We start from the raw sequence: 54,737 nt of genomic DNA, 5'->3' as shown, positions 1-54,737 counted from the left end.
GGCCGCGGTTCCGGGCCAGCGCGCTGGACGCGGGCGTACGCTCCAGCGCCACCCTGCCCTTCGTCTGCGACGGTCTCACGGTGACCGTATCGGTCTACGGATTACGCCCCGGTTGCCTGGAGAAGGCGGCTCAGGGCACCACCGAGCTGCTCGGCGATCTGACCACCGAGAGCCTGGCCCGGGACCGGCTCTACCGTGCCGCCCTCGTCCAGGTCGATCAGCTGGACGCGGCGCTGCGCGCCCGCCCGGTCGTCGACCAGGCGTGCGGCATCGTCATGTACCTCCGCGGCTGCGACGCCGACGACGCCTTCGAGCTGCTGCGCCGGCTGTCCCAGCGGACCAACCGCAAGCTCACCGAGCTCGCCGGGAACGTGGTGCGCACCCGTGGCCGCGGCCTGGAGAAGGAGCTCGTCGCACTGCGCCGCTGAACTCCCGGACCGCCCGTGTCGCCCTGCCGCCGCATCCCCCGATCTGCGAAGGTGGACAGGTCGGCACAGACAGGCGGAGGTGTGGACGAATGCAGCGGCAGTGGACCGCCCCGGCTCCGGCGGACCGGGACGACGGCGGCCTGCCGGTCCTCCCGGAGCTGGCCGAGCGCTTCACCGAGGCGGCCGCCCACACCGCGCCGGAGCCGGTCGGCGGGTCCCTGGAGCTGCGCTCGGCCGCGTGCGGCTACTGGTCGCGGCGAGGGCTGTGGACCGATCCGGCGCATGTCGTGGTCGCTCCCGGCGCCGAGCCCCTGCTGCTCGCGCTGCTCTCCTCGGCCTCCGGCGGCGAGGTGCTGCTGCCCCGGCCCTGCGCCGCCTGGTACCCGCCGCTGGTGCGGCTGGTCGACCGGCGGGCCTACCACGCCCCCGTACCGGCCGAGTGCGGCGGGCTGCCCGATCCGTTCGCGCTGCTGGAGACCGTCCGAAGGATCCGCGCCGAGGACGGGCGGCCCCGGATGCTGATGCTCTCGGTGGCCGACGATCCGACGGGCACCGTGGCCCCGCCCGAGCTGCTGCACGAGGTGTGCGAGGCGGCGGTGGACGAGGGGCTGCTGATCGTGAGCGACGAGACCTGGCGGGACACCGTCCACCATCCGCATGGCACGGTGCTGCTCAGCCCCGCCGAGATGTTCCCCGAGGACGTCATCGTGCTCGCCGATCTCGCGGGTGCGTTCACCCCGGCCGGCTGGCCCGCCGCGATCGCCCGGTTCCCGGCCACCGAGCGCGGGATCGAGCTGCGGTGGCGGGTGCTGTCGCTGCTCACCGCCGTGCGCTCCACGCTCCCGGCCCCCGTCGCGGCGGCCGCCACGTACGCGCTCGGCGAGCCGGAGCCGGTGCGCGCGCGGATGGCCGTCGCGGCCCGCGCGCACGGGGCCGTGGCCGCCGCGGCCTATCGTGCGCTGACCGCCGTCGGGGCGCTGTGCCGTCCACCGCAGGCCGGCCGTCATCTCTACGCCGACCTGGACGAGCTGCGCGCCGTGCTCGCCGCCCGCGGTATCACCGACTCGGTGGAGCTGGAGCGCGAGCTGACCCGGCGGCTGGGGCCCTCGGCGGCCGGGGGTCATCGCTTCGGCGATCCCCCGCACACCCTGCGGGTCCGGGTGGCGACCGCGCCGCTGCTCGGGGCCGACGACACGGCACGGCTGCGCGCCCTCGACGCGTCCGATCCGCTGGAACTGCCGCATGTGGCGATGGCATTGGCCGCCTTCGAGGCGGACTGCCGCGAGCTGATCGAGGCCGGCCCGGGCTGACCGGTCCGGCCGGCCGAGTGCCCGCATGCCGTCCTAAGCCGAGGGCCGCCGCCGAAGGGCCGGCCCGGACCGGAAGGGAGCCCACGCCATGACCGACCAGGCAGACCAGACCGGCGACGCCGAGCGGGCCAGGCGGGTGGAGCCTGCCGGGCGGCCTCGCGCCGAGCTCGGCGCGCCGGGCCGGCCCCGGCTCGGCCCGGCGACCCCCGAGCTCGCCGCCCCGCGTCCGCTCGGCGAGGTCCGCACCTGGCCGCGGTCGTTCCTCCACCGGCTCACCTCGCCGCTGCCGGGCGTACGGGCGATCGCCCGGCTGGCCAGGGAGGGGCGGCTGCGGCCACCGGTCGAGACGCTCCACGAAATCCCCGAACTGCCCTTCGCCCCGGGGCCGCTCCCGCTGACCGGCCCCGGACAGACGGCGCTCACCTGGGCGGGGCACGCCAGCTGGGTCATGCGGATCGGCGGGCTGACCGTGCTCACCGACCCGGTCTGGACACGGAAGATCATCGGCACCCCGGCCCGGGTCACCCCGGTCGGGGTCCGCTGGGAGGACCTGCCGCCCGTCGACGCGGTGGTCATCAGCCACAACCACTACGACCACCTGGACGCGCCCACGGTCAAACGGCTGCCCCGGGACACCCCGATGTTCGTCCCCGCCGGGTTGGCCGGCTGGTTCCGGGCGCGCGGGTTCACCCAGGTGACCGAGCTCGACTGGTGGGAGGCGGCCGAACTGCCCGGCGAGAGCGGCCCCGTCCGCTTCGACTTCGTCCCCGCGCACCACTGGAGCAAGCGCACTCTGACCGACACCTGCCGCTCGCTGTGGGGCGGCTGGGTCCTCACCGCGCCCGACGGACAGCGCGTCTACTTCGCGGGGGACACCGGCTACGGCCACTGGTTCCAGGAGATCGGCCGTCGCTACCCCGGGATCGATCTGGCGCTGCTGCCCATCGGCGCGTACGACCCGCGTTGGATGCTCCGACCGGTGCACACCGATCCCGAGGAGGCCGTACGGGCGTTCGGCGACCTGGGGGCGCGGGTGCTGGTCCCCATGCACTGGTCGACGTTTCTGCTCTCCGCCGAGCCTCCGCTGGAGCCGCTGCACCGGGTCCGCGCGGCCTGGGAGGCCACGGGCCGGCCCCGGGAGGCGCTGTGGGATCTGCCGGTGGGGAGCTCACGGGTGCTCGAGTAGCGGGCATTCGGGCGAATCTGACACAAAGGTAATGAGCGGGTCATAAGTGGCGAGTGGTGCACGGCGCACCTAGTTTCCTGTTCATGCGTACACGAAAACTTCGCTATGCCGTCGGCCTCACGGCCGCGCTTGTCGTCGAACTCGGTTCCCTCCCCGCCGCGCACGCCGCCCCCACCCCCGCGGCCCGGCAGCACATCGTCCACCCCGGAGAGTCCATCCAGGCCGCCGTGGACGCGGCACGGCCCGGGGACACCATCGAGATCCGGCCCGGCACCTACCGGGAGAACGTCCAGATCACCACCAGCCGGCTGACCCTGCGCGGCGCGGGCCAGAGCACCGTGCTCCGCCCGGCCGCGCGTGCCTCGGCCAACGCCTGCGGCCGGGCCGGCCACGGTGTGTGCATCACCGGGACGGCCCAACGCCCCGTCACCAATGTGCGGATCCGCTCCCTGACGGTCTCCGGCTTCCCCAAGAACGGCATCTGGGGCTCCGGCACCGACCGGATGGACGTCCGCAAGGTCGTCACCGAGAAGAACGGCCAGCAGGGCATGGGCCAGCAGCTTTCCACCCGGGGCGTCTTCATGAACAACGTCTCGCGCGGCAACAAGGAGTCGGGCATCTTCCTCGCCAACACTGTCGATGCCGAGGGCGGCGCCACCGACACCCTGGGCACCGAGGTCTCCGGCAACCGGCTGAGCGGCAACCGGATCGGCATCGTGGTCCGGCGGCTGCGCAACCTCACCGTCGAGCAGAACACCGCCACCGGCAACTGCGGCGGCGTGTTCATCGTGGGCGACGAGTCCACCCCGCGCGCCGGCGACCTGACCGTACGGCACAACGCCGTGCACGAGAACAACGCATACTGCGCGCCCAACGCCCGGCTGCCGTTCATCCAGGGCGCCGGCATCGTGCTCACCGGCGCCGAGGGCGCCCGGGTGACCGGCAACCAGGTCCACAACAACGTGGGCACCTCGCCCATGTCCGGCGGGATCGTGCTGTTCGGCAGCGTCGTCGGGACCCCGAACTCCAAGAACGCCATCAGCCGGAACGTGCTGAGCGCCAACAAGCCGGCCGACCTGGCCGACCGGGACAAGGGTCCCGCCAACACCTTCACCGACAACGTCTGCGAGCTGTCCGTGCCCACCGGCCGGTGCTGAAAGGCAACGCCATGACGACCATAGGGACCACCCCCGCCCCGACCACCCCCACCACACCCGCCGACGCCCCGGCCCCCGCCCACCAGGCGGGCCCGACGCCGGCGGCCATGCAGCTGCGCGAGGTCGCCTTCGGCGCCGCGCGGGCGGCGGCCGTGCGGGCCGCCGCCCGGCTCCGCATCGCCGACGCGCTGGGGGAGCGGCCCGCCTCCCTCGGCGAACTCTCCTCCGCCGTGGACGCCGAGCCCGATCCGCTGCGCCGGCTGCTGCGCGCCCTGGCCTGCTGCGGGATCTTCGCCGAGACCGACGACGGCCGCTTCACGCACACCCCCATGTCCCGGCTGCTGCGCGAGGACGCCCCGGGCAGCCTCCGGAACATCTGCCTGTGGTGCACCGAACCCTGGACCTGGGAGGCATGGCCTCAGCTGGACCGGGCGGTGCGCTCGGGCGGCGTCATCTTCAACGACATCTTCGGCAAGGACTTCTTCCGCTATCTCCACGAGGACGCACCCGAGTCGGCCAAGGTGTTCGACCGGGCGATGACCACCTCCAGCCGGCAGTCCGCCGCGGACGTCGCCGACTTCCTCGACCTCGACGGCGTCAAGGAGGTCGTGGACATCGGCGGCGGCCAGGGCCATGTGCTCGCCGGCCTGCTGGGCAAGCATCCGGCACTGCGCGGTACGCTCCTGGACCTGCCGCAGGTGGTGGCGAACGCCGATCCGCGGCTGCGGGACGGCGGGCCGCTGGCCCCGCGCGCCACGCTGCTGCCCGGCGACTGCCGTCAGGAGATCCCCGTCCAGGCCGATCTCTACATCATCAAGAACATCCTCGAATGGAACGACGAGTCCACCCGGCGCACGCTCGGCAATGTGGTCGCGGCGGCGCGGCCCGGCGCGCGGGTGGTGGTCATCGAGAACCTCGTCGACAACAGCCCCTCCCACTTCACCACGGCGATGGATCTGTTCCTGCTGCTCAATGTGGGTGGCCGCAAGCACACCGCGGAGAGCATGGCCGCGCGGATGACCGAGGCCGGTCTGAACGTGACGGACATCCGCCCGGTCAACGGCTATCTGCACGCGTTCGAGGCCACGGTGCCCGGCGCCTAGCCGGCCGCACCGCGCAACACGGTGCCCGCGTCGTTCTCACGACGCGGGCACCGTCTTCTTGTGTCTGCGATCAGGCCCAGCGGTACGAGGTGAGGTGCGCGAAGGCCACCACATTGGCCGTGTAGTCCTTCGCCGCGTGGTCGTACGCCCCGCCGCAGGTGATCAGGCGCAGCTGGGCGTCGGGGGTGTCCCCGTACACCTCCTGGTCCGGGAAGGCGTTCTTCTTGAAGGTCTGCACCTTGTCGACGGCGAAGGTCGCGATGGTCCCGTCCTCGCGGGTGATGTCGACCTTGCTCCCGGGCTTGAGCGAGCTGAGCGTGTAGAACACCGCCGGTCCGACCTTGGTGTCCACATGCCCCGCCACGACGGCGTTGCCGCGCTCACCGGGGGAAGGGCCGCCCTGGTACCAGCCGACGAGGTTGTTGTCGGTGTCGGGCGGCGGGATCAGCATGCCGGTGGAGTCGAGCGACAGCGCGGTGAACGGCGCACTCACCCCGATCGAGGGGATGTCCAGATGTGTCGCGGGGGAGCGCGGCAGCGCGGGTCCGGGCCGGGACTCGGGGGTGGCCGTCGGATCCTGGGGCTCCTCGGCCGGGAACTCCTCGGCGGCCTCCGGCTCCTCTGACGCGGGCGCGGGCGCGGACGCGGTGACCGCGGGCTCGGCCACGGCCGGCGAGGACTGGGAGGACGCGTCAACCGAGTTGTAGATGAGGAAGACTCCGATGAGGGCCGACGCCGCGGCCCACCGGAGGGTGCGGGTGTTGCTGTCGGTCCCGCCGTGCTTGGCAGCCTTGCCCATAGGGGTGTTCGCCTTTCTCACAGCGCCCGTGGCGCTGCCGTGGCACCTCCGCCGAGCGGTGATGCCACGGCAGCACGGGATTCACAAGCGTCAGGCTCAGATCGCGGTGCCCGAGGGCTTACGGCGACGCAGGGCGTAGGCGCCGGCGCCGAGGCCACCGAGGAGCAGGACGGAACCGGCGGCCATGCCGCTGCCCGTGGTGGCCATGCCGCCGCCACCGGTGTGGACACCGCCGCGCGGCTTCTCGCCCTTCCACGAGCCGCCGTCCCAGTCGCCCTTCTTCTCCTCGGACCAGCCGCCCTTCTTCTCGTCGGACCAGCTGCCGTGGTCCTCCTTGTCCTTGCCGGACCAGTCGTGGTGCTCCTTGCCCTTCTCGGACCAGTCGCCCTCGTCCTTGCCCTCGTGCTCCTTGCCCTTCTCGGACCAGTCGCCCTCGTCCTTGCCCTCGTGCTCCTTGCCCTCTTCCTTGTGCTCCCGCTCCTTGTCCTTGTCCTTCCACGAGCTGCTGCCCTGACCGTAGCCGTCCTCGGAGGACTCCTGGCTGCTCGAGTACCCACCGTGGCCGCCCGGGTCCGAGACGTCGGCGGCGAACGCGGCAGCAGGGGCGCCCAGGGTCAGGGTGGCGGCAATCGCCGCCCCGGTGAAGAGTGCGCGAGTAGATCGCATGAGTCATTCCTTCCGGCGCTTGCCGCGATACTGACTATTTGCCAGATAAAGGGATCGCGGCGGCGTCTTAACCACCGTCAGCGAAGAGGAGCGCACCCGCCACTTGGCGCGGCCTGCAATCTGGCGGGTTGTAAGCCCTCTGGGTGTAGATAAGCGCAGTGATCACCCATTCGCCGCGCGAATGGGCTGATGGCTTATCACCTTTTCGGCAGACCCGGCCCCGATCGGCTCGAAAATGACGTGGGTATCCGCTCATGCGAAGTATGAGTATCCGATCATACGAAAGGGCCGCCGACCGATACCCACACGGTCAGCGGCCCTGCGACGGGGGTGGAGGCGGCCGGTGGCGGCCCGGCCCGCACGCGGCGGCCCTAGCTCCGGTCCCGCTCCCAGCGGTAGAACTCGTGCGCCATGGCGTCCTTCGGCTCGCGCCAGGTCTCCGGGTCGTATGCCTCGACATAGGCGGTGAGCCGCTCACTGATGGCACGGAATTCCGGATGGCCGGCCATTCTCGCGACCTCGGGCCCCGGCGGCCGGTCGGCCTCGATCAGATGCAGATACACATCGTGGAACTGGAACAGGCTGCGGCCGGTCACCCCGATCAGATGCGGCAGTTCACCGCGATCCGATTCCTCGAATACCGAAGCGATATCCGCGGCGGAGCCGTCCTTCATCCGGGCGACGATCAGGGATCGGTACATGACCTACGCCTCGACCCGCGCGCGGGCGCGCTGCTCGATCTTGTCCCGGATGAGCTCCATCTGAATCTTCGAATTCCTGTTGATGTGCTCCGTCATTCCGGCGTCGTCCACCGGGGCGTCGGGCTTCATTTCGAAGTCCTGGGTCCAGCGCATTCGGGTGCCCGCGGGCTCCTCGTCGTACTCCCAGCGGATGTTCATGAAGGCGAAGGGGCCCGTCTCGACCCGGCGCGCCCACACGGTCCGCACATCGCGGGCCGTCTCCCGCTCGGAGACCCAGCTCCAGATCTTCCCGTTCTCATCGGGGTGCATGGTCAGCCGGAAGGTGGTGGTGTCCCCGTTCCGCTGCAACACCTCGACCGACGCGTACTCACTGAACAGCTGCGGCCAGTTCTCCAGGTCGTTGGTCATGTCCCAGACGAGGTCCAAGGGCGCCGCGATCACGATCTCGTTGTCGGTGTGGCCGGCCATCTCATGCTCCCGTGGTCAGTGAGGTGTTGATGACATCGAGGAAGTCGCCAGGGGTCTTGCAGCTTTCGGCACCCGGTTCGATCGGGGTGCCGTAACGGTTCTCCAGTTCGCCGACGATGGCGAGCAGACCGAGCGAGTCCAGGCCGTACTCCTCGAAGGTGGAGTCCGGCCGCGTCTGCATCATGTCCGGGTCGACGGTGAGACCGGCACAGCGCCTCATGAGCGAGGCCAGCTCCTCGTAGGACAGTTGACTGGGCATCACATATCTCCTTCCGGTCCGCGGAGCACGAGCGCCGCGTTGCAACCCATGAGCCCTCGGCTCAGCACCAGCGCGGTCCGCGGCTGGATGGGGCGGGAACTGCCGGTGACGAGGTCGAGGTCATGGCATACGTCGGTGACGTACGGGGTGGGCGGTACGACGCGGTGTTCCATGGCGAGCACCGCGGCCGCTACGTCCAGGACGGGAGCCGCGCAGTACGCCCGGCCGAAGCCGGTCTTGGGTGCGGTGACCGGGACCCGGGTGCCATGTGCGCCCAGCGCGTCGGTGATCGCGAGTGCCTCGGCGCGGTCGGCTTCCGGCGTACCGATCGCGTCCGCGAACACCACATCGATCTCCTCCGGCGCGCACCCCGCGTCGTCGAGGGCGGCGCGGATGGCGTGGGCGAGCCCCTCCCGGGACCGCTCCCATTGCGACGGTCCGCTGAAGGTGGAGGCATGGCCGAGGATCCGGCCGCGGACGCGGGCGCCGCGGCGCAGGGCGGCGCCCTCCTCCTCGACCATCAGCATGGCCCCGCCCTCGCCCGGCGCGAAGCCACAGGCGTCGGTGGTGAACGGCAGATAGGCCCGGCCCGGTTCCCGGGCCAGGCTCATCTCCTCGTAACCGAGCTGGCAGACGATCGAGTACGGCGCGAGCGGCGCCTCGGCGGCGCCCACGACGATCGCGTCCGCCCCGTGCCGGATGGACCGGCAGGCGTGCGCGAGCGCGTCGAGACCGCCCGCCTCGTCGTTGGCCAGCACCCCGCAGGGGCCTTTGAACCCGCCGCGGATGGAGATCTGGCCGGTGCTCGCCGCGTAGAACCAGGCGATGGACTGGTACGGGCCCACATACCGCGGCCCCTTGCCCCACAGCTGTTGCAGCTCGCCCTGGCCGAACTCGCCGCCCCCGGATCCGGCGGCGGTCACCACGCCCACCGCGAACGGGGACATGTCCTTCGTGGGCAGCCGGGCGTCCTCCACGGCCAGATCGGCCGCCGCCATCGCGAAGTGCGTGAAGCGGTCGGTCTGGACGAGGTAGCGCTCCTCGACCATCGACCCCGGCTCGAAGCCCTGGACCTGGCCCGCGACCCGGAGCGGAAAGTCCTCGCAGCCCTCGCGGGAGACCCGGTCGAGAAAGGTCATCCCTTCTCGTACGGCCTTCCAGAAGGCGTCCGTGCCCACGCCGTTCGGCGCCACGATCCCCAGGCCGGTGATCGCGGCGCCACGCCGGGCGTGCCTGTTCTTCTGCCTGCTCGCCGGAGCGCTCAGCGATGCGTTCATGACGCACCTCCGTGGCTGAGGACCACCGCCGACTGGAAGCCGCCGAACCCACTGCCGACCGAGAGCACATGGCGCAGCGGCAGGGAGCGGGCAGTGCGCGGCACATAGTCCAGATCGCACTCGGGGTCCGGGTCCTGGTAGTTGGCGGTCGGCGGCACCACACCGTGGGAGAGCGCCAGGGTGCAGGCCACGATCTCGATCGCCCCGATGGCGCCCAGGGAGTGGCCCACCATCGACTTGATCGAGCTCATCGGCGTGCGATACGCGTGCTCGCCCAGTGAGCGCTTGACCGCCGCCGTCTCGTGCCGGTCGTTCTGCTGGGTGCCGGAGCCGTGTGCGTTGACGTAGTCGATCTCGGAGGCGTCGATGCGCGCATGGCCCAGTGCATGGTCGATGGCCTCGGACATCTCCAGGCCCTCCCGGGTCAGACCGGTCATGTGGTACGCGTTGCCGAAGGTGGCGAACCCCTTGATCTCGCAGTAGATCCGGGCCCCTCGGGCGCGCGCGTGCTCCAGTTCCTCCAGGACGAGCACGGCCGCGCCCTCGCCCAGGACGAAGCCGTCGCGGCGGGCGTCGAACGGCCGCGACGCATGCGCCGGGTCGTCGTTGTTAGCCGAGGTCGCCTTGATCGCGTCGAAACAGGCCACGGTGATCGGGGAGATCGGCGAGTCCGCCGCCCCCGCGATGCACACATCGGCCCGGTTCTCCTCGATCGTCTGGAAGCCGTAGCCGATCGCGTCCAGACCCGAGGTGCAGCCCGTCGAGACGGTCTGCACCGGGCCCTGGGCGCCGATCAGCTCCGCGACGCCGGAGGCCAGCGCGCTGGGCGAGAACGCGCGATGCAGATGCGGACCGGCCCTCCGGTGGTCCACATCCCAGCTCTCGCCCCTGTTGCTGACCGCGACATAGTCGTTCTCCAGCCGGGTGGTGCCGCCGACCGCGGTGCCGAGCGACACCGCGGTCCGCCAGCTGGCCTCCGGCTCCGTGTCAAGGCCCGCGTCCCGTACGGCCTCCTGGGAGGCCGCCAGGGCGAACTGCACATACCGGTCGGAGTGTTCCACCTGCTCCACCGTCAGCCCGCAGGCATACGGGTCGAAGTCGACCTCGGCGGCGATCCGCGAACGGAACCCCGCCGGATCGAAGAGCGTGATCCCGCGCGTCGCCGTGCGCCCGGCAGTGAGCGTGTCCCAGAAGGCCGGAACACCCACGCCCCCCGGTGCGACCACGCCGAGCCCGGTGATCGCCACCCGTCGCGTCACGATGACGCCTCGGCCGGCTCGGTGGCCTCCGTGTCCACATGCCCAAGCTCGGGACGGGGGGCCAGCGGTCCCAGATGGAAGACCATCCGGGCCTCGCTATCGCCCACATTGCGGAAACGGTGGCGCATGTCGCGGGGGATCAGGAGGCCCTGGTCGGGACGGAGCGCATGCGCGGTCCCGTCCAGATCCACCTCCAGATCCCCGCGCACGACGAACACGAACTCCTCGGAGTAAGGGTGGTAGTGCTCGCCGATGCGCTCACCGGGCCGCATGATGGCCAGGCCCATGAAGCCGCTCGTGGCGCCCACCGTGTTGGGGGTCAGCATGGCGCGCAGATCGCCACCGCGCCGGGTGTTGGGAGCAACTCCGGCGAGGTCGACGATGTGGGGGGACTGCGTGGTCATGTTCGGTGCCTCCGGACGTGGGGACGTTAAGGGACGTGGGGGAAGGCAAAACGTCAGTAGTCCGCCGCCCGGCGGTCGGTGATCGGGACCATGTCGCAGTCCGCGAGGAAGCGCCGCAGCCCCTCCTCCGACGACAGGTCCCGGCCGGCGGAGAGGTCGACAAGACGGCTCAGCACGGCCGCGGCGCGCGGGCCGCCGACACCGGCGGACAGCGCCGGATCCCGGTCCAGCGGGGCGCTGAGGTCCACCAGCCGGACGACGGTGTCCTGCTGCTGGAAAGTCGTGCTGCTGAGCAGGGGGCACCCGGTGGTCTCGGACCCGCCCGGCCCACCCCCCGCCGCTCCGGTGAGCGCCAGCTCGTCCTGGCGGGCCAGCAGCCGGGCGACCGCCGTGCCGCAGCCCTCCTTCACCGGGTACATCAGCGCATGACGCCGTATGGCGGTGACCTGCCGGGTGTCCTTGGCCGACGCATGGTGCACCATGGGCATCGCCGCGGCCGCGAAGTAGTCCCGCGCCGACTCCGGGTCGTCCAGCTCGCGGGAGACCTCCAGATACGGGTTGATGGCCTCCTCGACCGCCCTGACCTCGGGCTGCATGGCCACATGGCGCAGCGCCGTCATCAGGTCGCCCTTCACCTCGACGGCCCGGACCACCCGGTTGCCGCTCATGAACAGCGAAGTGCGGCACAGCCGGGTGGTGTCGTTGACGCGTGCTTCGGGCGAGGCGTAGTCGGCCAGGATCGCGGCCACCTCGTCCTCGCTGCCCGGCTTGACGTTGAAGACCAGGGCATGCCGGATCACCCCGTCTCCGGTCCGCGGGGCGGCCTGCAGCCGGCCCCTGGACGGGGTGTCCTCACCGCGTGGCGGCATCTCCCGCAGGATCCCGAACCGCAGCGACCGGGTGTCCTCCACACATCCGTGCATCGGTTTGACCATCTCGCGATGCTCTTCGCTGTCCACCCAGGCGAGGAAGGGCGGGGCGCTCTCCCACTCGCTGGTGATCAGCCACTTGCAGGGGTCCTCGATCGACTGGCACAGCTGGTCGCTGAGGTGGCCGGGAACCGAGGCCACCTGCTGGCACAACTCGTCGTACGCGCGCAGAAAGCGCTCTTCGGCACCGCTGCGCACATCCAGCAGCAGCACCACACGCAGTCGGGAGTCGGGCAGGATCGACTGCATGCTCATAGTGGGTGTCATGGTGGGCTGTGGAGCCTGGGGCACGGTGCTCATGTTCCACTCCTCCTAGGGGGGACGCGTCCTTCCTGGACGCGTCGCCCGCTAGACGATCGTGGAGCGCTCCCACCGGATGGCGCGAGATTTGTGAGCCATCTGAGCGAACGCCAGGTCAGAGGCTCGGAGGGCCCCTCGAAGACCGGGCATAGCGACACAATGAAACCTCTTGCCGACAACGACGACACTGCTGAGCGGGTGCCCGTCCTGATCACGGGCGGCTCCCTGGTGGGACTGTCCGCCTCGCTGTTCCTGGGCCGTCTGGGCATCGGCCATCTGCTGGTGGAAAAACACGCGCGCACCTCGATCCACCCCCGCGGACGGGGCAACAACGTGCGCACGATGGAGCTGTTCCGGACCGCGGGCGTGGAGTCCGCGATCCGCGAGGCCGCATCCGTCCTGGCCGAGAACCACGGCATCCTTCAGGCTGAATCCCTCACCGGAACGGACCACAACTGGCTCTTCCGTGACATCGACCCCGGCGGCAAGATCGGCCGGATCAGCCCCTCGGGCTGGTGTCTGTGCAGCCAGAACGACCTCGAACCCGTGCTGCTGCGGGCCGCCCAGGGCCTCACCGGCGAACTGCGCTTCGGAACCGAGCTGATCTCCTTCGAGCAGGACGCCGACGGGGTGACCGCCGAGATCCTGGACCGCGCGTCGAAGCGGCGCGGCACGGTCCGCGCCGAGTACCTCATCGCCGCCGACGGCCCCCGCAGCCCCGTCCGCGAACGGCTCGGCATCGGCCAGAGCGGACACGGCGAGCTCTTCCACAACGTGTCCATCACCTTCCGCGCCAAGCGGCTCGCCGACGCGGTCGGCGACCGCCGCTTCATCGCCTGCTATCTGACCAACCCCAAGGCCGACGGGGCGCTGCTCCCGGTCGACAACCAGGAGCACTGGGTCTTCCACGCGCCCTGGCACCCCGAGAACGGCGAGCCGCTCGAGGCGTTCACCGACGAGCGCTGCGCCGACCACATCCGCACCGCCGTCGGCATGCCCGATCTGGAGGTGGAGATCACCGGGAAGGCCCCCTGGCATGCGGCCGAGCGGGTGGCGGACCGCTACTCCGAGGGACGGGTCCTCCTCGCCGGGGACTCCGCGCACGAGATGTCGCCCACCGGTGCCTTCGGCTCCAACACCGGTATCCAGGACGCCCACAACCTCGCCTGGAAGCTGGCCGCCGTCCTCGGCGGCTGGGCGGGCCCCGGGCTGCTGGAGAGCTACGGCGCCGAGCGCCAGCCGGTCGCCAAGGCCACCAGCGCCCGCGCCGCCGCCCGCTCGGCCGAGCACAGCCACCCCGGCTACTCCGCGCCCCCCACCGCCGGGCCGCAGTCCAATGTGATGGCCGTGGCCATGGGCTATCGCTATGTCCAGGGTGCGGTCATGGGCACGGACCCCTCGGCCCCCGTGGTCCCCGAGCAGTTCACTCTCTCCGCCGAGCCCGGCAGGCGCGCCCCGCACATGTGGGTCCACCGCTGCGGTGTCCGCCTGTCCACCCTCGACCTGTACGAGCGCACCTGTGTGCTGCTCACCGGCCCGGGCGGCGCCGCGTGGCACGAGGCGGGCGGCCATGTGGCCGAGGACCTCGGCATCCCTCTCGACCGCTACCGGGTCGGCAACGAGCCCGACCATGAACTCGCCCCCGAGCCGGGCGTCGACTGGGCCGAGCTCCATGGCACGGCCCCCGACGGCGCGGTCCTCGTCCGCCCCGACGGCTTCGTGGCCTGGCGCGCGGAGCGCTCCGTGCCCGACCCGCAGGCCACGCTGACGGAGGTGATGCGGCAGGTGCTGAGTCTCACCCGTTGAAGGCACCGGCTGGCCCGGGTCCCCGTCCCCGGGTCAGCCCGCCGGTTCGCTGGAGGCGGTGCGGCGGCGGGAGCGGAGCCGGCGCCGGAGGGAGGGGGCGATGCTGATCGCTATCGTCAGCAGGACGGCCGCCGCCACGCCCTCCCAGGGCTCGCGGAAGAGCGAGCCGCCCAGGATGCCGATCAGCTGATACGTCCCGGCCCAGGCCGGCGCCGCCGGTCCGGCGCCCCGGGCGAAGCGGCGCATCGGCATCCGGGCCAGCAGACAGGCCAGCATCACCGGGATCCGGCCCGCCGGAATCAGCCGGGAGACGACCAGCACCGCCACCCCGTGCTCGGTCAGCCGCGCCTCCGCCTGTGCGAGGCGTTCGGGGGCGGCGCGGTCGTGGATACGGGTCAGCCAGCGGGAGCCGTTCTTGGAGCGGACGCCGCGCCGGCCGAGCCAGTAGAGGACGACGTCGCCGAGGAAGGCCGCCAGGGAGGCCACCGCGAAGACGACCAGGAGGGAGAGCGCGGGGGTGGACTGGTGGACGGCGACGACGGCGGCCGAGCTGACCAGCGCGCCCGTCGGCACCACCGGGACCAAAGACCCCAGCACCACCAGCACGAACAGCGAGGGATAGCCCACCGCCTGCTGGGCCGACTCCGACGGCAGACTCCGCGCCAGCTCGGTCAGATCCGGTAACACCGTCATGGCCGGGCCGGCTCCAGCCGGACACTCTCCCCGTGCCCCAGCCGGTGCACCGCCGCCTGGGGGGCCAGCCGCCCGGCGTGCCGTACGAAGTCGTCGCCCGGTGCGTGGAATTCATGCGGACGGACCGCGTCCATACCGATCGGCCAGTACGTCCCGTAGTGCACCGGCACCGCACTGCGCGCCCCCAGCCGCGCCAGCGCCCGCGCCGCCCGGCTCGCGTCGAGATGGCCGTGGCCCAGGTAGGGGCCCCAGCCGCCCACCGGCAGCAGCGCCACATCGCACGGGCCGACCGCCTCCGCCATCGCGTCGAACAGCCCGGTGTCGCCCGCGAAGTACGTCGTCGCCTCGCCGCGCACCACAAACCCCAGGGCGGGCACCCGGCTCGGCCCGTACGGCAGCCTCCGGCCGTCGTGCGCGGCGGGGACGGCCCGGATCCGTAGGTCGCCCACCGTGAGCTCGTCCCCCGGCCGCATCTCCGTGACCCGCAGCGCGCGTGCCGCGACCACCCGCCGCAGCCGGGGCACCGCCCGCCCGGCGCCGTGCGGCACGACCAGCCGGGTGCCGGGCCGCAGCCGGGCGAGCGAGCCGAGGTGGAGGTGGTCGGCGTGGAGATGCGAGACCAGCGCGACATCGGCCACCGCCGCGGCGGCCGGTGGCACGGGCCCCCGGCGCCGCCGCAGATGCGCGAGGCGCCGTACGAACAAGGGGTCGGTCAGCACCCGTACGCCGGAGTCCTGCACCGTCGCGGTGGCATGTCCCCACCACGTGATCTCCACCGGCACGCTGTGCCTCCCCTCCGTCGGGTTCAGGTCGATCCTCTCACCCCGGCCGGCGCCCGCTCAGTCGTCCTCGCCCTGGCTTCGCAGGAGCTCCTTCACCTTGGCGATGGCGAAGCCCCAGCCCTGGGACACGGTGGGCTTGGGCGGCAGGGAGATCTCGTCCGGGTTGGTCAGCACGTCCAGCAGGACGGGGCCCTCGGTGGCGAAGGCCCGGCGGACGGCGTCCTTGAGATCCCCCGGTTTGGTGACCCGGATGCCGTTGATGCCCATGGCGGAGGCGACGGCCGCGAAGTCGGGGTTCGTCAGCTCGGTGCCGAACTCGGGCAGCCCGGCCTGTTCCTGTTCGAGCTTGACCATCCCGAGGCGCTGGTTGTCGAAGACGATGAGCTTGACCGGCAGGTTGTAGGTACGGATGGTGATGAGGTCGCCCAGGAGCATGCTCAGGCCGCCGTCGCCGCAGAAGGCCACCACCTGGCGGCCGGTGTCCAGCAGTTGCGCGCCCAGCGCCTGGGGCATGGCGTTGGCCATCGACCCCAGGTTGTAGGAGCCCAGCAGCCTGCGGGAGCCGCGCATCTCGACGAACCGGGACAGCCAGACGGTGGCCATGCCGGTGTCGGAGGTGAAGACCGCGTCATCGGCGGCGGCCTCGTCCACCGCGGCGGCCAGCGCCTCGGGGCGGATGAGGTGGTCCCGGTTGTCCAGCTTCGAGCGGACCGAGCCCAGCAGCCCGCGGTCGTGGTCCGGGGCCGCGAGGCGGCGCTGGCGCTCCTGCCAGTCCTGGAAGCGCCGGCGCGCCTTGTCCAGGTGGTCGCGGTCCCCGCGCGCGGTCAGCCGATCGAGCAGCGCGCGTACGGTCGGCCCCACATCGCCCACCAGCCCCACATGGGCGGGGACCCGGCGGCCGATGTGCTCGGCTGCCGTGTCCACCTGGACGACCTTCTTCCCCTCCGGATACCAGTCGCGGTAGGGGAAGTCGGTGCCGAGCAGCAGCAAAGCGTCGGCGTCGTCCATGGCCGCGGCGGCGGCGGGGTTGCCGATCAGACCGGTCTGCCCGACCTGGAAGGGGTTCTCGTCCTCGAAGCCCTCCTTGGCCTTCAGGGTGATCACCATGGGGGCGGCGAGCCGGTCGGCGAGGAGCAGCACGTCCTCGCGGGCCGACCGGGCGCCCTGACCGACCAGCAGGGTGATCTTCTCGGCGTCGTCGAGCAGCGCGGCGGCCTCGTCCAGCGCGGGTTCGTCCGGACGGGTGCCGTGGCGTGCCAGGGAGAACTGCGGCCGGCGGTCGTCGGTCACCTCCTTGTCGCCCACATCGCCGGGGACACTGAGCACGGCCACCCCCCGCTTGGCGATGGCGTTGCGCACCGCGATCTCCAGCAGCGCCGGCAACTGGTCCGGCGAGGTGACGGTGGCGCGGAAGACCGCGACATCGCGGAAGAGCAGGTCGTTGTCGACCTCCTGGAAGTAGTCGGAGCCCACTTCCGCCAGCGGTACCTGTCCGGCGATGGCCAGCACGGGGGTGTGGCTCTTGGCCGCGTCGTACAGGCCGTTGAGCAGATGCACCGAGCCCGGCCCCACGGTGCCCATGCACACCCCCAGGGTCCCGCTCAGCTGTGACTGGGCGCTTGCGGCGAACGCGGCCGCCTCCTCGTGGCGGCAGCCGATCCACTCCATGTCATCGGCGCGGCGGATGGCGTCCGTCAGCGGGTTCAGCGCGTCCCCGACCACGCCGAACACATGCCGGACGTTCAGTTGTTCCAGACCGTCCACGAGCACCTGTGCGACGGTTCGTGCCATGGGTCATCTCCTCATTCAGACGGTGAAGTGGTCGGGGTCGGCGGCGGCCCAGTCCTCGGCCCAGGTCGCCGGGGGCTCGGCGAGCAGCTGTCCGGGAGCCAGCCATTCGTGCAGCTCCGCGTAGGAACGGACGCTGAACGCGTCCACCCGGGTGCGCAGCATGTGCGGGCGCAGCCCGGCGGGGTCCTCCAGGCCCATGGCCGCCATGATCTGCATCGCGCTACGAACCGTGGCCCGCTGGAACCGCTCGACGTGCGCCGACTTGTCGTCCACGTCCAGGGCGCGGGCCCGCCGGGGATCCTGGGTGGCCACCCCGACCGGGCAGGTGTTGGTGTGGCAGCGCTGGGCCTGGATGCAGCCGGTGGCGAACATCATCGCCCGCGCCGCGTTGGTGTAGTCGGCCCCCTGGAGCATCCGCTTGACCATGTCGGTGCCGGTGGCGACCTTGCCGCTGGCCCCGATCCGGATCCGGTCCCGCAGCCCCGTCCCGACCAGGGCGTTGTGCACGGTGATCAGACCCTCGGTGAGCGGCGTGCCCACATGGTCGGCGAACTCCAGCGGGGCCGCGCCGGTGCCACCCTCGGCCCCGTCGACCACGATGAAGTCGGGGGTGACGCCCTCACGCAGCATGGCCTTGCAGATGGCCAGGAACTGGTGGCGGGAGGTGAGGCACAGCTTGAAACCGGTGGGCTTGCCGCCCGACAGCTCGCGCATCCGGCCGATGAACCGCACGAGTCCGCGCGGCGTGGAGAACACCCGATGGTAGGGCGGTGACACCACCGTCCGCCCCTGGGGCACGTCCCGCACCCGGGCGATCTCCGCGTTGACCTTGCTGCCCGGCAGCACCCCGCCCATGCCCGGCTTGGCGCCCTGCGACAGCTTGAGGGACACGCACTTCACCTGCTCATGGGCCGACTTCTCGGCGAACTTCGCCGGTTCGAAGTCACCGTCGGCCGTCCGGCACCCGAAGTAGCCGGTACCGATCTCCCAGATCAGATCGCCGCCATGGCGCAGGTGGTACTCCGACAGGCCGCCCTCGCCGGTGTCCTGCGCGAAGCCGCCCTGGGCCGCCCCGCGGTTGAGGGCGAGTATCGCGTTGGTCGACAGCGATCCGAAACTCATCGCCGAGATGTTCAGCAGCGCCATCTCATAGGGGCGCGCGCAGTCCGGGCCGCCGACCCGGACCGTGGGCGGCTCGTCGGGGGTGGCCTTGGGCGCCAGCGAGGGGACCAGGAACTCATAGCCCGGGGCGGTGACATCCCGTTCGCTGCCGAAGGGCTCCTCGGCGTCGACGCCCTTCGCCCGTTCGTACACGATGCTGCGCACATCACGGTCGTAGGGGCGGCCGTCGTAGTTCCGCTCGATGAAGTACTGCTGGAGCTCCGGTCGGATGGACTCCAGCAGATACCGCAGATGGCCGAGGATCGGATAGTTGCGCAGCACGGAGTGGGAGCGTTGCAGTACATCCCACACTCCGACGGCGGTCATCGCCGCCGCCACGATCACCAGGAGCCACCACCACGGGGACACCAGCCATGCGAGCACCGCGCCCGCGGCGACGGTCAGCGCGGGCCCACCCACCAGTACGAATCTCAGCACGCCGCGACGGTTACCCCTCTTCGTTCGGGATAGGCCGGGTCCGGTCGGGCATGTGGCTGGGAGCACGCACACCAGAACAGGAGCACAGGCGCATGGGCGGCTCTCGCGAACAGCTCGACCGAAGGCGGGGCCGCTGGTGGGCGGCGCTGCGCCGGACCCCCGTCACGGCCTGGAACGAGGACATCACCGACTGGGCGGCCGCGCTGACCTACTACGCCGTGCTGGCCCTCTTCCCCGTCCTTCTGGTGATGCTCTCGGTGCTCGGACTGTCCATGCCCTCCTCGACACCCGAGGTCATCGACCGCCTGACCCAGGCAGCCCCGCCGGAATCCCGTGAACTGCTGCGCGCCGCGCTGCGCGAGACGGCCCAGCAGCAGTCCGCCGCCTGGCTGCTGGTGGTTATCGGCGGCATCGGCGGTCTGTGGTCCGGCTCCAGCTATCTGGCCGTCTTCCGGCGGGCCCTGCACGCGATGCACCGGGAGAGCGCCCACCGCCCGGTGTGGCGCACCGCCCCCCGGATCCTCCTCACCGCCCTCGCCGTCATCGTCCTGCTGCTCGCCACCACGATCACCCTGCTGCTGACCGCCGATCTGGCCCGGCGGCTGGGACGCGTCTGGAACATGGGCGGCGCCCCGCTGACCGCCTGGGCCGCGCTGCGCTGGCCGGCGCTGGTCGCCATGGCCGTCGTGCTGATCCTGGTGCTCTACCGTTCGGGCCCCGCCCGCTCGCGCCCGGTGCGCCGGATGGCGCCCGGCGGTGCCCTGGCCGTGCTCCTGCTGCTGGCCGTCTCGCTCGGCTTCAGCGCCTACGCCTCGCATGTGCCCACGTACCACCGGCTGTACGGGCCGCTGGCGGGGATGGTGGTGTTCCTGATGTGGCTGTGGCTGTCCAATCTGGCCCTGCTGCTCGGAGCGCTCTTCAACGTGGAGCTGGTGCGTTCCCCGAAGAAGGACACATGTCCTGGGGAGGGAGGGGAAGACGGTGAAGAGGTCACCCGGCGGCTCCCCCGTACACCGGGTGACCGCCAATCCGGAGTTGGGAGGTAGCAGACAATGTCGGCTGCAGATGAGCTGACCGACGCTGTCACATGCGTCAGCAGTGACCTGGCGACCGGTCCCGACGCCGCCGGCCGGGCCCGGCGGGTGGCACGCGGCTTTCTTCGCAAGACCCCCCTCGGCGGGGCGCCCGAGGTGGGCGACGCCGTGGAATTGGTGGTGTCCGAGCTGGTGACCAACGCGGTACGCCATGCGCACGGGAAGGAGTGCCGCATGGAGCTGACGGACCTCGGTGACGGCGTGGAGATAGCCGTCAGCGACGCCGATCCGACCCCACCTCGCTGGAGGTCACCCGATCTGTCCGGTGGCGGAGGCTTCGGCTGGCACCTGGTGCACCGCCTGGCCGCCTCGGTCAGGGTGTCGACCCGGCTCACCGGGAAGACCGTGCACGCCATCGTCGTCCCCGGCCTCGTGCCCGCCTGAGCGGGTCCTCCTGGAGTCCCACGGCACCGCGGCGCGGTCCAGCCCCGCGTGGCCGCATGTGTCAGGCGGCCACCGCCTCACCCGGGATGAGCTGCTCGCACCAGATCGTCTTGCCCTCGCGCGCATGGCGGGTGCCCCAGCGCTGGGTGAGCTGGGCGACCAGGAGGAGGCCGCGGCCCCCCTCGTCGGAGAGACGGGCGCGGCGCATGTGCGGGGCGGTGTTGCTGGCGTCGGAGACTTCGCAGATGAGAGTGTGGTCGCGGATCAGCCGTAGCTGGACGGGGCCCCGGGCGTGGCGGATGGCATTGGTCACCAGCTCGCTGACGACCAGCTCCGTGGTGAACATCGCGTCCTCCAGCTCCCAGGCGGCGAGCCGGTGGGTGGCCCAGGAGCGGGCGGCCGGGACGGCGGCAGGGTCGGACAGGAGATCCCGGACGGCGACCTGGTCCGCGCTGAGGGCCCGCGCGCGGGCGATGAGCAGGGCGGCGTCATCGGCGGGGCGGTCGGGGAGCAGGTCGTGGAGGACGCGGTCGCACAGCGCGTCGAGAGTGGGCGCGGGTGCGGCGAGGGTCCGGCACAACTGCTCCAGCGCGCTGTCGAGTTCGCGTTCGCGGAAGCCGAGCAGCCCGTCGGTGTAGAGGACGAGAAGGCTGCCTTCGGGCAGGTCCAGCTCCATGGACTCGAAGGGCAGGCCACCGAGGCCCAGCGGGGGTCCCGCCGCCAGATCCATGTCGAGCAGGCGGACGTTGCCGTCCGGGCTGACCGTGACCGGTGGCGGGTGGTCGGCGCGGGCGAGGGTGCAGGTCCGGGCGATCGGGTCGTAGACCGCGTAGGTGCAGGTGGCGCCGAGGACGGCGGGCTCGCCGGGGGAGCCGGTGACCTCGGCCTCGGCGGCCAGCCGGTTGACCACATCGTCCAGGTGGGTGAGCAGCTCGTCGGGGGGCAGGTCGACATCGGCCAGCGTGCGGACGGCCGTCCGCAGCCGGCCCATGGTGGCGGCGTTGATGATCGTCCGATGTGCAGGCTGGACCGATCGCGACCGCACTACCGAACCAGCATGCACCCGCCGCCACGGGGGTTCAAATGAGCCGAGGAGCGACGCCGAGGGGTGCTGACGCCCGGCTCATCAGCGGCAGCCACCCTGGCACTCACGGCACGTGGCCGGGTCCCAGGGTGGCTGCCGCCCCCCGTTGGTGCGTCCCCCGTCGACCGCGCCCCCCGCTTGCCGTCAGACCTCGTACTCGTAGGGGTCGGCCGCCTCATAGGCGCATTCGCGGCTGATGGTGCCTGAGCCGTTGATGCGCTGGGGGCTGGTCACGTGGTGCTGCCAGGAGGATCCCCAGGGCGTCGTCTTGCACCAGTACTCCAGCACGGCACGGCCATTGCCGCGGCACTTGGCCCATACGGCGGTATGGCCGACGCCCACGGTGCAGGTCACCGACTGCGCGGACGGCGGGGCCTGCTGAAGAGCCTGAGCGGGGACGGCTGCGCCGCCCAGGGCGAGAACGGCTCCCCCGAGCCCGGCGACGAGAGCGGAACGGACACGCATGACGTACTCCTCATCCACAAAACGGTCCAACCGAGCTGGCCCCGGCCGACAGGACGCAAGGCTGGCGAACATGGATTCAGCAGGGCAAGAGCCATGGCCGTCCCGGACAGTCCATGGCTGTCCGGCCTGGTCAGGGCCCTGTCCGGATCGGTGTCCGGGGCCGGGGGGAGAAGCCGGTGGATACGGGTTGACCCGGAGATGACCTGATTCCTCCACCTGTGCCATGCTTTGGATATGAGCGCTGTCCCTTTCCAGGAGGCGCGGCTCTGAAGGCCCCGGCGCCAACCACGATCGGTCCCCGCGCGGAGGCGGATGAACGGCCCGGGCCCGCCCACGAGACCGGCGGTCCGCGCACGGAGGCGGTGCAGGCGGCTGTGACCGGGCATGTCCTGTCGTTCACGGGGGCCGCGTTGGTCGCCGTCTACACGCTGGACGCCGATGGCGCCGAGCTGCGGCTGGCCGACACGGTACGCGGCCCCGGCGGCCCCTACGCGTTGCCGGCGAGCTATCACCTGTCCGAGCGCACCCCCGTCACCGATGCCTTCCGCACCGGCCACCAGCTGTGGCTGAGCGCGGACGAACTCGCTGCCTACGGCCCCCCGGGCGCGGACTTGGGGTTGCCGCACGGCGTCTCGCTGGGGGTGGTGCCGCTCGGCGGGGACGGGACGCCGCTGGGGTGCCTGGTGGTCGTGGACGAGGCGCCCGGCGGGATCGACGCCGACCGCCGCAGCTTCATCGAGCTCTGCGCCGAGCATGTGGCCGCCGGGCTTGAGGCGTCCGGCCCGAGGGCGGCCCTGGGACACCCGCACCTCCAGCCCCCGCCGACGCCCTCCCTGGACCGCCTGGGGGCCGGCGCGTTCGTCCTGCTCCCGCAGACCGGGCAGCTGACCGCCGACGCGCAGACGCTGGAGCTGTTCGGCATCGCGCCGGAGGACTTCGACGGCCGGGTGGAGACCCTGCTGGAGAGCACCGTCCCGGACGACCTTCCCGCCCTGATGGCGATCGTGGAGCCGGGCCGGCTGACCGCGGCCACCTCCCAGCTGGACTTCCGTATCCGCCGGCCCAACGGGGAGCTGCGCTGGCTGAGCCTGCGCTGCCGGGTCCAGGCGGGTGCGGACGGCACACCGGAGCGCGTCCTGGCCGTGGTCGCGGAGGCCTCGTACCTGCGGCCCAGCGCCGACGAGGTGTCCATGGTGCAGCGGCTGTCCGCCGCCCTGGCCGGTGCGACGAGCGTCCGGGACGTCGGCCAGGCCGTGGTGAGCGCGCTGCGCGAACCGCTGCGGGCCCACCGGATCGTGGTCGCCGAGCTCCAGGCCGATCAGCTGGTGGTCAGCGTCCTCACCCCCGCGGAGCCCACCGCCTGGCCGGAGGTGTGGCGCTCCGCTTGGCGGTCCGAATGGCCGGACACGCCGACCCACGCCCTGCCCACGCTGACGGAGGCGCTGCGCCAGGGCCATGTGAGCGTATGGCCCCCGGGTGCCGACCTCGAACCCGGCCTCGCGGGCATCGGCCCCGGCGGGCTCGCGCTTCTGCCGCTCCCGGCGGACGGCCGGATCGTCGGAGTCTGCCTGATCGGCTGGGACGAGCGGCACGAGTTCGGACCGCAGGAGCGCTCCCTGCTGACGGCGACCGCGGGGTTGGTGGGCCAGGCCCTGGCACGCGCCCACGCGCTGGACGCCGAGCACGAGCTCGCCACGATGCTCCAGCGCAGCCTGCTGCCCCGCAAGCTGCCGGTGCTGCCCGGCGCGGTGGCGGTCACCCGCTATCTGCCCGCGACGATGGGCCTGGAGGTGGGCGGCGACTGGTACGACGTGATCCCGCTGACCGAAGGCCATGTCGCGCTGGTCATCGGGGACGTCCAGGGCCACAGCGCCGCGGCCGCCACCATCATGGGCCAGATGCGCACGGCCATCCGGGCCTACGCCGTGGAGGGCCATCCGCCCGATGTGGTCGTCTCCCACGCCAACCGGCTGCTTGTCGGCATGGAGACCGATCTCTTCGCGACCTGCTCTTATGTCGACCTCGACATGCAGGAGGGCGAGGCGCTGTTCGTCCGGGCCGGACATATGCAGCCGCTGCTGCGCCGCCCGGACGGCACGACAGAAGAGCTGATGGTCGAGGGCGGCCCGCCGCTGGGCGTCATCGCCGAGGCCGACTTCCCGATGACCTCGACCGGGCTCGCCTCCGGCACCCTGCTCGCCCTGTTCACGGACGGCCTGGTGGAATCCGCCCGGCTCGACCTGGAGGACGGCGTACGCCAGGTGCGCGAGGCGCTCGCCCGCGCCGACCCGGCCGACCCCGGCCACGTGGCGGACGAGCTGCTCGGCGGCTCGAACCGGCGCGATGACGATGTCGCGCTGCTGCTGCTGCGCTACGACGGACTGCGGGTGAAGCCCGTCCGCGCCAGCTGGACCGTGTGGCGGCTGCCCGACGCCGTGATGCACGCCCGCCGTTTCACCGCGCGCACCCTGCGCTCCTGGGGCGTGAAGGAGGAGCAGGACGTGGCGCTGCTGATCACCTCCGAGCTGGTCACCAACGCCCTGGTGCACACCCAGGGCGAGGTGCATCTGCATCTGACGCTGACCGCGGACCGGCTGCGGATCGCGGTCAGCGACCGGTCGCCCCGTACCCCCGTCAAGCCCACCAGCGTGGACTGGGAGTCCACCGGCGGGCGCGGTCTGCTGCTCGTGGACGCCGTCTCGCAGGCCTGGGGTTCGGTGCCGCTCAGCGGAGGCAAGCAGGTCTGGGCCGAGATCGCCCTGTCGTCCGTACGGGACCCGTCCGCCCTGCGCGAACGACCCTGCCCAAGAGAGCCTTCCTCCTCACAGGACGACACGGGGAGGCCGGTCCCATGGGCCGGCTGAGCCGGCTTAGCCCGCGCCGGCCGCGCGACCGCCTCCGCACCGCCATCACCCTCGTGGTGGGGCTGGGCCTGTCCGTGTCCCTCGCCGCCTGCGGCAAGGCTGCCCAGGTGCACGAGCCGGACGGCGGGCCCCACGGCGGCGGCCTGCGCATCGGCCTGCTGCTCCCGGACAACGAGATCGCCCGCTTCGACCGTTTCGACAAGCCCCTGATCAAGAAGAAGGTCAAGGAGCTGTGTCCGCGCTGCAGGGTCGAGTACGCCAGTGCCCAGCACGACACGGCCAACCAGCAGCATCAGGTCGACGCGATGATCGCCAACGGGGTCGAGGTCCTGATCCTCGACCCGGTCGACAGCAAGGCGGCCCGCTCCTCGGTCGTCAAGGCGCACCGGGCGAACATCCCGGTCGTCGCCTACGACCGTCTCGCGGAGGGACCCGTCTCCGGGTATGTCTCCTTCGACGGCGCGCAGGTCGGCAGGCTCCAGGGCGAGGCGCTGCTGAGGGCGCTCGGCCCCGACACGCGCCACAAGCAGATCGTCATGATGAACGGCTCGTCGACCGACCCCAACGCGGGCTGGTTCGAGCGGGGCGCGCTCTCCGCCCTCCGCGGCAAGGTCAGGATCGGCAAGTCGTACGAGACCGTGGGCTGGCGGCCCGAGAACGCCAACCTCAACATGAGCGGGGCCATCGCCGCCCTGGGCGCCCACGACATCGACGGCGTCCTCTCGGCGAACGACGGCCTCGCCGCCGGAGTCATCGCCGCCCTCAAGGCCGCCAGGATCCATCCGCTCCCGCCCGTCACCGGCCAGGACGCCGAACTCGGGGCCGTGCAGCGGCTCCTCTCGGGCGAGCAGTACATGAGCGTCTACAAGCCCTTCAAGCCCGAGGCCGACGCCGCCGCGGCCATGGCCGTCGCGCTGGGGCACGGCGAGTCGCTCGACGGCATCGCGAAGGAGAGGGTCGGAAATTCCACCACTCGGGCGATCCCCGCCGTCCTGCTGAAGCCGATCGCGCTGAACGCGCGGAACATCAAGAGCACTCTCATCAAGGACGGCATGTACACAATTGACCAGATATGTACACCGAAGTACATGGCCGACTGCCGGAAGGCCGGCCTCATCAGATGACCCGGCCTCTCAGGTGACCCGGCCTCATCAGGTGAGACGCGAGGAGCGTCCGGGCGGCCTCCGCGCTCAGAAGGGAGGAGCAGATGGCTCATCCGTCAGCCCCGCCCCTGCTCGCGCTGCGGGGCGTCTTCAAGCGGTTCGGCGCGGTCCAAGCACTCGCGGACGTCGAGTTGGAGATCCACGCCGGTGAGGTCATCGCCCTGGTGGGCGACAACGGCGCCGGCAAGTCCACCCTGATCAAGGTGATCTCGGGCGTCGAGCCGGCCGACGAGGGCGTCCTCGAATGGGAGGGCCGGCCCGTCCACGTCGGCCGCCCCCACGACGCCCAGCACCTCGGGATCGCCACCGTCTACCAGGACCTCGCGCTCTGCGACAACCTCGATGTCGTCGGCAACCTCTTCCTCGGCCGCGAGATCAGCAAGGTCGGCGTCCTCGACGAGGTGGAGATGGAGCGCCGCACCCTGGGGCTGCTGAACAAACTCTCCATCCGGATCCCCGATGTCCGCCGCCCCGTCGCCTCCCTCTCCGGCGGCCAGCGCCAGACCGTCGCGATCTCGCGCGCACTCCTCGGCGAACCCCAGCTCCTCCTCCTGGACGAGCCCACCGCGTCCCTGGGCATCGAACAGACCGCCCAGGTCCTCGACCTCGTCGACCGGCTCCGCGAACGCGGCCACGGCGTGCTGCTCATCAGCCACAACCTGGGCGACGTCAAGGCCGTCGCGGACTGCGTCGCCGTGCTGCGCCTCGGACGCAACAACGGGTTCTTCGACGTGACGACCACCTCCCAGGAGCAGATCGTCTCCTCCATCACCGGCGCCTCGGACAACGCCGTGACCCGGCGCAGGGCCCCGGAGGGGGAACTGTGAGCCGACACGGCGCCGGCGGCTACGCGGGCGCGCTCACCCGAAGGCTCCGCGCCGGCGAACTCGGCTCCGTCCCGGTCGTGCTCGGCCTCTTCGCGATCTGGATCATCTTCCAGACCCTGAATCAGAACTTCCTCTCCCCGCGCAATCTCTCCAACCTCAGCGTCGACATCGTCGGCACCGGCATGATCGCGGCCGGCGTCATCTTCGTCCTGCTGGTCGGCGAGATCGATCTGTCGGTCGCCTCGGTGAGCGGGCTGGCGGCGGCCACGTTCGCCGTGCTGAACGTCCTCCACGGCATGGCCGAGCTGCCCGCCGTCCTGCTGGCCGCCGCCTGCGGAGCCGCCGTCGGAGCGGTGCACGGGTTCTTCTTCGCCAAGGTCGGCGTCCCCGCGTTCGTCGTCACGCTCGCCGGACTGCTGGGCTGGTACGGCCTGATGCTGTACGTGATGGGGACGTACGGCACCATCAACATCGACGACGAGGGCCCGGTCGCCAAGCTGACCAGCTACTACTTCACCGATATCGCCGCCGCGTACGGCCTGGCGGCGATCGGCGCGGCCGGATACTTCCTGGCGGCCCAGCGTGACGCCAGGCGCCGCCAGGGCGCCGGAGTGCCGTACCGGCACCGGGGCGAGATCGCCGTGCGCACGGGGGTGCTCGCCGTGATCGCCTTCGCCACCGCGTATGTGCTCAACCAGTTCCAGGGCCTGCCGCTCGCCCTCCTGATCTTCCTCGTCGTCCTCCTCGGCCTCGACTATGTGCTGCGCCGCACGGACTACGGACGGATGATCTTCGCCGTCGGCGGCAACGCCGAAGCCGCCCGCCGCGCCGGTATCAACGTGGTGCTGGTGCGAATCTCGGCGTTCATGATGTCGGGGACGATGGCCGCGATCGGCGGCCTCTTCCTGGCCTCACGGGTCAGCTCGGTGAGCCAGACCTCCGTCTCCAACAACCTGTTGATGAACGCCATCGGCGCGGCCGTCATCGGCGGCACCAGCCTCTTCGGCGGCCGCGGCAGCATCTGGTCCGCGCTGCTCGGCGTGCTGGTCATCCAGTCGATCGCCTCGGGCGTGGCCCTCATGGACATCCAGGCCGCCGTGCAATTCATGATCACCGGCGGTGTGCTGCTCGTGGCCGTCGTCATCGACTCGGTCTCCCGCCGGGCCCAGAAGGCCCACGGCCGGCTGTGACGAAGCGCCGGGCCAGGGCGTGAGCCGGGCGGCGATGCCGTCCTCCCCGAGTGGACCGCCGCATGGGGACGCGCCGTCCAGCACGCCACCGCCCTGCCCGGAGGCGGCGGGTACCGGCTCCACTTCGCCGACGGCGCCAGCGCCGACCACGCCCTGATCGTCGGCGCGGACGGCGCCCACTCCCGGGTCCGCCCGCCTCGCGCTCGCCGATGCCCCCGGCGACCCGGCGGCGACCGTCCGCCGCCACGAGTCCGCGCTGTTCGAACGCGGCGGCGCCGCCGCGCGGGAGTCCGTGCGCATCATGGAGATCCTTACGTCGCCCAGGGGTGCGCCGGCGGTGCTGGAGTTCTTCGACCGCTAGCGCGAGACCTGACCGATGAGGCCGTGGGTCAGCGTCATCAGGCGTTCCCGGGCATCGGCGTCATACGCCTGGTCGTGGGCCCGGGCCTCGGTGAACTGGTCGAAGTAGCGGCCCGTGGTGGACGCGAGGTCCGGGCCGAGGAGCAGCCGCACGGTCGGCCGTACGCCTTCGTCGACGCTGGTGACCGGGGTCAGGCCGTACTCGCGCACTCCCGCGGTGTCCATCAGATGGGCCGGATGGAGGGCGTTCACCGTGACACCGGTGCCGTCGAGTTCGGCGGCCAGCTCGAAGGTCGCCATGATCATCGCGAGCTTGCTGCGGCAGTAGGCGCGCAGCCCTTCGTAATCCCGCTCCAGCATGACGTTGTCGAAGTCGATGGCCTCCTGTCCTATGGAGGCCACATTCACCACGCGGGCCGGGGCCGAGGCGGTGAGCAGCGGCAGCAGATCCCGGGCGAGGGCATAGGGCGCCAGATGGTTCACGGCGAACCGCAACTCATGCCCCTGACGACTCAGCTCCCGCCGAAGCGGCTCGGCGCCGCCACCCGCGACCGCGTTGTTGACCAGCCCGTCGAGCCGGGGCTCGGCCGCCCGGATCTCGGCGGCCATCGCGTGCACCTGGTCGAGGTCGGCCAGGTCGCCGAGATACGTGCGGACGGTCGCCTCCGGTGCGGCGGCCCGTACCTCGGCCGCGACGCGCTCAAGGCGGGCGCGGTCGCGGCCGTGGAGCAGAACGGTCTCGCCCCGTGTGGCCAGGTCGCGTGCGATCCCGCGACCCAGGCCCTGGGTCGCGCCGGTGATCAAGATGGTGCGTCGGTTCATGCCGACCACCTTGTCAGCGCGGCGCGGCCGCAGGGGAGAGCGTGCTGAGGCTGGTGTCGCCACCACCAGGATGGGTCCTGGCCGGTGTGGCCGGTCAGCGGGTCGCGAAGGCGAGGAAGGCCGACCAGGCGGGGGAGGATATGCAGAGGTTGGGGCCGGTCGGGTTCTTGGAGTCCCGAACGTGCACGGCGGCGGGGGTGGGTGCGACCTCGACGCAGTCGCCGCCGGTGGAATCGCTGTGGCTTGACTTATGCCAGTTGGCCGCGACTTCTACGCACTGGCCGCCGCTGGAGTCGCTGTGGTTGGACTTGCGCCAGTCGTAAGCGACCTCTACGCATTCGCCACCACTGGAATCGCTGTAGTTTGACTTGCGCCAGTCGTAGGCGACCTCGACACAATCACCGCCGCCTGAGTCGCTGTAACTGCTTTTGAACCACACCAGTTGGTCGGTCATGTCTCACCCATCAGCTGCTTGATGAAGCTTACGGATTCGTCCGGCCCAAGGGCCTGCGTGCGGATCATCGCATAGCGGCGCGTTAGGGCGCCCACCTTGTCTGCCTTGGAGACCAGGATGCTCTCGTCGTGGCTCTCCATGTAGACCAAGGGGCTCTCGTCGGGGGTTTCGATGAGCTTCATCGGGCCGCGTAGGCCAGCGTGTTCGGCCCGCTGCAGTGGCATGACCTGGATCGTCACGTTTGGCAGACCGGCGCACTGGACGAGGTGCTCGTACTGGGCGTGCATGACTTCCCTGTCGCCAATCTGCCGTCGCAAGGCAGACTCTTCCAGGACAGTGTGGATCAGCGCCATGGGCTTCCGATGGAACAGTGCCTTGCGGTCCATACGGGCCTCGACCAGTTGTTCCAGCTCCTCCTGCTCGAAAGGCGGGTAGTTGCTCTTGAGCAGCGCACGGGTGTACTCCTCTGTTTGCAGAAGCCCGTCGACGACCAGAGCGCAGTACGACGACACGCTCAGCGCCTCCTGCTCCAGCTGAACGAAGCCCTGGAAGTACACCGGATAACGCTCAAGCCGCAGGTACTTGATCGCCGACCGTAACAACCCACCCGCGTCCAGTGCCTTCTCGGCCGCATCGATGAACTCATCGGTCGGTGGCTTCGCGCACGTCTCCACCGCGCTCACCGCCGACCCCGTGTAGTTCATCAGCGCGCCCAGCTCCTCCTGGGTCAACCCCGCCCGTTCGCGCAGAAGCCGCAGCACAGCGGCGAAGTACTGCACGGTCGGCGGCGCCGAGTCCTTCTTCTTCGACTGCGACACACCAGCCACCCCCTCAACGCGGCTCAACACCAATCAACAGGTGTGCGACCCCACTTGCCGGTCGCCGCTGTCGACGCTCTGTCACTGGTGAAGCTAGCGGCCTGCACTGACAGTGGGAGCATGAACGCGGAAAGTCACGACGTAAATGCTCTCCATGGCTGGATGCAGAGGTTTACGCCCGTCCCCCCATCTGTTCCTCACGCCCGCCGCACCGCCGAGGCTGTCCTCCGGGTCTGGGGAATCGATTCCGGCTCGTCCATCGCCGTGCTGCTGGTCGTCTCCGAGCTGGCGACCAATGCCGTTCACCACGGCCGGGTCCCCGGGCGCTACTTCGAGGTGCGTATCGCATATGACGCAGAAAAAATGGTCGGGGTCGAGGTCTCCGACCCCCGCGAGGGCAGGCCCGTCATCGCCGACCCGACCCCGGACGACGAATCCGGGCGGGGCCTGGCCATCGTGGACTCGCTCGCCGAGGCGTGGGGTATCCGGGAGCGCATCGTCGGCAAAACGGTCTGGGCCCGCCTACGTCTCTAGCCTCGATCTTGAGTGAGGGGCATCCAGACCGGTCTTGCGGACCGTCTCGACCAGCAGTACCGCACCGGCTTGCGAAACCACTCCGCGACCGCCGCCCTCGACGCGGACACGCGGTAGGACCCGATACGCTTCTTCACCTGGAAAGTGCCTCCGACAGTGGCGGGAACAAGGATCTCAGCAATCCTAATTCTCGCTGGTCACAGGCGTTTTCTGCCTTCTTGACCACCAGTCGGACAGCTCGCCTCGTGTAGGCGCGAGGCTAATTGACCCGATCGGCCGTCAGTTTTTTTTCAGCTCCTCGGCGAGCATCACAATGATGCCGCTGGGACCGCGGACGTACGCGAGCTTGTAGACGTCCTCATAGGTCGCCACACCGCGAAGCGGACGGCATCCGTGCTTTGCGGCTGTCTCAAGGGCTTTATCGATGTCGTCGACTGAGAAGGCGACGCGATGCATGCCAATCTCGTTGGGACGAGTGGGCTTCGACTCGATCGCTTCGGGGTGGATGTACTCGAAGAGCTCAAGGCGACCGTGACCGTCCGGCGTCTGGAGCATCGCAATGTTGGCGTGATTGCCATCAAGGCCGACGGCAGTGTCGGTCCACTCACCACTGACCGTGTCACGGCCGACGACCGTGAGGCCGAGGTCGGTGAAAAAGGAGATCGTCGCTTCGAGGTCGCGAACGGCGATGCCGACGTTCTCAAGTTTGATGGCCATGCGTTGCATGTTACCGAGCTGGGCCGATCAGGTACTGCCGGCAAGGACGCAGCCGTGTACCAGGACACTGTCGAGGTCGACCGTGACCTGTCAACCGGCGTCCGGAACGTGTTTGCCCGGTGGTAAGGACGTCGATCAGGCGGGTGACCGTCGGGTCGGAGGCGACCGGGCCGAAGACGGCCGGCTCGCACCGCGGCATCGCGACACCCTTGGGCGAAGACGGCATCGAAGGCGCGCGTTTTCATAGACGGCAGGCATTGCGACTTGTGACAGCGTTCAGTGATCCCCGAGCGGTCCGGCTGCGACAGCGACTGGAAGAACGGCTGAGGGCACCAGGTAGCCGTTGGTCTGCGGACCGTTCGTGCCGCCGCGCTACGGACCGTGCGCCGCGCGCACGACGATTACGTCTGGACGTCGCGGCGTGATCCGTCGGCCACGAGAAGCCGGTAGCCGACGTCAAGCGATTCGCGGTCGAGCAGGTCGGCGTGGCGTTCGTGCCACAGGCCGGACGACAGATCGTCGGCCAGACGGGCCAAGCCGGGCCGGATGACCTCTTCGCCGGTCTGGGCGAGCATCGACATGCCGGCCCGTACCCCCGGATCGAGATAGGCCTCGGGTCGGCGCCAGAAGGCGGCGCCGAATCCGTCGGTGCAGTCGTGGGGGACCGGGACCGTCTCGATGCGGGCGCCTCCCAGCAGTGCTGCCAGGTGGTCGACCGCGACGGCCCGTGTGTCGTCGAACTCGGCCGCCTCGGGCAGGTATTCGTCCAGCAGCCAGAACGTGCGGGTGAAGGTCGGGTCCCAGGTGAGGATGACGACCCGATGCCGGGCGATCCGGAGGAGTTCCCCGATGCCGGCTTCGAGGTCGTTCCAGTGGTGCACGGTCAGGAGGGCCATCACCGCGTCGGCCGCGTCGTCAGCGAGAGGGATCGACTCCGCATATGCCTGCAGGGCCGGTGCGGAGCCGGCCGGACGCTGGGCGATCATCACGGAACTGGGCTCCACCGCCAGTACGGTCTCCGGGGGTTCGTAGGAACCGGTGCCGGCTCCTACGTTGATCACCGAGGCGGCACCGCCCAGTGCCTGATGGATCCTGGTCGCGATCCGGGGATCCGGCCGCCGGGTGGAACCGTAGGTCGCGCCAATGCTGTCGTATGTCGCCACGATCGACAGTATGACTGTATGGCGCCTCGCGAGTGTCCTCCTTCCCTCAGGGTGACGGCTCGTCGGGGAACGCGTGGACGGGGAGGAGCAGCGGGCGTTTGGCCGTGCGGCCGTCTCCGGAAGAGCGGCCCCGCAGCCGCCTGCCGAGCCAGGGGCCCAGGAACGAGCCCGCCCAGCGCAGTTCGGTGGTGATGGTGCGCCAGCCGGTGGGGGCAGGGGCTTCCGGGGGAGGCAGGGCGTGTGTCCAGGAGGTGCTGCTGCCGGGTAGGTGGAGGGCGTGGGCGACGGCGGCGGCGATCCGTTCGTGGCCGAGCGGGCCGGCGTGGAGCCGGTCCGGGCTCCACAAGCGGGGATCGGTGACGACCTCGTGAACGGAGGTCTCCGCGACGGCGACTCCGTGCCGGCGCGCGGCGTCCCGGATGCGGTGGTTGAGGGCGGTGACGCGGGAGCTGAGGGGGCGGGCGAGTGGGGTCATCCGGCTGGGGTCAGGGAAGGTGAGGGTGGCCACGCGGGCGCCCTGAGCGGTAAGCGCGTCGAACATGGCCTCAAGGTGACCGGCGACCTCGTCGGCGTCGAACCGGGGCCGCAGCAGGTCGTTGACCCCGGCGACGACGGTGGCCAGGTCGGGGCTCAGGCCGAGGGCGGGGCGGAGCTGTTCCGCGCGGACCTGTGCCACGAGGCGCCCGCGCACGGCGAGATTCGCGTACTGGACGCCCGGGCTGTGCACGGTGAGCTGCTCGGCGAGCCGGTCGGCCCAGCCTCGTAGACCCACGATGTCGTCGCCGTCACCGAGCCCCTCGGTCTGGCTGTCGCCCAGAGCTACGTAGCGCAGATACTCACCGCCGCGCATGAGCGGCCTGCCTCTCCCGCAGGATGGCCGCGGTGCGCTCGCACCATTCCCGGTTGTCCTGTTCGAAGGCGCGTCCCGCCAGGCAGGTCAGATAGGGCCCGATCCGCTCGCCGTGGCGCAGGAAGTCCTCCTCGCCGCGGTCGCCGCGCATCTTCCGCAGCATCTTCCCGAAGAGTTCGGCCTTGGCTCCGGCGAAGGCGGCCCGCTCCGTGAGCTGCGCGATGATCTCCTCGGTGTCGATGCTGTCGGAGGCATAGACCTTGACGAGCAGGTCCTCACGGATGAAGGAGGGTTTGGTGGAGGCCGCCGCGAACCGGTTCAGTTCGTCCAGACCGGCCTCGGTGACCTTGAAGAGCCGCTTGTTGGGCCGGGTGTCCTGAACCACTTCCCGGCCGGTGACCAGCCCGACCGCCTCCATCTTGGCCAGCTCGGCGTAGAGCTGCTGAGGCAGCGCGTGCCAGAAGTTGGCCACGCCCAGGTCGAATGTCTTGGCCAGTTGGTAGCCGCTCAGCTCCTCGTCCAACAGTGCCGCCAGTACGGCATGTCGCAATGCCATCGGACTGCCTCCTCTCCCTCTATCCGCCGGACCCTCGCGCATGATACTCAAGAAAATGACTAGTCCGATTCATGACTATCAGAGGAGAAGCCCGTGGGGACCGCGAACCTCTTCCGCGCCGCCGTCGAGAGCCACGACCTGGCGGCATTGGACCATCTGTTCACCGAGGACGTCCGTCTCTACAGCCCGGTGAAGTTCACCCCGTTCGAGGGCAGGCCCATGGTGCTCGGGCTCTTCGGTGTCCTGCTGCGTACCTTCGAGAATTTCCGCTACATCGGGCAGTTCGACGGCACGGCGCAGACGAGCGCCGACGGCACCGAGGCCCCGTCGGAGATCCTGCTGTTCCGGGCCACCGTGAACGGAAGGCAGATCCACGGCATCGACCTGCTGCAGTTCGACGCGGAGGGCAGGATCAAGGAGTTCACGGTGATGGTCCGCCCGCAGTCCGCGGTGCGGGTGCTGGGCGAGGCAGTCCTCGCCGGCCTGGTCGAGGCCGGGCTCGCCCCGCCCGTCGGGGCTGATTCATGACTGTCTGCCGAGGAACCCGATCAGAGGCAGGCCGGACCACGCCCGTTTCGGGCTCACGGTGAGCGACGCGGGCCACCGGGCGTGGCTGGACGACCCGGCCGACTCCTGGGCCGTGTAGCGGGGGCAGCGGGCAGGCACCCGGGCCTCGGCTTTCCGCCCCGCTCACCCGCTCCCCGGGCCCGCGCCGCGGGCGAGCAGGCCGGAGACGTGCCTGGCGCCGAGGCGTACGGCGTCCTCGAGCTGGTGTCGCCGCGATGCGAACGTCTCCACCGGGACGGAGGTGGCCACGGCCCCCGCCACCTGCCCGCTCGCGTGGAACACGGGTGCGGCCACGCAGGACAACCCTGGCAGGAACTCCCCGATCTCCACGGCCACGCCAAAGGTGCGTACCCGCTCCAGATGTCCGTCCAGGACATCCGGAGCGGTGATGGTGGACGCGGTGAGCCGGGTCAGTCCCCGTTGGCGCAGATACTCCCGCCGCCGGGCGACCGGAAGACAGGAGAGCATGACCTTGCCGAAGGCTGTGGCATGCGGTGCCTGGTGGAAACCGATGTCGAGCGGTTCCGCCCTGCGCGCCGCCGGTGAGTCCACCACCTCGGCGACGACGATCTCCTCGTCCCGGAAGACGGTGTAGTACGCGGCGGCGGCGCACTCCTGGTGGATGTGGTGGAGCTCCCGCGAGACGCCGGGGGTCACCTCCAGCTGCTGGCACAGTCGGTGGTGCAGCCCGGTGAGCTTGTACCCCAGGCCGTAGCCGCGGGAGTGGTTGAGCCGCACCAGGTAGCCGTCGTGCACGAGGGTGTTGAGCAGACGGTACGTCGTGGGGAGGGTGATGCCGGCGCGGCGCGCGACGGCCTTGGCGGTGATGCCGTCGCCGCCCGCCGCCACCGCCTCCAGCACCGCCAGTGCACGCCGCACCGATCCGAGCAGGTCAGAGGTGTCGGCCGCGTACGTCTCGTTGTCCCACATGATGCGTGTCCTGCCTTTTCTGTGGTCCCGGGGAGGGTCTGCCGCCCCACTGCCCGCGCCTTGAGCCGCCCTGGACCGCTGGCCCAGGGCGACCGCCGGCGTGCCCGGCAGGACCGTCATGCCGCGAGCGTACGGACCCTGCTCACCGTCCGGTAGAGCTGAGCGGCCAGCAGGCCGCCCACGACCTCGGCGCCGAGGTAGACGGGCAGCTGGGACCAGTCCGGAGCGTTTCCGCACAGCGCGGACATCAGCGCCGGGCCCAGGGCCCGTGCGGGGTTGAGCGCCGCCCCGGTGACCGGGCCCACGGCAACCGCGATCGCGAAGACCGCGAAACCGATGGGCAGTCCCGCGACGCTGCCCGCGGACCGCTGGTCGATGGCCCCGTAGACGACGAAGACCAGGATGCAGGTGCCCAGCGCCTCGGCGAAGAACGCCTGGCCACCGGTGGTCGGGGAGGCGAAGGAGGCGACTCCCAGACCCAGGTGCACCGCGCGTGTCCCCAGCGCGCCGACGATGGCTCCCGCGCCGAGGACCGCTCCCGCGCACTGGGCCAGGATGTATCCCAGGGCCTCACGTCGGCTCATGGCGCCGGTCGAGACCATGGCGAGGGTGACGGCTGGATTGATGTGGCAGCCCGAGATGTGCCCGATCGCGAAGACGGCGGCCACCACCACCAGGGCGAAAGCGAAGGCGATGACGCCTAGGTCGGCCATGGTGAAAGAGGTTTTCCCAGCCTTCTGCAGCATGAGCGTCGCGGGGATCGAACCCACCCCGAGGAAGACGAGAAACGCCGTGCCGAGGAGTTCTGCGAGCAGCCGTTGCGGAAGAGTGTTCCCCGCTGCCGTCGTTTCCGTTTCTCCTGTCTCGTCCGTCTTCTCTGTCGTGGTCTCGCCGGCGGTCACAGCCATTATTTCTCCACTCCTTTGTGGCGGCGGGTTCGGCTATGCGCCCGGGATGAGAATTCCCCGGCCCCGCAGCCGGCCGTGGTCCAGGTCGTCCATCGCGTCGTTCACCGCGTCCAGGGGGTAGGTGGACGTATGGAGCCGCACTTTTCCCTGGGCGGCGAGTGTCATCAGCTCATCGAGGTCGTTGTAGGTGCCGACGAGGTTGCCGACCACATTGATCTCCGCCGAAATGACGTCGATGGTCGGGATGTTCACGTGTCCCCCGTACCCGACAGCGAAATAGGAGCCCGCTCGGCGGAGCATGGCGACCCCCTGCGACTCGGTGCCGCGCTCGCCCACGAAATCGATGACCACCTGTGCGCCCTGGCCGGCGGTGATCTCCTGGACCGCGGACACCGGATCGCCGGTGGCCGCCACGGTGTGGTGCGCGCCCAGGCTCTGGGCGAGCGCCAGTGCGTCCTCGGAGGTGTCGACCACGATGATCTCGGCGGCGGTGAGGGCCACCAGGCACTGGACGCCGATGTGTCCAAGGCCCCCGGCGCCGATGACGACGACGAAGGAGCCGGGATAGAGCAGGGACACGGCCTTCCGCACCGCGTGATAGGCGGTGAGCCCGGCGTCGGCCAGCGCGGCCACGTCGGCCGGTTGCAGGCCGGGATCCAGCTTCACGCACGAGCGGGCGCTGGTCAGCATCAGCTCGGCCATGCCACCGTCGCAGTCGATACCGGGAAAGGCGCCGGCCGTACAGTGCACATCATCACCGGACCGGCATGGGCGGCACAGTCCGCACGTCATCAGCGGGTGGAGGATCACGGGATCGCCGACCGTCAGATGGGAAACTCCGGGCCCGATTTCTCTTACCCATCCGGCGTTTTCGTGCCCCAGCGTATAGGGCAGCTTCACCCCGGACTTCTGTTGCCACTGGCCCTCGACGACATGGAGGTCGGTCCGGCACAGCCCGGCGCCACCGATTTCCACGATGACGTCCTGTGCAGAGGTGATCCGGGGCTCCGGCACCTCTTCCACTACCGGCCGCTCGTGGTATTGCCGCAAACGTACTGCCTTCATTTCTGCACCGCTTTCCTGATGTCATCACCGGAGCTTGTGAGGAGATAGTCATGGGACGGTATCCGTGTGGTCAACGGGAGGGCGGCGGGAAGATTCCACCTGGTGAAAAACCCGACAAACGGCCCGTAGCCGACCGGTTCGACGTCACACCCCCAACGGAGCGGAGCCGTAAGCGGAATGGACCGATCCCCGTAACCTGTCGCCCGCCGGGGCGCGGTTCGGCTGTGCGACGCTGGGGCCGGTCCGTGCGCGCGGCGCGGACGGGGAGGGGAAGTGAGGACCCGGCGTGCAGAAGCCTCGGTGGAAGAGGGCGGGGGGAGCCCTGCTGCGGGTGACGGCGGTGTGGGCGGTGTCCACGCTCACCATGCTCGCCCTCGCGGGGGCCCTTCCGGACTTCCAGCTGAAGGCCGGGACCGGCGACAGCGCGACGCGGATCGCGATCGCGGCGGCGTGTGGGGCGGGGGCGTTCGGGCTGCTGAGCGCGCTGGTGTGGCCGCTGCTCGTACGGGCGATGCTGTTGCTGCCCGCGCTGGTGCTCGGGCTGCTGGTCTTCGTGCTGAACGGCTCGATGCTGCTGATCGCCATCAGCCTGATCCCGGTCGGACGGGGCTCGGTGGAGCCGGAGACGGCCGTCGTGGTGGCGGCCGTGATGTCGGCCGCGTCGTCGGCGACGAGCACGTTTTTGACGGTGCGGGACGACGAGGCGTACCGGCGGCGGCTGGCGCGGCTCGCGGACCGGCGGCGCCGGCGGCTGGGGGAGGACGGGGGGCGGGAACAGCCGCCGGGGACGGTGTTCCTGCAGCTCGACGGGGTGGGGCACGCGGTGTTGCGGGAGGCGCTGCGGGAGCCGGAGAACAAGCCGCCGGTGATGCCCACCGTCTCGGGGTGGGTCGGCAGCACGCATCGGGTGATGCCCTGGCGCACCGACTGGTCCAGCCAGACCGGCGCCAGCCAACTCGGCATTCTGCACGGGTCGAACGAGGATGTGCCGGCCTTCCGCTGGTACGAGAAGAAGACCCGGGAGGTGATGGTGAGCAACCGGCCGTCCGGCGCCGCCGTACTGCAGCGCCGCGCTGCCGCCCGCGCCGGGCACGAGGGGCTGCTCACCGTGGACGGGGCGAGCCGGGGGAATCTGTTCACCGGGGGCGCGGACCAGCTCGCGCTGGTGCTGTCGGTGGCGGCGCGGCGCGGTAAGCACAATCGTTCCCGCAGTGGCTACTTCGCGTACTTCTCCGACCCCGCCAACGCGACCCGTACCGCCGTGTCGTTCCTGGCTGAGGTGTGCCGGGAGGTCGGCCAGTCCACGCGGGCCAAGCTGCGCCGGGAGACGCCCCGGGTGGGGCGCGGCGGGCTCTATCCGTTCATCCGGGCCTTCGCGACGGTCGTGGAGCGGGATGTGGTCGTGGCGGCGGTGAGCGGGGACATCCTCTCCGGCCGTACCGCGATCTACGCGGATCTGGTGGCGTACGACGAGGTGGCCCACCACTCGGGGCCGCGCAGCCGCGACGCCCAGCAGGTGCTGACCCGGCTCGACCGGTCGATCGCGCTGATCGCCAAGGTCGCCGAGCACGCCCCGCGCGACTACCGGATCGTGCTGCTGTCCGACCACGGACAGAGTCCCGGCGAGACCTTCGCGGGGGCGTACGGGCTCACGCTGGAGGACCTGGTCCGGGCCGGATGCGGACTGCCGGTGTCGCGGCGGGCCGGGAGTACGCCGAGTGGGGCGGAGGCGCGCGAGGCGGCGCGGGCCGCCTTGCACCGGCCGGAGAAGGACGGGGACGGGCGCGAGCCGTCCGAGCCGATCGTGCTGGCGTCCGGCAATCTGGGCCTGGTCTCCTTCCCCGATGTGCCGGGGCGGATGAGCCGCGAGGCGATCGAGACGGCCCATCCCGCGCTGCTGCGGACGCTGGCCGATCACCCGGGGGTGGGCTTCCTGCTCGTACGGTCCGAGGAACACGGCGCGGTGGTGCTGGGCTCGCGCGGCCGGGAGCACCATCTGGACACGGGCCGGGTGATCGGCGCGAGCCCGCTCGCGGCCTTCGGGCCCGGTGCCGAGACCGCCGTACGGCGGACGGCGCACTTCCGGAACACCGCCGACATCATGGTCAACTCCGCCTATGACCCGGTGACCGGCGAGGTGCACGCCTTCGAGGGGCAGATCGGCTCGCACGGCGGCCTCGGCGGGGAGCAGGGGCATCCGTTTGTGCTGTGGCCCCGGGAGGTGACCGCGCCGGTGGCGGCAGGGGAGGAGCTGGTCGGGGCGGAGCGGGTGCACACGGTGCTGCGGCGGTGGCTGGAGGAGGCGAACGGGCCGCGGGTGCCCGGCGAGGGCGACCGCGAGTCGTCCGGCGGGCCGGTCGGCCCCCTCGCCCTTCCGGCGGAGGAATCGCGGCCGCACAGCCCTACCACCGCACCATTTCCCGTGGTCAGGGCGGCCGTACCGAACGAAACGCGGTGATTTGGTGCATGGTACATCTTCCGGGACCATGTATATATGCACGACCAGCACCACACCCGCCGTTTCGGCCTGCCCACGGCGACCGCGCTTGTCATGGGCAACATCATCGGCGGCGGGATTTTTCTGCTGCCGGCCTCCGTCGCCCCCTTCGGCACGCTCAGCCTGCTCGCCTTCGTCGTTCTCACCATCGGCGCCATCGCGCTCGCGCTCGTCTTCGGGCGGCTGACCCGGCGTGACCCGCGCACGGGCGGACCGTATGTCCATGCGCGCGCGGCGTTCGGCGACTTCGCCGGGTTCCTGTCGGCCTGGTCGTACTGGACGATGACCTGGGTCAGCAACGCGGCGCTGGCGGTCGCGGTGGTCGGGTATGTGCATGTGCTGGTCCCCGGGCATGACACCAAGGGCGTCAACCTGGCCGTGGCGCTGCTCGCGCTGTGGCTGCCGGCGCTCGCCAACCTGGCGGGCACGCGCTGGGTGGGCGCGGTGCAGATGACCTCCACGGTGCTGAAGTTCGTCCCGCTGCTTTTCGTCGCCGTCGTCGGGCTCTTCTTCTTCGATCCGGGCAACCTCGGCTCGTTCAACGAGACCGGGGGCAGCCCGCTCGGCGGCCTGTCGGCGGCGGCCGCGATCCTGCTCTACAGCTACGTCGGCGTGGAGTCGGCATCGGTGAGCGCGGGCGAGGTACGGGACCCGGAGCGCAATGTGGGGCGGGCCAGCGTGCTCGGCACGGTCGGTGCCGCCGTGGTCTATCTGCTGGGCACGGTGTCGGTGTTCGGCACGGTCGCCCACAAGGACCTGGTCAACTCCACCGCCCCCTTCTCGGACGCGGTCAACGCCATGTTCGGCGGTCACTGGGGCGGGACGCTGATCGCGCTGGCCGCCGTGGTGTCGATCGTCGGCGCGCTCAACGGCTGGACCCTGATGAGCGCCCAGGCGCCGTACGCGGCGGCGCGCGACGGGCTCTTCCCGGCGGCCTTCGCCAGGAAGCGGCGCGGGGTGCCGACCGTCGGCGTCCTGGTCGGCGTGGTCCTGGCGTCCCTCCTGACCGTGGTCAACTACACCTCGGGATCGACCGGGCTCTTCGAGATCCTCGTCCTGATCACCACCTTCTCGGCGACGGTCCCGTATCTGCTGGCGGCCGCCGCGCAGCTGTACTTCCTGCTGTCGGGGCGGCGCGAGGAGGTGCGGACGGGGCGCTTCGTCCGGGACCTGACGCTGGCGCTCGCGGGTTTCGGCTTCTCGTTCTGGCTGGTCGCGGGGGCCGGATACGCGGCGGTGTACCAGGGAGTGCTGTTCCTGTTCGCCGGTGTGCTCGTCTATGTGTGGATGGCGGCGCGGCGCCGGGCGGCAGCCGTGGACGGCGCGAACGGCGCGGGTGACACGACCGCCGACGACGGCACGGCCGTCGCGGACGCCGTGGCCCTGGAGCGTGCCCGACAGCTGTCCTGACGCCCGGCACGGGGGTCCTCACGGGTGTAAGCATGATGTATGCGCGATCGGCACGTGCCCACCCGTATCGCTGTGTCACGGCGGTCGAGCCGGTTGCTGCTGGCCCTCCCGCTCGGGATCATCCTGGCGGTCGTCCTGGTCGACATACAGACGCCCGAGACGATCCACCTGGGCCCCTTCCTGGTCGCGGCACCGGCGGTCACCGCCTCGTTCGCCGGTCCCGCCCTCACCGGCGCGATCGGGGCTCTCGCCGTGGTGGCCCAGACCGTCATCGGCCATCTCCACGGTGGCCTGATGACCGCGAACCACCAGGCACAGATCGCCGCCCTCCTCGTCATCTCGGCGCTGCTGACGCTCTTTCGCTATGTGGCCGACCGGCATGAGCGCCGGCTGCTCCGGGTGCGGTCGGTGGCCGTGGTGGCGCAGGAGGTGCTGCTGCGGCCACTGCCCACCCGGCTCGGGCCGCTGCGCATCGCGTCCGTATACCTCTCCGCCGAGGAGGAGGCCCAGATCGGCGGCGATCTGTACGCGGCCGTACGCACGGAAGAAGGGACCCGCTTCGTCGTCGGCGACGTACGCGGCAAGGGGCTGGCCGCCGTCGGGGACGCCTCCCTGCTGATCGGGGCCTTCCGGGGATCCGCCTACCGGCCGCTCTCGCTGCCCGCCATGGCCGCTCACCTGGGCAATGCCATGCGCTGGAGCTGGGCACACGCCGCCGAGCGCGCCGGGGACGCCCAGGAGTCGTTCGTGACCGCTCTGCTGCTGGACGTCCCCGACGACAGCCCCACCGTCGGGATGGTGGACTGCGGTCACCCCCCGCCACTGCTGCTGCGCGACGGCAAGGTCGGGATGGTGGAGGTCGGCGAGCCCGCGCCGCCCCTGGGACTGGTCGAGGCGTCGGAGGAGGTTTTCAAGGTCGAGACGTTCGCGTTCGAGGACCGCGATCTTCTGGTGCTCTACACCGATGGGGTCGTCGAGGCCCGGGACGCCCTGGGCACGTTCTATCCGCTGGTCGAGCGGATCTCGGCCTGGGAGGGGGGCAGCCCGGAGTCACTGGCCCGGTATCTCCGCGACGACCTGCTCCAGTACGTGGGCGGGACCCTGAACGACGACGCGGCCATCGTCGTCATCGCCCGCTGCCCCTGATGCGCCGGTGCCCAGCCCTGACGTGACGGCGGTCAGCTCGTCGCCTCGGGCACCTGGGCGAGCGGTCCGGGCGTCGGAGCGGCCCGCGGAGCCCGGCGGGACCAGCGGGCCGCGATCACCGCGCAGCCCGATGGCGATGTTCGCCGCGACGCCGACGGCGGTGGCCGTCGCGCCGCTCGCGGGCAGCAGCGCGGCGAGCACCACCGTGCCGAGGAGGGCGGCGACATAGGGGTCGACCGCCCTCCCGAGCCGGCCCGGCCAGGACCGGGGCCGGGGCACCCGCCGCACATCAATCACCACTTTCGCCTTGCCACGGTGGATGGCCGATCCGCGGCACCGGATCGGAGCCGGAGATGTCGCCGGTCCGGACGTCGATGGCGCCCCCGCCCCCGTCGTGGTCGCTGCCGGCCGTGCCCTTGCTCGCGATCAGCGTGTTCAGGGTGCGGTCGACCTCGAGCCAGGAATCGGCGTGGGAGTTGTCGATCACCACCAGGCCGTTGTGCGATCCGCAGCCGGGCGGTGGGTGATCCGGCTCGTCGTCCTGGATGTCCGCGGGCGGAGCCGCCCTGAACCCGGTGGTGGCTTGGGCGACATGACCACCCCCGTACAGCGCGCTCGCCGTGGCCGCGATGACGGCCCCCGCCCGGAAAATCGTCGTGAACACGGTAGGAGGACTTCCTTTCACACCGAGGCGGGGTGGCGATCGCCGCGGTATCTGCTGATGTTCCTTTCCAGGAGCTCCGTGGCGCCCTTGACTCCGACGGAGCCGGATGCCCGGGGGTCCGGCAGCCGCCCGTCCGCCAATTTCAGATCGATCAGCGCGCTGTCGATCGCGCCATGGGCGGCGAAAAGGCAGGGAGTGCTGTAAATCGCGACATCCACCCCCAGATCCGAGAGCTCGGACAGCGAGAGCCGCGGCGACTTCCCGCCCGCGATCTGGTTGAACAGCAGGGGCTTGTCGCCGACCACCGAACGGATCCTGCGGATCCACTCCACGTTCCGCACCCCGTCGACGAGGACGACATCCGCGTCCGTCTTCGCGAGGGCGGCCGCGCGCCGCATGATCTCGGCCTCCTCGGTGGCATCGGTGCGCGCCACCACCACCAGGTCCTTTCTGCTACTCAGCACCAGGTCGAGCTTGGCCAGATACTCGTCGAGCGGCAGAATCAGCTTGCCGTCCGCGTGGCCGCAGCGGCGCGGCCGCTTCTGGTCCTCCAGGATCACCCCGGAGGCCCCGGTGCGCTCCAGCCGCTGCACCACATGGCAGGCGACCTCGGGGTCCACATAGCCGTCGTCGATGTCCACGAGCAGATGGTGCTCGGGGAAGGCCAGCCGCAGCCGGTCGACAAATGCGAGCATGTCCGGCCAGGCGATGAAACCGATGTCGGGCAGGCCGTAATACGAGGCGGCGAACCCGAATCCGGAGACGAAGAATCCGTTGTAATGCTGGGCGGCAAGAGATGCCGAGTACATGTCGTAGATGCCGATGAGAGGTGTCGTGCGAGGCGATGTGATCGCCTCTCGCAGGGCATTGCCGTAGCACATGCTCCGAAGATGCCTGGAGCGGCTCGCCCGGTGGTGGAACGCGGCTTGAAGGTGGCCTGCCCGTGGGGGCGGACGGATGACAGACGGGATGGCATGCCGAACCGGTCGCTGGGTATGCGCAATGAGCCTGTCCAGTGAAAAGAGTTGCTTGTGCCTGTCCAGACCGACCCAGACGCCCCCGCCGGCTCCCGCCATCCCCTGCTGAGGCGAGCCATCAAGCGGCGCAAGAACCCGCCGCTGCGCCGGAGCGATATCACGGTCACCGAGGAGAAGACCGTACGGAAAGCGGTGAAGGCCGCTGCGCTGGGAAATGCCATGGAATGGTTCGACTTCGGGATCTACAGCTATCTCGCGGTCACCATCGGCAAAGTCTTCTTTCCGTCCGGAAATGACACGGCCCAAGTCCTCTCCTCCCTCGCCACCTTCGCGGTGGCCTTTCTCGTACGTCCGCTGGGAGGCATGTTCTTCGGGCCGCTCGGTGACCGGATCGGCCGCAAGAAGGTGCTGTCCTTCACCATGATCATGATGGCGTCCAGCACCCTCGCCATCGGTCTCATACCCTCCTACGCCACCATCGGCTTCTGGTCGCCGGCGCTGCTCATCCTGTGCCGTATGTGTCAGGGCTTCTCGACCGGTGGTGAGTACGGGGGCGCCTCAACCTTCATCGCCGAATACGCGCCCGACAAGCGTCGTGGCTACTTCGGCAGCTTCCTCGAATTCGGCACGCTCATCGGCTACACGTCGGCCGCCGGACTGGTCACGATCCTCACCGTGACGCTCGCCGATTCCTCGATGGATTCCTGGGGATGGCGTATTCCGTTCCTGGTCGCCGCCCCCATCGGGCTGGTCGGTCTGTATCTGCGGCTGAAGCTCGATGACACGCCCGCCTTCCAGAAGCTGGAGGACGAGGGCTCCACCCCGGCGGCCGAGCGCGAGAGCCTGCCGTTCTGGCAGGTGTTCCGGACGCAGTGGCGCGCGATGGTGCTGTGCATGGCGCTGGTCGCCGCGTACAACATCACCGACTACATGCTGCTGTCCTACATGCCGACCTATCTCTCGGAAAGCCTCCACTACAGCAGCACCAACGCCCTGGTCTCGATCATCATCGTGATGCTGGTGCTCATGGCGGCCATCACCTTCGTCGGCCGGCTCTCCGACCGGATCGGCCGCAAGCCACTGCTCATGACCGGCTCCGTCGGCTTCCTGGTGCTCGCGGTGCCGAGCTTCCTGCTCATCAAGCAGGGCAGCGTCGTCGCGGTCTTCGCCGGGCTGCTGCTCCTCGGGCTGTGCCTGCTGCCGTATGTGAGCGTGATGTCCGCGTCACTGCCCGCGCTCTTCCCGACGAACGTGCGCTACGGCTCGCTCTCGATCGCCTTCAACATCTCCGTCTCGCTCTTCGGCGGCACCACGCCGCTGGTGACCGAGGGGCTGATCAGCGGCACCGGGGACGATCTGATGCCCGCCTACTACACGATGCTCGCCGCGGTCGTCGGCATCATCGCGACGGCGGTGATGAAGGAGACGGCCCGCCGGCCGCTGGAGGGCTCGCCGCCCGCCGTCGCGACCAAGGAAGAGGCCATCGAGCTGGTGGAGTCCCAGCGGTCCTAAGCGGTTACGGCGAAGTCACGTGCTGATCCTTCTCGGCGTCCAAGCCCTCGGCCAGGCCGAACGGCGAGGGACCAGCGGCGAACTTCACCGCATCCGCTTAGCCCCTGTTCGCCGTGGGCCGTGGGCAAGCAGAATGGCCCACCATGGAATCCGAACCCACCGAGCAGGAAACCGAGCAGGAAGCCAAGCAGGAAACCGAGCAGGACATCGACATCGTGGTGTACGGCGCGACCGGCTTCGTCGGCGTGCTGGTGGCCCGTTATCTTGCCGAGGCCGCCCCCGCCGGGACCCGGGTCGCGCTGGCCGGCCGGTCACGGCGGAAGCTCGAAGCCACCCGCTCCCGGCTGGGCGAACGGGCCGCGGACTGGCCCCTGCTGCTGGCGGAGGCCGACGACGCCGCGGCGCTGCGGGCTCTCGCCGAGGGCGCGCGCGTCGTGGTCACGACCGTCGGCCCGTACGCCAAGTACGGGCGGGCCCTGGCCCACGCGTGCGCCGCGGCGGGGACCGACTATGTCGACCTCACCGGCGAGGTGCTGTTCGTACGGCAGAGCATCGACGAGAACCACGAGCTCGCCCGGTCCACCGGCGCCCGTCTCGTCCACTCCTGCGGCTTCGACTCGATCCCCTCCGACATCGGGGTGCACCTCCTCCACGAGCGGGTGCGGGCCGACGGCGCCGGAGAGCTCACCGACACCACCACCGTCCTCACGGCCATGAAGGGTGGCGCCAGCGGCGGCACCATCGACTCGCTGCGCCACCAGATCGACACCATACGCAAGGACCGGGCGCTCAGGAGGCGGGTCCTGGACCCGTACGCCCTGAGCCCCGACCGCGCCGCGGAACCCGAGCTGGGACGCCAGCCCGACCTCGTCCTGGCCCGGGGCGCCGCCATCGGCCCGAACCTGCGCGGGACGCTGGCCCCCTTCGTGATGGCCCCGTACAACACCCGGATCGTCCGCCGCAGCAACGCGCTGCGCGGCCACGCCTACGGGCGGCGCTTCCGCTACCAGGAGGCCATGCGCGTCCGGCCCCCCGTCCTGTCGCCCGTCCTCGCCGCCGGTGTGGCCGCCGGGCTCGGCGTGCTGGTGGCGGGCCTGGCCACCCCGCCCACCCGTTACGTCCTGGACCGGCTGCTGCCCAAGCCGGGCCAGGGGCCGAGCGAGAGGGACCGCGAGCGGGGCCACTTCACCTTCGACATCTTCGCGATCACCACCAGCGGGGCCCGCTACACCGCCCGCTTCTCCGCGAAGGGCGACCCCGGCTACAAGGCGACCGCCCTCATGCTCGGCGAATCGGCCCTCGCCCTCGCCCTGGACCGTGACGCCCTGCCCCCGTCCGGGGGCGGCGTCCTCACCCCGGCCACCGCCCTCGGCGACGCCCTGGTGGCCCGGCTCCGCGACGCCGGCGTCAGGATCTCGACCCGTGCCCTCTCCCCCGCCATTACCTGACGGGTAATCGACCCTCGGGGCCGGTGGCGGCAGAGTGAGGGCATCGGGTTCCGGGCCGGCGCACTCCGGTCCGGGACCCGGGTCCCAGCAGGTAATTCCCTGAGGAGAGTGGCCAGATGACCCCGTACGACGCCGCCGTCGCCCGCTACTTCGAGGCGTGGAACGCCACCGAGCCGGAGGACCTCGCCAAGGCCGTCGCCGCCGCCTGGGCCGAGGACGGCAGCTACACCGATCCGCTGGTCGAGGTGCGCGGTCATGAGCAGCTGGCCGCCGCCATCGCGGGTGCCCATGAGCAGTTCCCGGGCTTCGTGTTCCGCCACACCGGCACCGTGGACGGCCATCACGACATGGCCCGCTTCACCTGGGAGCTGGTCTCCGCGGCCGACGGGACCGCGCCGGTGGCCGGGTTCGACGTGATCACGGTGGGGGAGGACGGCCGGATCCGGTCCGTCCTCGGCTTCCTGGACCGGGTGCCTACGTCCGGCTGAGCCGTCCCAGGGCGGCGGCGGTCGCCGGGTCGGCTGGGAGGAATGTCTCGATGGCCAGCTCGGAGACCGTCACATCCATGGGGGTGTTGAAGGTCGCGATGGTCGAGATGAAGGACAGCACCTGCCCGCCCTGCTCGATCATCATCGGGAGGGCGAACGGCTGGGCGTCCCCGGCCCCCGCCGTCTCCCACCCGCCGGTCTCCGGAAGCGGATAGGCGGCCACCTCGTCGTAGAGCTCACGCAACGGCGAGGAGCGCATCAGGGCCAGCTGCCGGTCCATCTGGTCCAGCAGATGCCCGCGCCATTCGCGGAGGTTGCGGATACGGGGAGCGAGCCCGTCCGGGTGGAGGGTGAGGCGCATCGCGTTGAGCGGGGGCTCGAGGAGGTGGCCGGCGACGCCGTCCAGAAGCATCGCGATGCCCTGATTGGCCGCCAGCACCTCGTAGGTGCCGTCCACGACGAGCGCGGGATACGGCTCGTAGCCGGTCAGCAGCCGCTCCATGCTCTCTCGCAGGGAGCGCATCGAGGGGTCGTCGACCGCCCGCTCCGGGTAGTGCGGGGCATAACCGGCGGCGATCAGCAGGGCGTTGCGCTCACGGACGGGCACGTCGAGATGGTCGGCGAGCCGGAGCACCATCTCCTGGCTGGGCCGCGACCGGCCGGTCTCGATGAAGCTGAGGTGGCGGGCGGAGGAGCCGGCGCGCAGCGCGAGCTCCAACTGGCTGATCCGCCGCCGGTCCCGCCACTCGCGCAGCAGCGTGCCCACCCCGGTCGCGGCGGCAGGGGACGCACCCCGGGAGGATGAGATCGGCGCGGCAGTCGTCATGTGCCGACGGTAACCGACCACGCGGGGCCGCCCATGGCAGGGTGGAGGCATCGGTCAACGCACGGAAGGACATGCCATGGCAGTCAAGCCGCTCACGGACCAGGAGATCGCGCAGCGCTTGGAGCCTCTTCCCGGCTGGTCGTACGCGGACGACCGGCTCTCGCGCAGCTACGTCTTCGACGGGCACCCGCAGGCTGCGGGGCTGGTCGCCGAGGTCGCCGGGATCCAGGAGGAGCTGAACCACCACGCGGACCTGACCCTCGGCTACAACCGGGTCACGGTCACCGTGAACACCCACAGCGTCGGCGGCAAGGTGACCGAGCTGGACCTGGAGCTCGCCCGCCGTATTGAGGCCGCCGCCCCGGAGCACGGCGCCCGGCCGGATTCCTGACCCCACCCGACCCATCCGTCCCTCGGTCGGCTCCGAATACCTCTGGGAAGGTTCCGGTGGCCGACCCGACCGGCTCGGCGGGCACGGCCACGGCAGATGCTGCTCCAGGAGGCAGACCGATGAGCGACGTGGCCGCGTCCATCGCCCCCATCGCCGAACGCATGCTCGGCGGCCCGCTGCCGGTGCGGCTGCGCGCCTGGGACGGCAGCGAGGCCGGGCCGCCGGACGCGCCCCGTGTCGTGCTGCGCTCCCCGCGGGCCCTGCGCCGGCTGCTGTGGCAGCCCGGTGAACTCGGCGTCGCCGAGGCGTACATCAGCGGCGACCTCGATGTGGAAGGCGACCTGGTGGAGGGGGTGCGCGCCGTGTGGCACACGCTGCGGGCGCGCTCCGTACCGCCGCCCGGGCCCACCCTGGCCACCCGGACCCGGGCGGCCGCCACCGCCCTGAGACTCGGCGCCATCGGGCCACGGCCGCCCGCCCCCGGCAGCCGCGCCCGGCTCGCCGGCCCGCGCCACCACGGCGGCCTGCCGGCCGCGTTCCACGAGCGGCTGCTCGACCCGTCGATGGCGTACTCGTGCGGCTACTGGACCCGCCGGGACCGCGGTTACGGACTCGCCGAGGCCCAGCGCGACAAGCTCGAGATGATCTGCCGCAAGCTCGCCCTCGTCCCCGGCGCCCGGCTGCTGGACATCGGCTGCGGCTGGGGCGCGCTCGCGCTGTACGCGGCCGACCGGTACGGGGCGCAGGTCACCGCCGTGACCCCGGCCCGGGAGGAGCACGACTTCCTGACCGAGCGGGTCCGCGAACGGGGGCTGGGCGAGCTGGTGGACGTCGAGCTGCGCGACTGGCGCGATCTGCAGGGCGGCATGTACGAGGCCGTCGCGTGCGTGGAGATGGGCGAGCACGCCGGCGACGGGCAGTATCCGCACCTGGCCCGGACCCTGTACCGGATGCTCCGCCCTGGCGGCCGCGTGCTGGTCCAGCAGATGTCGCGGGCGCCGCGCACGCCGGGCGGCGGGCCGTTTATCGAGGCGTACGTCGCCCCCGGTCTGCGGGCGCGCCCGCTCGGCGAGACGATCGGCCTGCTGGAGGAGGCGGGGCTGGAGGTTCGTTCCTCGGAGTCGCTGCGCGAGCACTACGTCCGTACGGTCGCCGCCTGGCGCGACACCCTTGAGGCGGACTGGGACGGCTTCCGTCGGTTGGCGGGCGAGCCCACCGCGCGGGTCTGGCGGCTGTGTCTGGCCGCGGGCGAGCTCGCCTTCGAGGAACGGCGGATGAGCGTCGACCAGATCCTCGCGGTGCGCCCGACGGAGCGCGGCGTCAGCGGGATGCCGCCCACCCCGGAGGCGTGGTACCCGTCCGCCGTCGTGGGGGTGGTGTGAGCAGAGGATCGTGGACGGGTCAGCGGCGGCCACGGGCCTGCTGGAAGCGGGCCAGGCCCGCGTCCAGGTCCACGATCGGGTCGGGGTAGTCCAGCCGGGCCCGCTCGGTCTTCGGCAGCCGCCACGGCGTATGGACGCGGGCCCCGGGGACCTCGGCCAGTTCCGGGACCCAGCGGCGCACATACGCGCCGTCCGGGTCGAAGCGCCGGGCCTGGGCGAGCGGGTTGAGGACCCGGTTGGGGCGGGTGTCGGTGCCGGTGCCCGCGACCCACTGCCAGTTGAGCTGGTTGTTCGCCATGTCGCCGTCGACCAGCAGCTCCAGGAAGTGCCGGGCGCCGATCCGCCAGTCCACGTACAGCGTCTTGGTGAGAAAGCTCGCCACCAGCAGCCGCGCCCGGTTGTGCATCCATCCCTCCTGGCGCAGCTGCCGCATCCCGGCGTCGACCAGCGGATAGCCGGTGCGGCCGGCCTTCCAGGCGGCGATCTCCGCGTCGTCCGCCCGCCACCGGTCGCCCCGGTCCCGGTAGTCCGTGCGCGCGGCGTCCGGCCGGGCGGCCAGCACCTGGTAGTGGAAGTCGCGCCAGGCGAGCTGCCGTACGAAGGCGTCGGCGCCCGCGCCGCCCTCCTCCTTGACCCGATGCACCAGCTCCACCGGGGACAGGCAGCCGAAGTGCAGATACGGGGAGAGCCGGGAGGTGGCGTCGCCCGCCAGATCGTCATGGCGGTCGGCGTACTGGCCAAGGCCCGACCGCCGCCAGGCGAGGAACCGGCGGCGGCCCGCCCGCTCCCCGCCCTCGGGCAGCCCGGGGGCGGGGCTGCCCGCCGCGAGCGAGGTGACCGCCGACACCGGCTCGGACCGCAGACCGGGCAGCTCGGGCACGCGCACCGCGCGCGGGGCGGCCAGCGGCGTCCTGCGCTCGGCCCGCTGCCACGCGCGGAAGTACGGGGTGAAGACGGCGAAGTGGTCCTTGCCCGCCGGAACCACCTCGCCCGGTTCGACCGCCGTGATCACCGCGCCATGCACCCGCAGTCGCCGCCCGTCCGCCTCCAGCGCCTCACGCAGCCGCGCCTCGCGCCGGCCGGCATAGGCGCTCACCCCGCCCGCGATATGCACCTCGTCCGCGTCCGTGCGCTCCGCGGCCCGGCGGATCTCCGTGACCGGATCACCCGTGACGACCATCAGCCGCCCGCCGCGCTCCCGCAGCCCCGCGTCCAGGTCGGCCAGGGCGTCCGCCAGGAACGCCACCCGGTTGGGGGCGGCGAACCCCGTCTTCGCCAGCCGCCGGTCCACGACGAACAGCGGCACCACCCGTTCGGCGGAGCGCAGCGCGGCGTGCAGCACCGGGTTGTCGTGCAGCCGCAGATCGGAGGTGAAGACGGCGATCGAGGTGCTCATCCCTCCTGCCTACACCCCCTCACCCGGAGGGGAAGGTCAGCAGGGCGAGCGGATCGCTGGTCGGCGCCTTCGACCCCCCGGAGGGCTCAACGGTCAGCCCCATGGCCGAGGCCTTGCCGACCGGGCCGCTCAGCAGCGCCGCCGTGCCCCCGCCGGAGGAGTCCATCAGCCCGGCCGAGCGCATGGTGCCGTCGTCGCTGAACCACAGCTGGTACACCCGTCCCGACGGTGGCTTCGGCAGCCCGGAGGTGAGGAACGCCGCCTTGTCCAGGCCCCGCGAGACCACGACCGTGCCCGTCGCGCCGCCCGTCAGCCTGCCGCTGCGGCTGTGCGCGTCCGGCGCGGCCAGCACCCGGGTCAGCTCCTGCACCTCCGCCACCCGCTGCTCGGAGCGACGGGCCGTATCGCGGGCGTCGGACGCCTGCTGGTGCTGCCACACCGCGACCCCGCCGAGGGCGGCGGCCCCGGCCAGACAGGCCGCGAGCACAAAGCTCTGCGCCCGTCGGCCGCCGCGCCGCCGGGGGCCCGCATGGGATTCCCGCCCCTCCCGCGCCGCCACCCGCGGGGGCTCCTGACGGACGGTGGCGATACGCCGCATCACCTCGTCCTTCATCAGCGGGGACGGCGTCAGGGCCGTGGCCACCCCCAGCTTCGCCGATGCCTCCCGCAGCTCCCGGACCTCATGACGGCAAGGATCACAAACGGCCAGATGTCGCTCGAACTCGCTCAACTCCCGGCCCGACAGGGCGTGCACCGCGTACGCTCCGGTCAAGGTGTGCAGATCCGCTCTGGTCATGCGCCGACCCCCATGCAGTCCCGGAGCCGGATGAGCCCGTCCCGGAGTCTGGTCTTCACGGTCCCGAGCGGCAGCGACAGCAACTCCGCCACCTCACGGTAGGTGCGGCCCCGGTAGTAGGCGAGCGTGACCGACTGGCGTTGCAGCTCGGTCAGCGTCCGCATGCACCGGCGCACTTGTTCGCGCTCGAGTCTGGCTTCCACCTGCTCGGTCACCTCGTCGAACGCCGGGGTGCGGGCCAGCAGCGCGGCGCGCTCCTCGCGGTCCGAGGCGGCCTGCGCCGAGCGCACCCGGTCCACGGCGCGCCGATGGGCCAGCGTCATGATCCAGCCCATGGCGCTGCCCCGGCCCGGTTCGAACCGGGCGGCGGACCGCCAGACCTCGACCAACACCTCCTGGGTGACCTCTTCGGCCTGGGCCGGATCGCGCAGCAGACTGCGCGTCAGTCCGAGGACGGGCCCGCTGACGGCGTCGTAGAGAGCGCTGAACGCGCTCTGGTCCCCTCGGGCCACCATCTGCAGCAACCCCTCGAGGTCCGGGCCGCGCGCGGCCGGTCCGCCGATGTACACGGGTTCTCTCACAAGCCGTCCTTCCGGATGAGCGATGCGGCGCACACGCAGGTGTCGTACCTCATTCGTCGCCCGGACGGAAACGGATTGGTCAACCTGCTCCGAACACGCGCAGCTTCCCCCGCCGGCGTGGCCCCGCTGACGTGGCCCGGAACGCTGAGGCTTGCCGGTTCGGCAACAATGTTTGGCATTCCGTGCCCCCACCGTGGACGCTCGGCGTCATGACCGAACACACCGAGCGCCACATGACATCCGGCGCCCACGCCCACCACCACGACCCCGACCGGGACTGGGACGCCTTCGCCCCGCTGCTCGAGGCGGACGCCACGCTCGATGCCCCGGCCCACACCCAGGCCGCGGACTGGTTGCGCGAGCGGACCGGGACGGTGCGGCGAGTCCTCGACGTGGGCAGCGGCGTCGGCGTCGTCGCCTGTCTGCTCGCCCGCACCTTCCCGGACGCCGAGGTGGTCGCCGTGGACGGTACCCAGGCGCTGCTGGACCGGGTCCGCGCCCGCGCCGAGCGGCTCGGGCTCGCCGACCGCGTCACCACCCGGCTGGCCGAACTGCCCCACGGTCTGGAGGCGGTGGGCGGCGCGGATCTGATCTGGACCAGCAAAACCGTGCACCATCTGCCCGATCAGCAGGGCGCCGTCCGCGATCTGGCCCGTACGCTGCGCCCCGGCGGGCTGCTCGCCATCGCCGAGGGCGGGCTGCCGTCGCGCTGTCTGCCCCGTGACGTGGGGTCGGGCCGCCCCGATCTGCAGGCCCGGCTCGACGTGGCGATGGGGGAGAGGTTCGCCGAGATGCGGGCCGCGCTGCCGGACACCGGGCAGATCGTCGAGGACTGGCCCGCGATGCTCACCGCGGCCGGGCTCACCGATGTCGCCAGCCGCACCTTCCTGGTCGATCTGCCCGCCCCGCTCGACGCCGCGACCCGCGAGGCGCTGCGGACCCAGCTCGCCCACCGGCGCGAGGCCGCCGCCGACCGTCTCGACGACGGCGACCTCGCCGCGCTCGACCGGCTGGTCGACCCGGATAACCGGGCGGGGCTCCTGCACCGGCCCGACGTCTTCCTGCTGAGCGCGCAGACCTTCCACACGGCGGTGCGGGCCGCCGGGTGAGGCGGCGTCAGCCGGTGGAGAGGGTGAGGCCGTACGCCTGGAGGATCGGGTTCACCGGCTGGTAGTACGTCGTACCGCCGGTGGTGCAGTTCCCGGAGCCGCCCGAGGTCACGCCCTGGGCCTCGCTGCCGGAGATGAAGGAGCCGCCGGAGTCGCCGGGCTCGGCGCAGGCGCTGGTCCGCGTCATGCCCCGGACGGTGCCCTCCTGGTACCGCACGCTGGTGTCGTGCTGCTGGATGATGCCGCAGTGCCAGCCGGTGGTCGAGCCCGAGCGGCAGACGGACGAGCCCACCGGCGCCTGCTGGGAGCCGGTGACGGTCACGTTGGCGCTGTCGGGGCCGATCACCCAGGGCTGCGTCGTCCAGTCGGCGTTGGTGCCCAC

The 54,737-nt window shown here is 71.1% G+C and carries 55 protein-coding genes and 1 pseudogene (2 of these 56 only partly in view); 23 read left to right on the top strand and 33 right to left on the bottom strand.

The features are described 5' to 3' along the window. The 5 genes from ABZU99_RS08910 to ABZU99_RS08890 form a co-directional block, all read left to right on the top strand. On the top strand, positions 1 to 428 hold the 3' portion of the coding sequence (locus tag ABZU99_RS08910; RefSeq protein WP_356044641.1) for a GAF and ANTAR domain-containing protein. 310 nt of this gene lie to the left of the window's left edge; 428 of the gene's 738 nt are visible here — the last part of the coding sequence; its start codon lies beyond the left edge, outside the window; its stop codon occupies positions 426 to 428. An 89-nt stretch (positions 429 to 517) separates the two neighbouring features. After that, positions 518 to 1,738, top strand: coding sequence for an aminotransferase class I/II-fold pyridoxal phosphate-dependent enzyme (locus ABZU99_RS08905; RefSeq protein ID WP_355944673.1), 1,221 nt, complete (start codon positions 518 to 520; stop codon positions 1,736 to 1,738). An 88-nt stretch (positions 1,739 to 1,826) separates the two neighbouring features. Then, a complete protein-coding gene (locus ABZU99_RS08900) occupies positions 1,827 to 2,924 on the top strand; it encodes an MBL fold metallo-hydrolase (protein WP_356044638.1) in 1,098 nt (365 codons plus the stop codon). Positions 2,925 to 3,007: 83 nt separating this feature from the next. Continuing rightward, positions 3,008 to 4,081, top strand: a complete 1,074-nt coding sequence (locus ABZU99_RS08895) for a right-handed parallel beta-helix repeat-containing protein (RefSeq protein ID WP_355944669.1) — start codon at positions 3,008 to 3,010, stop codon at positions 4,079 to 4,081. A gap of 11 nt (positions 4,082 to 4,092) precedes the next feature. Beyond that, complete coding sequence (locus ABZU99_RS08890; protein ID WP_356044635.1) at positions 4,093 to 5,184, top strand: methyltransferase; 1,092 nt, start codon at positions 4,093 to 4,095, stop codon at positions 5,182 to 5,184. 70 nt (positions 5,185 to 5,254) lie between these two features. Here ABZU99_RS08890 and ABZU99_RS08885 read toward each other — a convergent pair whose 3' ends face one another. The 9 genes from ABZU99_RS08885 to ABZU99_RS08845 form a co-directional block, all read right to left on the bottom strand. Beyond that, positions 5,255 to 5,983 carry a class F sortase gene (locus ABZU99_RS08885; protein ID WP_355944665.1) on the bottom strand — a complete coding sequence of 243 codons (729 nt, stop codon included), beginning with the start codon at positions 5,981 to 5,983 and terminating at the stop codon, positions 5,255 to 5,257. 96 nt (positions 5,984 to 6,079) lie between these two features. Further along, positions 6,080 to 6,649 carry a hypothetical protein gene (locus ABZU99_RS08880; RefSeq protein WP_355944663.1) on the bottom strand — a complete coding sequence of 190 codons (570 nt, stop codon included), beginning with the start codon at positions 6,647 to 6,649 and terminating at the stop codon, positions 6,080 to 6,082. A 371-nt stretch (positions 6,650 to 7,020) separates the two neighbouring features. Continuing rightward, the gene (locus tag ABZU99_RS08875; RefSeq protein WP_355944662.1) at positions 7,021 to 7,350 is read right to left on the bottom strand and encodes a TcmI family type II polyketide cyclase; all 330 of its coding nucleotides are present in this window, start codon (positions 7,348 to 7,350) and stop codon (positions 7,021 to 7,023) included. Between the two features lie 3 nt (positions 7,351 to 7,353). Then, positions 7,354 to 7,818, bottom strand: coding sequence for an SRPBCC family protein (locus ABZU99_RS08870; protein WP_355944660.1), 465 nt, complete (start codon positions 7,816 to 7,818; stop codon positions 7,354 to 7,356). 1 nt (position 7,819) lies between these two features. Continuing rightward, a complete protein-coding gene (locus tag ABZU99_RS08865; protein ID WP_355944659.1) occupies positions 7,820 to 8,077 on the bottom strand; it encodes an acyl carrier protein in 258 nt (85 codons plus the stop codon). Continuing rightward, complete coding sequence (locus ABZU99_RS08860; protein WP_355944657.1) at positions 8,077 to 9,354, bottom strand: ketosynthase chain-length factor; 1,278 nt, start codon at positions 9,352 to 9,354, stop codon at positions 8,077 to 8,079. The genes ABZU99_RS08865 and ABZU99_RS08860 overlap by 1 nt, the downstream gene beginning before the upstream one ends. Beyond that, positions 9,351 to 10,613: a beta-ketoacyl-[acyl-carrier-protein] synthase family protein gene (locus ABZU99_RS08855; protein ID WP_355944655.1), complete on the bottom strand. Its 1,263-nt coding sequence runs from the start codon at positions 10,611 to 10,613 to the stop codon at positions 9,351 to 9,353. Before ABZU99_RS08855 ends, ABZU99_RS08860 begins: the two co-directional genes overlap by 4 nt. Beyond that, positions 10,610 to 11,017, bottom strand: a complete 408-nt coding sequence (locus ABZU99_RS08850) for a cupin domain-containing protein (RefSeq protein ID WP_355944653.1) — start codon at positions 11,015 to 11,017, stop codon at positions 10,610 to 10,612. Before ABZU99_RS08850 ends, ABZU99_RS08855 begins: the two co-directional genes overlap by 4 nt. A 53-nt stretch (positions 11,018 to 11,070) precedes the next feature. Further along, positions 11,071 to 12,246 carry a SchA/CurD-like domain-containing protein gene (locus ABZU99_RS08845; RefSeq protein WP_355944652.1) on the bottom strand — a complete coding sequence of 392 codons (1,176 nt, stop codon included), beginning with the start codon at positions 12,244 to 12,246 and terminating at the stop codon, positions 11,071 to 11,073. Between the two features lie 159 nt (positions 12,247 to 12,405). Between ABZU99_RS08845 and ABZU99_RS08840 the strand changes: the two genes are divergently transcribed. After that, complete coding sequence (locus tag ABZU99_RS08840; RefSeq protein WP_356044629.1) at positions 12,406 to 14,052, top strand: FAD-dependent monooxygenase; 1,647 nt, start codon at positions 12,406 to 12,408, stop codon at positions 14,050 to 14,052. Positions 14,053 to 14,085: 33 nt separating this feature from the next. Here ABZU99_RS08840 and ABZU99_RS08835 read toward each other — a convergent pair whose 3' ends face one another. From ABZU99_RS08835 to ABZU99_RS08820, 4 genes are read right to left on the bottom strand one after another with little or no spacing between them, the layout of a single operon-like run. Continuing rightward, positions 14,086 to 14,745 carry a VTT domain-containing protein gene (locus ABZU99_RS08835; protein ID WP_356044626.1) on the bottom strand — a complete coding sequence of 220 codons (660 nt, stop codon included), beginning with the start codon at positions 14,743 to 14,745 and terminating at the stop codon, positions 14,086 to 14,088. Then, entirely contained in the window at positions 14,742 to 15,527 is a 786-nt protein-coding gene (locus ABZU99_RS08830) for an MBL fold metallo-hydrolase (protein ID WP_356044623.1), read from the bottom strand. Before ABZU99_RS08830 ends, ABZU99_RS08835 begins: the two co-directional genes overlap by 4 nt. Before the next feature lie 57 nt (positions 15,528 to 15,584). Further along, on the bottom strand, positions 15,585 to 17,318 hold the full coding sequence (locus tag ABZU99_RS08825) for a thiamine pyrophosphate-dependent enzyme (RefSeq protein ID WP_356044621.1): 1,734 nt from the start codon (positions 17,316 to 17,318) through the stop codon (positions 15,585 to 15,587). A 15-nt stretch (positions 17,319 to 17,333) separates the two neighbouring features. Then, entirely contained in the window at positions 17,334 to 18,848 is a 1,515-nt protein-coding gene (locus ABZU99_RS08820; RefSeq protein ID WP_355944712.1) for an FMN-binding glutamate synthase family protein, read from the bottom strand. 161 nt (positions 18,849 to 19,009) lie between these two features. Here ABZU99_RS08820 and ABZU99_RS08815 point away from each other — a divergent pair, with 161 nt between their 5' ends. Both ABZU99_RS08815 and ABZU99_RS08810 read left to right on the top strand, forming a co-directional pair. Beyond that, positions 19,010 to 19,963: a YihY/virulence factor BrkB family protein gene (locus ABZU99_RS08815; RefSeq protein WP_356044619.1), complete on the top strand. Its 954-nt coding sequence runs from the start codon at positions 19,010 to 19,012 to the stop codon at positions 19,961 to 19,963. A 6-nt stretch (positions 19,964 to 19,969) separates the two neighbouring features. Next, positions 19,970 to 20,395, top strand: a complete 426-nt coding sequence (locus tag ABZU99_RS08810; protein WP_356044617.1) for an ATP-binding protein — start codon at positions 19,970 to 19,972, stop codon at positions 20,393 to 20,395. A 61-nt stretch (positions 20,396 to 20,456) separates the two neighbouring features. Here the strand turns inward: ABZU99_RS08810 and ABZU99_RS08805 are convergent. After that, positions 20,457 to 21,395: pseudogene (locus ABZU99_RS08805) on the bottom strand (ATP-binding SpoIIE family protein phosphatase); the annotation flags it as partial. A 228-nt stretch (positions 21,396 to 21,623) separates the two neighbouring features. After that, entirely contained in the window at positions 21,624 to 21,944 is a 321-nt protein-coding gene (locus ABZU99_RS08800) for a hypothetical protein (RefSeq protein ID WP_356044615.1), read from the bottom strand. Between the two features lie 374 nt (positions 21,945 to 22,318). On the opposite strand from ABZU99_RS08800, the gene ABZU99_RS08795 reads away from it, so the two are divergent. The 4 genes from ABZU99_RS08795 (at position 22,319) to ABZU99_RS08780 (ending at position 27,988) form a co-directional block, all read left to right on the top strand. Beyond that, positions 22,319 to 24,808 (top strand): SpoIIE family protein phosphatase, encoded by a 2,490-nt coding sequence (locus ABZU99_RS08795; RefSeq protein WP_356044613.1) that lies wholly within the window; start codon positions 22,319 to 22,321, stop codon positions 24,806 to 24,808. Continuing rightward, entirely contained in the window at positions 24,796 to 25,932 is a 1,137-nt protein-coding gene (locus tag ABZU99_RS08790; protein ID WP_356044611.1) for a substrate-binding domain-containing protein, read from the top strand. Before ABZU99_RS08795 ends, ABZU99_RS08790 begins: the two co-directional genes overlap by 13 nt. A gap of 83 nt (positions 25,933 to 26,015) precedes the next feature. Beyond that, the gene (locus tag ABZU99_RS08785) at positions 26,016 to 26,798 is read left to right on the top strand and encodes an ATP-binding cassette domain-containing protein (protein ID WP_356044609.1); all 783 of its coding nucleotides are present in this window, start codon (positions 26,016 to 26,018) and stop codon (positions 26,796 to 26,798) included. Then, a complete protein-coding gene (locus ABZU99_RS08780) occupies positions 26,795 to 27,988 on the top strand; it encodes a sugar ABC transporter permease (RefSeq protein WP_356044607.1) in 1,194 nt (397 codons plus the stop codon). The genes ABZU99_RS08785 and ABZU99_RS08780 overlap by 4 nt, the downstream gene beginning before the upstream one ends. Positions 27,989 to 28,345: 357 nt before the next feature. Here ABZU99_RS08780 and ABZU99_RS08775 read toward each other — a convergent pair whose 3' ends face one another. The 3 genes from ABZU99_RS08775 to ABZU99_RS08765 form a co-directional block, all read right to left on the bottom strand. Further along, positions 28,346 to 29,170, bottom strand: coding sequence for an SDR family NAD(P)-dependent oxidoreductase (locus ABZU99_RS08775; RefSeq protein WP_356044605.1), 825 nt, complete (start codon positions 29,168 to 29,170; stop codon positions 28,346 to 28,348). A gap of 94 nt (positions 29,171 to 29,264) precedes the next feature. Further along, the gene (locus ABZU99_RS08770) at positions 29,265 to 29,624 is read right to left on the bottom strand and encodes a DUF397 domain-containing protein (protein ID WP_355944630.1); all 360 of its coding nucleotides are present in this window, start codon (positions 29,622 to 29,624) and stop codon (positions 29,265 to 29,267) included. Continuing rightward, the gene (locus ABZU99_RS08765) at positions 29,621 to 30,442 is read right to left on the bottom strand and encodes a helix-turn-helix transcriptional regulator (RefSeq protein ID WP_356044602.1); all 822 of its coding nucleotides are present in this window, start codon (positions 30,440 to 30,442) and stop codon (positions 29,621 to 29,623) included. Before ABZU99_RS08765 ends, ABZU99_RS08770 begins: the two co-directional genes overlap by 4 nt. Before the next feature lie 162 nt (positions 30,443 to 30,604). On the opposite strand from ABZU99_RS08765, the gene ABZU99_RS08760 reads away from it, so the two are divergent. Then, entirely contained in the window at positions 30,605 to 30,976 is a 372-nt protein-coding gene (locus ABZU99_RS08760) for an ATP-binding protein (RefSeq protein WP_356044599.1), read from the top strand. Between the two features lie 279 nt (positions 30,977 to 31,255). Here the strand turns inward: ABZU99_RS08760 and ABZU99_RS08755 are convergent, their stop codons facing one another. The 4 genes from ABZU99_RS08755 to ABZU99_RS08740 all read right to left on the bottom strand — a co-directional run bounded on the left by ABZU99_RS08755 (position 31,256) and on the right by ABZU99_RS08740 (position 34,262). Continuing rightward, positions 31,256 to 31,693, bottom strand: a complete 438-nt coding sequence (locus ABZU99_RS08755) for a VOC family protein (RefSeq protein WP_355944624.1) — start codon at positions 31,691 to 31,693, stop codon at positions 31,256 to 31,258. Positions 31,694 to 32,094: 401 nt separating this feature from the next. Next, positions 32,095 to 32,856, bottom strand: coding sequence for a methyltransferase domain-containing protein (locus ABZU99_RS08750; protein WP_356044596.1), 762 nt, complete (start codon positions 32,854 to 32,856; stop codon positions 32,095 to 32,097). Between the two features lie 46 nt (positions 32,857 to 32,902). Further along, positions 32,903 to 33,706 carry an SGNH/GDSL hydrolase family protein gene (locus tag ABZU99_RS08745; RefSeq protein WP_356044593.1) on the bottom strand — a complete coding sequence of 268 codons (804 nt, stop codon included), beginning with the start codon at positions 33,704 to 33,706 and terminating at the stop codon, positions 32,903 to 32,905. Further along, positions 33,693 to 34,262, bottom strand: coding sequence for a PadR family transcriptional regulator (locus ABZU99_RS08740; protein WP_356044591.1), 570 nt, complete (start codon positions 34,260 to 34,262; stop codon positions 33,693 to 33,695). The genes ABZU99_RS08745 and ABZU99_RS08740 overlap by 14 nt, the downstream gene beginning before the upstream one ends. Before the next feature lie 93 nt (positions 34,263 to 34,355). Between ABZU99_RS08740 and ABZU99_RS08735 the strand changes: the two genes are divergently transcribed. Continuing rightward, on the top strand, positions 34,356 to 34,790 hold the full coding sequence (locus ABZU99_RS08735; RefSeq protein ID WP_356044588.1) for a nuclear transport factor 2 family protein: 435 nt from the start codon (positions 34,356 to 34,358) through the stop codon (positions 34,788 to 34,790). Positions 34,791 to 34,952: 162 nt separating this feature from the next. Here the strand turns inward: ABZU99_RS08735 and ABZU99_RS08730 are convergent, their stop codons facing one another. From ABZU99_RS08730 to ABZU99_RS08720, 3 genes are all read right to left on the bottom strand, one after another. Further along, the gene (locus ABZU99_RS08730; RefSeq protein ID WP_355944615.1) at positions 34,953 to 35,759 is read right to left on the bottom strand and encodes an IclR family transcriptional regulator; all 807 of its coding nucleotides are present in this window, start codon (positions 35,757 to 35,759) and stop codon (positions 34,953 to 34,955) included. Positions 35,760 to 35,875: 116 nt separating this feature from the next. Further along, on the bottom strand, positions 35,876 to 36,667 hold the full coding sequence (locus ABZU99_RS08725) for an aquaporin (RefSeq protein WP_355944613.1): 792 nt from the start codon (positions 36,665 to 36,667) through the stop codon (positions 35,876 to 35,878). 33 nt (positions 36,668 to 36,700) lie between these two features. Beyond that, positions 36,701 to 37,732, bottom strand: coding sequence for an NAD(P)-dependent alcohol dehydrogenase (locus ABZU99_RS08720; protein WP_356044584.1), 1,032 nt, complete (start codon positions 37,730 to 37,732; stop codon positions 36,701 to 36,703). Positions 37,733 to 38,018: 286 nt separating this feature from the next. On the opposite strand from ABZU99_RS08720, the gene ABZU99_RS08715 reads away from it, so the two are divergent. Genes ABZU99_RS08715 through ABZU99_RS08705 form a run of 3 tightly spaced genes read left to right on the top strand, consistent with a single transcriptional unit; the run spans position 38,019 to position 42,785 of the window. Next, positions 38,019 to 40,190: a phage holin family protein gene (locus tag ABZU99_RS08715; RefSeq protein WP_355944609.1), complete on the top strand. Its 2,172-nt coding sequence runs from the start codon at positions 38,019 to 38,021 to the stop codon at positions 40,188 to 40,190. 36 nt (positions 40,191 to 40,226) lie between these two features. Further along, the gene (locus ABZU99_RS08710; protein WP_356044581.1) at positions 40,227 to 41,639 is read left to right on the top strand and encodes an amino acid permease; all 1,413 of its coding nucleotides are present in this window, start codon (positions 40,227 to 40,229) and stop codon (positions 41,637 to 41,639) included. 39 nt (positions 41,640 to 41,678) lie between these two features. Continuing rightward, complete coding sequence (locus ABZU99_RS08705; RefSeq protein WP_355944605.1) at positions 41,679 to 42,785, top strand: PP2C family protein-serine/threonine phosphatase; 1,107 nt, start codon at positions 41,679 to 41,681, stop codon at positions 42,783 to 42,785. Here ABZU99_RS08705 and ABZU99_RS08700 read toward each other — a convergent pair. Genes ABZU99_RS08700 through ABZU99_RS08690 form a run of 3 tightly spaced genes read right to left on the bottom strand, consistent with a single transcriptional unit; the run spans position 42,690 to position 44,330 of the window. Further along, positions 42,690 to 43,082: a hypothetical protein gene (locus ABZU99_RS08700; RefSeq protein ID WP_355944603.1), complete on the bottom strand. Its 393-nt coding sequence runs from the start codon at positions 43,080 to 43,082 to the stop codon at positions 42,690 to 42,692. The genes ABZU99_RS08705 and ABZU99_RS08700 overlap by 96 nt on opposite strands. After that, complete coding sequence (locus ABZU99_RS08695; RefSeq protein WP_355944601.1) at positions 43,075 to 43,449, bottom strand: hypothetical protein; 375 nt, start codon at positions 43,447 to 43,449, stop codon at positions 43,075 to 43,077. Before ABZU99_RS08695 ends, ABZU99_RS08700 begins: the two co-directional genes overlap by 8 nt. A gap of 17 nt (positions 43,450 to 43,466) precedes the next feature. Beyond that, positions 43,467 to 44,330, bottom strand: coding sequence for an isocitrate lyase/PEP mutase family protein (locus ABZU99_RS08690; RefSeq protein WP_356044577.1), 864 nt, complete (start codon positions 44,328 to 44,330; stop codon positions 43,467 to 43,469). A 150-nt stretch (positions 44,331 to 44,480) separates the two neighbouring features. On the opposite strand from ABZU99_RS08690, the gene proP reads away from it, so the two are divergent. The 3 genes from proP (at position 44,481) to ABZU99_RS08675 (ending at position 47,874) form a co-directional block, all read left to right on the top strand. Then, the gene (gene proP, locus ABZU99_RS08685; RefSeq protein WP_355944597.1) at positions 44,481 to 45,938 is read left to right on the top strand and encodes a glycine betaine/L-proline transporter ProP; all 1,458 of its coding nucleotides are present in this window, start codon (positions 44,481 to 44,483) and stop codon (positions 45,936 to 45,938) included. Between the two features lie 143 nt (positions 45,939 to 46,081). After that, positions 46,082 to 47,386 carry a saccharopine dehydrogenase NADP-binding domain-containing protein gene (locus tag ABZU99_RS08680; protein WP_356044574.1) on the top strand — a complete coding sequence of 435 codons (1,305 nt, stop codon included), beginning with the start codon at positions 46,082 to 46,084 and terminating at the stop codon, positions 47,384 to 47,386. A 116-nt stretch (positions 47,387 to 47,502) separates the two neighbouring features. Continuing rightward, a complete protein-coding gene (locus ABZU99_RS08675) occupies positions 47,503 to 47,874 on the top strand; it encodes a nuclear transport factor 2 family protein (RefSeq protein WP_355944593.1) in 372 nt (123 codons plus the stop codon). Here the strand turns inward: ABZU99_RS08675 and ABZU99_RS08670 are convergent. Continuing rightward, positions 47,861 to 48,700: a helix-turn-helix transcriptional regulator gene (locus ABZU99_RS08670; protein ID WP_355944591.1), complete on the bottom strand. Its 840-nt coding sequence runs from the start codon at positions 48,698 to 48,700 to the stop codon at positions 47,861 to 47,863. The genes ABZU99_RS08675 and ABZU99_RS08670 overlap by 14 nt on opposite strands. Positions 48,701 to 48,776: 76 nt before the next feature. Here ABZU99_RS08670 and ABZU99_RS08665 point away from each other — a divergent pair, with 76 nt between their 5' ends. Beyond that, on the top strand, positions 48,777 to 49,091 hold the full coding sequence (locus ABZU99_RS08665; protein WP_355944590.1) for a 4a-hydroxytetrahydrobiopterin dehydratase: 315 nt from the start codon (positions 48,777 to 48,779) through the stop codon (positions 49,089 to 49,091). A 119-nt stretch (positions 49,092 to 49,210) separates the two neighbouring features. Further along, positions 49,211 to 50,473: a cyclopropane-fatty-acyl-phospholipid synthase family protein gene (locus tag ABZU99_RS08660; RefSeq protein ID WP_355944588.1), complete on the top strand. Its 1,263-nt coding sequence runs from the start codon at positions 49,211 to 49,213 to the stop codon at positions 50,471 to 50,473. A 19-nt stretch (positions 50,474 to 50,492) separates the two neighbouring features. On the opposite strand, the gene ABZU99_RS08655 is transcribed toward ABZU99_RS08660, so the two are convergent. From ABZU99_RS08655 to ABZU99_RS08645, 3 genes are read right to left on the bottom strand one after another with little or no spacing between them, the layout of a single operon-like run. Beyond that, entirely contained in the window at positions 50,493 to 51,869 is a 1,377-nt protein-coding gene (locus ABZU99_RS08655; protein WP_355944586.1) for a deoxyribodipyrimidine photo-lyase, read from the bottom strand. Between the two features lie 19 nt (positions 51,870 to 51,888). Further along, a complete protein-coding gene (locus tag ABZU99_RS08650; protein WP_355944584.1) occupies positions 51,889 to 52,665 on the bottom strand; it encodes an anti-sigma factor in 777 nt (258 codons plus the stop codon). Then, positions 52,662 to 53,246, bottom strand: a complete 585-nt coding sequence (locus ABZU99_RS08645) for a sigma-70 family RNA polymerase sigma factor (RefSeq protein ID WP_355944582.1) — start codon at positions 53,244 to 53,246, stop codon at positions 52,662 to 52,664. Before ABZU99_RS08645 ends, ABZU99_RS08650 begins: the two co-directional genes overlap by 4 nt. 209 nt (positions 53,247 to 53,455) lie before the next feature. Here ABZU99_RS08645 and ABZU99_RS08640 point away from each other — a divergent pair, with 209 nt between their 5' ends. Then, on the top strand, positions 53,456 to 54,355 hold the full coding sequence (locus tag ABZU99_RS08640) for a methyltransferase domain-containing protein (protein WP_355944580.1): 900 nt from the start codon (positions 53,456 to 53,458) through the stop codon (positions 54,353 to 54,355). Between the two features lie 7 nt (positions 54,356 to 54,362). On the opposite strand, the gene ABZU99_RS08635 is transcribed toward ABZU99_RS08640, so the two are convergent. Then, a protein-coding gene (locus tag ABZU99_RS08635) for a S1 family peptidase (protein ID WP_355944579.1) crosses the window boundary here: on the bottom strand, positions 54,363 to 54,737 show its end. 801 nt of this gene lie beyond the right edge of the window; only the last 375 of its 1,176 coding nucleotides appear in the window; the start codon falls outside the window, past its right edge — the gene reads right to left on this strand; it ends in the stop codon at positions 54,363 to 54,365.

Source organism: Streptomyces sp. NPDC005266, from assembly GCF_040607655.1.
Classification (GTDB): Bacteria; Actinomycetota; Actinomycetes; order Streptomycetales; family Streptomycetaceae; genus Streptomyces.
Note: the sequence above shows the minus strand (reverse complement) of the source record. Positions and strands in the feature narration are given on the sequence as shown.

Coding starts and splice junctions, on each gene's coding strand:
- ABZU99_RS08905 (WP_355944673.1), top strand. CDS start 518: ATGCAGCGGCAGTGGACCGCCCCGGCTCCGGCGGACCGGGACGACGGC.
- ABZU99_RS08900 (WP_356044638.1), top strand. CDS start 1,827: ATGACCGACCAGGCAGACCAGACCGGCGACGCCGAGCGGGCCAGGCGG.
- ABZU99_RS08895 (WP_355944669.1), top strand. CDS start 3,008: ATGCGTACACGAAAACTTCGCTATGCCGTCGGCCTCACGGCCGCGCTT.
- ABZU99_RS08890 (WP_356044635.1), top strand. CDS start 4,093: ATGACGACCATAGGGACCACCCCCGCCCCGACCACCCCCACCACACCC.
- ABZU99_RS08885 (WP_355944665.1), bottom strand. CDS start 5,983: ATGGGCAAGGCTGCCAAGCACGGCGGGACCGACAGCAACACCCGCACC.
- ABZU99_RS08880 (WP_355944663.1), bottom strand. CDS start 6,649: ATGCGATCTACTCGCGCACTCTTCACCGGGGCGGCGATTGCCGCCACC.
- ABZU99_RS08875 (WP_355944662.1), bottom strand. CDS start 7,350: ATGTACCGATCCCTGATCGTCGCCCGGATGAAGGACGGCTCCGCCGCG.
- ABZU99_RS08870 (WP_355944660.1), bottom strand. CDS start 7,818: ATGGCCGGCCACACCGACAACGAGATCGTGATCGCGGCGCCCTTGGAC.
- ABZU99_RS08865 (WP_355944659.1), bottom strand. CDS start 8,077: ATGCCCAGTCAACTGTCCTACGAGGAGCTGGCCTCGCTCATGAGGCGC.
- ABZU99_RS08860 (WP_355944657.1), bottom strand. CDS start 9,354: ATGAACGCATCGCTGAGCGCTCCGGCGAGCAGGCAGAAGAACAGGCAC.
- ABZU99_RS08850 (WP_355944653.1), bottom strand. CDS start 11,017: ATGACCACGCAGTCCCCCCACATCGTCGACCTCGCCGGAGTTGCTCCC.
- ABZU99_RS08845 (WP_355944652.1), bottom strand. CDS start 12,246: ATGAGCACCGTGCCCCAGGCTCCACAGCCCACCATGACACCCACTATG.
- ABZU99_RS08840 (WP_356044629.1), top strand. CDS start 12,406: ATGAAACCTCTTGCCGACAACGACGACACTGCTGAGCGGGTGCCCGTC.
- ABZU99_RS08835 (WP_356044626.1), bottom strand. CDS start 14,745: ATGACGGTGTTACCGGATCTGACCGAGCTGGCGCGGAGTCTGCCGTCG.
- ABZU99_RS08825 (WP_356044621.1), bottom strand. CDS start 17,318: ATGGCACGAACCGTCGCACAGGTGCTCGTGGACGGTCTGGAACAACTG.
- ABZU99_RS08815 (WP_356044619.1), top strand. CDS start 19,010: ATGGGCGGCTCTCGCGAACAGCTCGACCGAAGGCGGGGCCGCTGGTGG.
- ABZU99_RS08810 (WP_356044617.1), top strand. CDS start 19,970: ATGTCGGCTGCAGATGAGCTGACCGACGCTGTCACATGCGTCAGCAGT.
- ABZU99_RS08800 (WP_356044615.1), bottom strand. CDS start 21,944: ATGCGTGTCCGTTCCGCTCTCGTCGCCGGGCTCGGGGGAGCCGTTCTC.
- ABZU99_RS08790 (WP_356044611.1), top strand. CDS start 24,796: ATGGGCCGGCTGAGCCGGCTTAGCCCGCGCCGGCCGCGCGACCGCCTC.
- ABZU99_RS08785 (WP_356044609.1), top strand. CDS start 26,016: ATGGCTCATCCGTCAGCCCCGCCCCTGCTCGCGCTGCGGGGCGTCTTC.
- ABZU99_RS08775 (WP_356044605.1), bottom strand. CDS start 29,170: ATGAACCGACGCACCATCTTGATCACCGGCGCGACCCAGGGCCTGGGT.
- ABZU99_RS08770 (WP_355944630.1), bottom strand. CDS start 29,624: ATGACCGACCAACTGGTGTGGTTCAAAAGCAGTTACAGCGACTCAGGC.
- ABZU99_RS08760 (WP_356044599.1), top strand. CDS start 30,605: ATGCAGAGGTTTACGCCCGTCCCCCCATCTGTTCCTCACGCCCGCCGC.
- ABZU99_RS08755 (WP_355944624.1), bottom strand. CDS start 31,693: ATGGCCATCAAACTTGAGAACGTCGGCATCGCCGTTCGCGACCTCGAA.
- ABZU99_RS08745 (WP_356044593.1), bottom strand. CDS start 33,706: ATGCGCGGCGGTGAGTATCTGCGCTACGTAGCTCTGGGCGACAGCCAG.
- ABZU99_RS08740 (WP_356044591.1), bottom strand. CDS start 34,262: ATGGCATTGCGACATGCCGTACTGGCGGCACTGTTGGACGAGGAGCTG.
- ABZU99_RS08730 (WP_355944615.1), bottom strand. CDS start 35,759: ATGTGGGACAACGAGACGTACGCGGCCGACACCTCTGACCTGCTCGGA.
- ABZU99_RS08725 (WP_355944613.1), bottom strand. CDS start 36,667: ATGGCTGTGACCGCCGGCGAGACCACGACAGAGAAGACGGACGAGACA.
- ABZU99_RS08720 (WP_356044584.1), bottom strand. CDS start 37,732: ATGAAGGCAGTACGTTTGCGGCAATACCACGAGCGGCCGGTAGTGGAA.
- ABZU99_RS08710 (WP_356044581.1), top strand. CDS start 40,227: ATGCACGACCAGCACCACACCCGCCGTTTCGGCCTGCCCACGGCGACC.
- ABZU99_RS08705 (WP_355944605.1), top strand. CDS start 41,679: ATGCGCGATCGGCACGTGCCCACCCGTATCGCTGTGTCACGGCGGTCG.
- ABZU99_RS08690 (WP_356044577.1), bottom strand. CDS start 44,330: ATGTGCTACGGCAATGCCCTGCGAGAGGCGATCACATCGCCTCGCACG.
- ABZU99_RS08680 (WP_356044574.1), top strand. CDS start 46,082: ATGGAATCCGAACCCACCGAGCAGGAAACCGAGCAGGAAGCCAAGCAG.
- ABZU99_RS08675 (WP_355944593.1), top strand. CDS start 47,503: ATGACCCCGTACGACGCCGCCGTCGCCCGCTACTTCGAGGCGTGGAAC.
- ABZU99_RS08670 (WP_355944591.1), bottom strand. CDS start 48,700: ATGACGACTGCCGCGCCGATCTCATCCTCCCGGGGTGCGTCCCCTGCC.
- ABZU99_RS08665 (WP_355944590.1), top strand. CDS start 48,777: ATGGCAGTCAAGCCGCTCACGGACCAGGAGATCGCGCAGCGCTTGGAG.
- ABZU99_RS08660 (WP_355944588.1), top strand. CDS start 49,211: ATGAGCGACGTGGCCGCGTCCATCGCCCCCATCGCCGAACGCATGCTC.
- ABZU99_RS08655 (WP_355944586.1), bottom strand. CDS start 51,869: ATGAGCACCTCGATCGCCGTCTTCACCTCCGATCTGCGGCTGCACGAC.
- ABZU99_RS08650 (WP_355944584.1), bottom strand. CDS start 52,665: ATGACCAGAGCGGATCTGCACACCTTGACCGGAGCGTACGCGGTGCAC.
- ABZU99_RS08640 (WP_355944580.1), top strand. CDS start 53,456: ATGACCGAACACACCGAGCGCCACATGACATCCGGCGCCCACGCCCAC.